This is a genomic window from Nocardia sp. NPDC006044 (assembly GCF_042871115.1).
Taxonomy (GTDB): domain Bacteria; phylum Actinomycetota; class Actinomycetes; order Mycobacteriales; family Mycobacteriaceae; genus Nocardia.
Map to the genome: position 1 here is coordinate 167,059 of NZ_JBIAID010000004.1, position 56,599 is coordinate 223,657.

The window sequence follows — 56,599 nt, forward strand, 5'->3', positions numbered from 1 at the left end:
GTGCTGGCCGCAGGACTGCGCGCCCGATACCGGCACGCGGTACTCGCCACCCTCTGGCGTGAGCTCGAGCGCGAGCAGGCCGACGGCCTCGGCGCCGTGCAGATCACCAGGGCGGTGAACCCGACCGCCGTGCTCCCCATCGTCTGGCCGGACGAGGCGGGCTGGCTGGGCACGCTGTCCTCGAATCGCCGCCGCAGCCTGCGCGCCGAGGCACGATGGTTGTCCCGCGACCACGACCTGATCGCCGGCAGCGGCCCCGCCGAGACACTGGACGCCGATCAGCTCATCGGCCTGTTCCGCCGCACCGAGGAGAAGTACGACGGATTGGGCCGGGCGCCGCGCATGCCCGACGAATGGCTGCACCGGCTGCTGTCCCGCCCCGATGTGCAGGCCGTGCACTACCACGATTCGGATCGAAACCTGCTGGCGGCGTTCACGATTCTGGACCACCCGACCTGGCCGCTGGTGCATCGGTGGGGTGCGCTGCCGGTGGAGGAGGGCGGCCGCAAGCACCTGTACTTCGACGCGTTCCGCCGGACCGTCGGATGGGCGATCGCGGAGGGGAAGCAGGGGCTCATCTGGGGTAAAGGACTGCCCGACGTAAAAGAACGACTCGGCTGCCGGCTGGTCTCTCGTTATGCGGCCGGGGTCGCCTGGTAATCGCGCCAATTCGTCGTTTCACCCTGACTCTTCGGCCACCGGGTTATTCGGCCGTAGTAATGAACGCGTGCCGTTCCTGGTATTCGACGATAGTTTTTGTAATGTGTGATGAATGACCGTGCAACTGGCTCGGGGGCAGGTAAATGTGCTCGAAGCCGAGCACATCGTTGTTTCGGTCCGGCACAGCGCGGCCGTCGATCTGTCCGCGCTGCTGCTCACCGCGGACGGCATGGTGCGCGCGGACGCCGATCTCGTCTTCTACAACCAGCCGCTCGGCCAGGGCGCACGCCTGCTGCCGGGCGAGGACGGGCGGCCGAGCGCGCTGGCGATCGACCTGCGCGCGATTCCCGCCGATATCGAACACGTGCGCATCGTCGTCGCACTGGACGACCAGCACGACAGCCTCGGCAATTACGCGGCGCCCGAGCTGTGTATAGCCGACAGCATGGGAAACCGGTTGTGCGACTACCTGATCACCGGCCTGGGTGCCGAGTCGACGGTCGTCGCCGTGGACATCGACCGGCATGACCCCGGCTGGCATCTGCGTGCGCTCGGCCACGGCTACCGCAGCGGCTTCGCCGCGCTGGTCACCGCGCACGGCGTAGCGGTCGGAGGTACCCCGAAACCATCGGCGCCGCGGCCACCGGCAGAGGCGCCCGATACCGGACTGCTCGGCCTCAACACCGAATTGGCACTGCGCAAACCGGATGGCGACGAATTGTCGCATGTGAAAATGGCGCTGGGCTGGGATCCGGTCCGGGAACCAGGCCGATTCGGTCTGCGCGAGGTCGATATCGATCTCGACGCGTCGGCTCTGGTCTTTTCCGGTCGCGAACTCATGGACGCCGCTTTCTACGGTCATTTGTGCTCCAAAGACGGATCCGTTCGGCATCAAGGCGACAATCTCACCGGTTCCGGCAAAGGCGACAACGAAATGATCGACGTCGATCTCACCCGGCTGTCCGCCGAAGCGTCGACGGTCGTTTTCGTCGTCACCTCCTATGCCGGGCACACCTTCGAAAGGGTCCGAAACGCATTCTGGCGGTTGGTCGACGGAAAAACCGACGTCGAGCTCACCGGCGGAAATTTGCGCGTCGGCGGCAGGCACACCGGCATGGTCGTGGCCAAAGTTCAGCGCGAAGCCGACGTCTGGAAGTTCCACACTGTCGGCGCTCCCATCCAGGCCGGCCACCCCGTCGAGGCCGCCGAACAGGTCGTCCGCTACCTCTGACCACCACCGCCCGGCGACGGCGCATTGATCGGGGCGGACTTGCCGAGGAGTATGGAGGTCGTGGGCAGCGGTGCGGGTATTCGAGCGAATCCGTGGGTAGCGCTGCGCCCGGACGAAGACGCGGAACAGGTGAGCACCGATGTGTCGGCCGCGCACGAATCCTTTGTCGAGCGAGGTGCGGCGCCGAAGTCGATCCGGCAGGTGGTCGAGGCCTCCTGGGTGCGCAGCCGCGGCAACGGCATCGATCCGGACCGGCAGATCGGCCGGACGTCGCTGACCGGATTCGAACTGGAGCGTTATCGGCGCACCCATCCGATGTCGGCGGTGCGGCCGGTCGTGCAGACCCTGCTGGTCGAGGACGCCGAAGACACCGGGCTGCTCATCGCGCTGAGCGACGCGCACGGCCGATTGCTCTGGGTGGAGGGCGATTCGGCGGCCAAGGACCGCGCGGCCGGCATGAACTTCGTCGACGGCGCGGACTGGAGCGAGGCCGCGGTCGGCACCAACGCCCCCGGAACCGCACTGGCCCTTGATCATTGCGTGCAGATCTTCGGCGCCGAGCACTACAGCCGGCTGGTTCATCCGTGGAGTTGTGCGGCGGGGCCCGTGCACGATCCGGCGACCGGACGGATCCTCGGCACGATCGACATCACCGGCGGGCCGCGCGTCGCCGCGCCGGAAGTCCTTTCGCTGATCCGGGCGACCGTGGCCGTCGCCGAGTCCGAGCTCCGGGCGCATCCGGTCACCGTGCACACCGCGCCGCGGGTGGAGTTACTCGGCTCCCAGCCCGCCCTGCTGTTCGGCAACGAGCGAATCCCATTGTCGCGCAGGCATTCGGAGATCCTGCTGCTGCTGATGGAACATCCGGAGGGACTCGCGACCGAGCACATCGCGGTCCTGCTCGACGAACGCGACCTCGACGCGGTCACCGTGCGCGCCGAAATCTCGCGCCTGCGCCGGATTCTCGGCGGCGTTGCGCTCGGGTCGCGGCCCTATCGGCTACTGACCGAACTGGACTCCGATGTCGGCGAACTACGCCGCAGCCTGCGGCGCGGCGACATCGGCGCCGCCGTCGCGCGCTATCGGGGCCAATTGCTGCCCGCCTCACCGGCTCCCGGCGTGGTCCGGGCCCGCGAATCGCTGCGCGCACGAATGCGCGCGGCCGTCCTCACCTCCCGGGACCCGGCGATCCTCGGCTGGTGGATCTCCTCGGTCGACGGCCGCGAGGATCGCGGCGCGTGGTCGGCCTACCTGGCCTCGCTGGAGCGGGATTCGTCGCTGTATGCCCAAGTGGCGGCGCAGATCGCCATGCTCGATCGCGAGTTCGGCGGTCGCTGACCTGTTCCCAACGGTGATGCAACGTTCGGGTCATAGTGTCGTGGATCACAGTGCACACCCGCCGTGACCGCTAGGAGTTTCGATGACCGTATATGCCCGTCCTGGTTCGCCGGAGTCGCCGACGAGCTTCCAGCCTCGCTACGACAACTGGATCGGCGGCCAGTGGGTTGCGCCGGTCAAGGGCCAGTATTTCGAGAACCCGACCCCGGTCACCGGCGAAACCTTCTGCGAGATAGCGCGTTCCACCGCGGAGGACATCGAGTTGGCGCTCGACGCCGCGCATGCCGCCGCGCCGGCCTGGGGCAAGACCTCCGCCGCCGAGCGCGCGGTGATCCTGAACAAGATCGCGGACCGGATCGAGGAGCACCTCGAGGCGATCGCCATCGCCGAGACCTGGGACAACGGCAAGCCGATCCGCGAGGCGCTGGCCGCCGACATCCCGCTGGCCATCGATCACTTCCGCTACTTCGCCGGAGCCATTCGCGCGCAGGAGGGTTCGCTGTCGGAGATCGACGACGACACCGTCGCCTACCACTTCCACGAGCCGCTCGGCGTGGTCGGGCAGATCATTCCGTGGAACTTCCCGATCCTGATGGCGACCTGGAAGCTGGCCCCCGCGCTCGCCGCGGGCAACGCCGTGATCCTCAAGCCGGCCGAGCAGACTCCCGCCTCGATCATGTTCCTGTGGAGCATCATCGGCGACCTGCTGCCGCCCGGGGTGGTCAACATCGTCAACGGATTCGGCGTCGAGGCGGGCAAGCCGCTCGCGTCGAGCAACCGGATCGCGAAGATCGCGTTCACCGGCGAGACCACCACCGGCCGGTTGATCATGCAGTACGCCTCGCAGAACCTGATTCCCGTCACCCTCGAACTGGGCGGCAAGAGCCCGAACATCTTCTTCTCCGACGTCATGAGCGCCGATGACGACTTCCTGGACAAGGCTCTGGAAGGCTTCACCATGTTCGCGCTCAACCAGGGCGAGGTGTGCACCTGCCCGTCGCGCTCACTGATCCAGGCCGACATCTACGACCGCTTCCTCGACCTCGCCGCACTGCGGACAAAGGCTGTGCGCCAGGGTGATCCGCTGGATTCCGAGACGATGATCGGCGCGCAGGCGTCCAACGATCAGCTGGAAAAGGTGTTGTCCTACATCGAGATCGGCAAAGGTGAAGGGGCACAGCTGGTCACCGGCGGCGAGCGCGCGCTGCTCGGCGGCGACCTGAACGGCGGCTACTACGTGCAGCCGACCATCTTCACCGGCCGCAACGCGATGCGGATCTTCCAGGAGGAGATCTTCGGTCCGGTGGTCTCGGTGACCTCGTTCACCGACTACGACGACGCCATCTCCATCGCGAACGACACCCTCTACGGCCTCGGCGCGGGCGTCTGGTCGCGCGACGGCAGCCGGGCCTATCGCGCGGGGCGCGACATCCAGGCCGGTCGGGTGTGGACCAACACCTATCACCAGTACCCCGCGCACGCGGCGTTCGGCGGCTACAAGCAGTCCGGTATCGGACGGGAGAACCACAAGATGATGCTGGACCACTACCAGCAGACGAAGAACCTGCTGGTCAGCTACGCGCCGAAGGCCATGGGATTCTTCTGATGCCGAGCCGTCCGGCGGGTGGTGGCGCCGTGAGCGCCGCCCCGCCCCGTTTGGTCGCGACCGCGGGGGCGGCGGCGCTGCTGCGCCGCCTCCGCGACGTGCACGGTGCGCTGATGATGCACCAGTCCGGCGGGTGCTGCGACGGGTCGTCGCCGATGTGTTATCCGTTGGGGGAGTTCATCATCGGCGACCGGGACGTCCTGCTCGGCATTCTCGATCTGCGCCTCGCGGTGGGGGAGGTGCCGGTGAGCCTGCCGTCCGCCGACCTCGACGCGGTGCCGGTGTGGATCTCCGGATCGCAGTTCCAGGCGTGGAAACACACCCAGCTCGTCCTCGACGTGGTTCCTGGCCGCGGCGGGGGATTCAGTCTGGAAGCCCCCGAGGGTTGGCGATTCCTCAGTCGGGCAAGAGCTTTCACCGACGAGGAGAACGCGGCCCTCGAACAGGTGCCGCCCGTGGTCGGGTGCGACTACGCGGACGGCATTCGTCCGCCGGTGCCGGATTCCGGCCAGGTCGTGGCGGAGGCCGTCGACGCCTGCCCGGTGCCCGCGCCGCCCGCCCCGTGATCGGGGGCTGATCAGTCGCCGCCCGCTCGCCACGCGTGGGCGCCGGGACGCTACTTGCTTGCATGGGTTGATTCTTGCTCGAGTAAGCAAATCGAGCTATAGTTTTGCTCATGCAAGCAAAAGGTGGCTCGGGTAAGCAATCGGGGCGGACGTTCACCGAGGCTGCTCGGCGGGCGCAGATCGTGGAGGCGGCGATCGAGGTGGTGGCCGCGCACGGGCTGCCCGGTACGTCGTTCGCGAAGATCGCGCAGGAGGCCGGGCTGAGCAGCACCGGCATGATCTCGTATCACTTTCGCGGCAAGGACGAGCTGATTCGTGAGGTCGCGGACGAAATCGTGCGGGTGAATACGGAATTCGTCGTGGCCAAGCTCCAGCACGAGTCCGGATACGTGGCGACGCTGCGCGCGTACTTCGCCGCCAACCTGGCCCTGCTCGACGAGTACCCCAAGCATCAGCGGGCGCTGGCCAGCATCGTCGCCAATGCCCGGCCCGCCGACCCGCAGACGGTGAGCCTGATCGAGCACGTCGACGAGATCGCCCGCACGCAGGAGCAGTGGCTCCGGGAAGGCCAGCGGGCCGGGGCATTTCGGGCGTTCGACCCCGCGGTCATGGGGCTCGCCATTCGTGCCGCCCGCGACGCGGCCGTCGCGCGCGCGGCGGACGACCCCGATTTCGACGCCGCGGCCTGCGCCCGCGAACTGGCCGATCTGTTCGAACGCGCTACTCGCAACCAATCGTGATCACTACCGGAGCCCACATGAATGCACCGCAGACGCTCACCGAACCGACGCCGCAGCAGAAACGCGCCGCGGTCCGGCGCCACCTCGCCCGCCAGATCATCCTCGAGCTGGTGCTTCCGCTCGGCGGCTACTACGCCCTCCGTGCGGCCGGGGTGAACCCGTGGGCCGCGCTGATCGCGCCCACCCTGCTCATCGCGGGACTTCTTGTCTACCATGCGATTCGGGAGCGCCGCATCGACGCGTTCGCCCTGTTCGTGCTCTCCATGATCGTGCTCGGGTCGGTGATGACGCTGGTGACCGGGGACCCGCGCACGCTCATGGTGCGCGACAGCTGGATCTTCGGTCTGCTCGGCTTGTGGATGCTGGGTTCGCTGCTGACCCAGCGTCCGTTCATGCGCGTCGCCTCCCGCGCGATCGTCACCGCGAAGATCGGCGAGGAAGGCTATCGGCAGTGGGATGCCCGCTGGGACAACGACTCCCGGTTCCGCTATCACTTGCGCGTGCTGACCGCGGTGTGGGGCGCGGTCTTCCTGCTGGATGCGTTCATCCGGGTAGTGCTCGCCTACACGTTGCCGATCGACTCGATTCCGCTGGTGAGCACCGTGCAATGGCTGGTAGTTCTCGCGCTCCTGCTCACCTTCCACAACTTCTACCTCACCAAGCACGGGCTGAAAGCCTGAGTTCAGGAAGCCTTCCGGTGGAAATGCTCGACCGCCTGCTGGACGCGGAGCCCGGCGGCGAAGTCGGGAAGGGTCGAGGGCTGTCCGCGGATCGCGGCGGCGAATGCGCTCAATCGGGTGTGTTCGCTGCCGCGTGGTCCGCCGATCGGGAGTTCCGTCCATGGGCCGCCGTCGCTGATCCGCAGGCGCGACCAGTCGGTGATCCGGTAGGAACGCTTGGCGCCGTAGAGGATCCATTCATACGACTCGGGTACGGCGGCCACCTTCCCGGTGAGGGTGACCGGAACCCCGCCTGCTGTGAAGGCGCCGAAGGCAGTGGTCTCCGCCGCCGGGCCGTAGTGGACTCGAGTGGATACCGGAGTGAGCGGGCCGAGCAGGCGGTCGGTGAGAAACACGTAGTGCGAACCGACTTCGCGCAACAAGCCACCTTGTTCGCGACCGGCCACCCAGCGGGCATCGCGTTGAAAGGCGCGCGGCCAGGAGGGAAACCCGAATCGCATGTCCACGCCGAGGATGTCACCGGCCTCGCCGGCCCGCACGGCTCGCCCGACCTCTACCGCGGCCGCGCGATCGGACAGGGTGAAGTTGAGCGCGTTGACCGCACCGGTTTCGGCGGCGACCCGGACCATCTCCTCGCCGTCCGTAAGCCGGACTGCCAGAGGCTTTTCCGAGAACACCGCCTTGCCCGCCAGCATCGCCGCTACCGCGTAACCTGCGTGCGAGTCGGGTGGTGAAGCGAGGTAGAGGGCGTCGAGCCGATCGTCGTCGGCCATGGACGAGGGGTCGTGGCCGAGGGCAATGTCCGGATAGCGGGCGCGAACCCGTTCGACGGCAACCGAATTCGGATCGGCCGCCGCGACGACCTGGAAATCCGGATGCCGGTGAGCCACGCTGAGCATTTCGGCGCCCATCGAACCCAGGCCGATGATCCCCAATCGAATCTTCATTCAGCCAGCCTGTCGCTCGACAAGGCAACAGCACAAGCGATGATTCCTAACGGACACTTAAGTGCCACTGTAGGATTTTGCGATGCTCGACGTGCATCGATTGACAGTGCTCCGCTCGGTCGTCGAGAACGGCTCGATCCAAGGGGCGGCAACCCGGCTCGGCTACACCCCGTCCGCGATCAGTCAGCACATCGCCGCATTGCAACGGGAAACCGGAATCTCGCTGGTGGAACGGCACGGACGCGGCATCCGGCCCACCGAGGCCGGCCTGCTGCTCACCGCACACACCCGGCGGATACAGGACGAGATCGCCCGCGCCGAAACGGCGCTCGCCGACCTGCGAACCGGGAAGTCGCAGCGCCTGACCGTCCGCTACTTCGCCACCGCGGGGGCGGTGCTCATCCCGCCCGTCGTGTCGGAACTCGGCCTCCGTCATCCGGAGGTCCGGGTTGCGCTCCGATTGGGAAAGGGCCTGTCGGAGAACGGGTCCGCCGACGCGGAGATCATGGTCATCGACGACACCGTGCGCGTTCCCGCCGGGCTGCGCGTCCTGCACCTGCTCGACGACCCCTTCATCGCGGTGCTGCCGCCTGACCATCCGCTCGCCACGCGGGAGGTCGTCGAGCTGGGGGAGTTGCGATCGGAACGCTGGGTCGACAACGAGTGGCCGAGCACCCGCTGCCGGGAGACGATGCTGAAGGCTTGCGGCGCGGCCGGATTCAGCCCCGACTTCGCCGTGGAGGCGCACGACTACGCCGCCGCCGTCGGCTTCGTCGCCGCGGGCCTCGGGGTGACGCTGATTCCGCGCCTCGCGCTCGGTGCCATTCCGACGACGTCGGCGGTCTACCGCCCGCTCGCCGGCCCGGTTCCGACGCGGACGATCGTGGTGATCGTCAAGGCGGGCGCCGAGTCGCAGGCGCCGCTGTCCACGTTCCTCGCACTGCTTCGGCAAGCCGCCGGCAACCGTGGCGGCCCGGACATTCTCCGGGTCTTCCCCCATGGCGGCATCACCCCAGCGGGGTAGCTGAGATCCCCTGCGGAGGTGATGAACTCATGGGACCAATTCCATACCATGAGGGCCGTGTCCGTCGCCCGCGCTGCTCGCCGCCGAGTCCTGCTCGTCGTCGGGCTGTGGATTCTGCTCGCGTCCGCGGGGATGGCACCTGCCGTCGCCGACTCCGCCGCGGCGGGCGCGGACGTTTCGGTGGCGCAGTCGCTCGGTGATCGGGAACTGACGATCGTGCTCCGGCGAGTCACCAGCGTTCCCGGGCCGTTGCGCGTGGATGTGGTCACGCACGCGGGCACTGCCGCCGGGAAGCTCACGCTCACGGTGACGCGGACGGGAGCCGGCCCGGAGCTGCCTGCCCCGGGATCGCCCACTGCCGAGGCGGTCGTCGGACTCGGCGCCGAACCGGGGATGTACTCGGCCACGCTCGATCTGGATCGTCCAGGTCCTTGGGAGCTGGCCGTGGGCGACGGGACCCGGGTGGCGCGGATTCCGTTCGTGGTGCCGGCCCAGGTCACGTCGCCGCCGGAGCGGCTGGTCTATCTGGGATTCCTGGTCGCCGGTGTGCTGCTGCCGGTTTCGGTGGTGATCGCCCTGCGCGCCCGGCACAGTGCGTGGGCGTTGATTCCGGCCGGCGGGATGGTCGCCGGGGTCGCGGTGTCGGTGACGGCCGCGCTGCTGTCGGCGTCGTTGCCGCTGCCGCCGCAACCCGGTGGTCAGCTCGACCCCACGGTCGGTAACGTCACCGATCCGTATTCGCTGAGCCAGCCGTTGATTTCGGATTTCTCGCGGCCGCCGGTCATCCTCACCGTCGAGGGTTCGGTAACCGCCGGGCAGCCGGGCGATCTGACTCTCTTGCCGATCGACGCCGCCACCGGAGCGTCCGTGGACGATCTGCTCGTGCACGACAGTGCGCTCATGCACCTGCTCGTGGTTGCCCCGAGTGGTGAACTGTCACACCTGCATCCGATCCGCACCGGGCCCGGCCGCTATCAGGTTCATCTGACCGCTCGCGAGTCCGGCCGGTACGCGCTGTCGGCCGAGTTGGCCCGGCGCGGCGGCGGTGTTCAGCTGGTCCGTGCCGCAACCGGATTCACCGCATTGCCGAACGATGCGAGCATTGCGCCCCAGACATCCAGCGCCCCGATGCGTCTCGGTGGCGGTGACAAGTCCGCGGCGACGGTTGTCGCCGGCAACTCCATTACCGTCCGGACCACCGAGGCGGTGGCGGGGAACCCGACGACCATCACCGCCGAAATCGGCGACAAGTCCGATCTGCAACCGTGGCTCGGCATGGTCGGCCACCTGATCATGGCGGGTCCGGTGCCCGATGACGGCGCGGATATCGCTGCGGCCGTGCAGAACTCGACCGTCTGGGGGCACGCGCACTCGATGGGCCCGACGTCGATGCCGACCATGGCCGACATGCCGGGAATGAGCGGACACGACATGGCGGGAATGCACGACATGTCGGGCATGCACGGCGACGCCGCCGGGCGCGGGGTCATGCTCATGCCGCCGGTGAACGGCGAGAGTCCGCCCGATGAGACCGTGGCCGCGTACGGACCCGACGTTCCGTTCACCTTCACGTTCCCGTCGCGGGGCGATACCGGCTCTGGATCCAGGTCGAACGAAACTACTCCGTGCTCACGGTTCCGGTCGTACTCGATGTCGTTGCGGCACAGGGGGAGCGGCGATGAGCACATCGAGGCGGGCCGTCGCCGCAGTGGTCGTCGTGGTCGTGATCGCCGTCGTCGGCTGGCTGGTCTGGCCGAGTGCGCGCACCCCGGTCGTGCTGAAAACCGGTACGCCCCACCATCTCGTGACCGTCACCATCGACAGTGTGCGACTCGGCGAAACGGCCGTGGACGTCACCGTCACCGACCGGGACGGCGCCCCGATAGACCATGCGGCAGTGCAGATTCAGGCGATCCAGCCGCTGATGGGTCACGCCGGTGCACCGGTTCCGGCCGCTGCCAACGGATCCGGTCGCTTCCATGCCCCGGCGATATCGCTGATGATGACCGGCCCCTGGGAACTGCGCCTGTCCATCGACGCGCACAACGGCATCGACCGAGTCACCTTGCCACTGTGGGTCGGCGGCTGAGCGGCGCATGCGGATCGGCACGAATCGCAGGAGCACGACACAGGAGGGACCGCTCGTCATGAACAGCTCAGTAGCGTCCGGCACGATCGCAGGCGGTGGCCCGCCCCCGGCGGCCGTCTCGGACGACAGTGCGGCGGCCCGCGCCGGGGGCTGGGGCGTGCTGCTCGGCACCGCCGTCACGTTGATCGGCCTCAGCTGGGATATCCAGTGGCACAACGACGTCGGTCCCGATACCTTCTTCACGCTGCCGCATCTGTTCCTGTATTCCGGCAGCGCCATCTCCGGGTTCGCCAGCCTCGCCATGGTGCTCATCGCCACCTTCGCCCAACGCGCCGGACGGCCGGTGCCCGCGATGGGCGGCACTCCGATCCGGGTATTCGGCAGCAACCTCACGGCTCCGCTCGGCTACATGGTTGCCGGTGCGGGTGCGGCATTGTTCCTGCTCTATGGCCTGCTGGACATGCAGTGGCATTCGATCTACGGCTTCGACGCGGTGCTGAACACCCCGTCGCACGTCGCGCTGTTCCTGTCGATCACGCTGACCATGATCGGCAGCATCATGGTCTTCGCCGCGCATCGTGACCATCGCTGGGGCCAGTTCGGCATCGTCCTGGCCATCCCGATCATGATCATCTTCGCCCCGATCCTCACCCAGGCGTTGGACAACTTCGAACTGCCCATAGATTCGACCATCCTCGGCGTCCTGTTCTTCGGACCGATGCTGCTCGTCCTCGGTGCCGCCGCGCTGGCCCGCCCCGGCGCCGCCATCGCCATCGCGCTCGCCCTCGGGCTGCTCCAGGCGGTGCTGTGGTGGTTCTCGCCGTGGGCCGCGCAGGTGTACGCCTCATCGATCGGGCTGCCGCTGCGCGATGGGCTCGGGTCTCGTCCGCCGTCGCTGCCCGCCATCATGCCGATGTTCCTGATCATCGCCGCGGTCGCCGTGGAGGGCCTGTTCCTGCTCGCCCGCACCCGCGGCTACGATCCGAACAAGATCGTGGTGGTAGCCGGTCTGGTGACGGGTGTCGTTGTCGGACTTACCTTTCCGGTGCAGTTGCAGCTCACCCACTTCTTTTCCGGCATCGCGGCCAAGGACGTCCTGCTGTCCACCGTCGTCGCGGTACCGCTCGGCCTGCTCGCCGGCTTCCTCGCCGGCCGCTTCACTCGCATGCTGCCCGCGCCCGCAACGGAGATCGCCCGATGACCACACTGCGCAAGCTCGCCCTCACCGTGCTGGCGGCGATCACCCTCTCGTTCGTCGCGATCGCGCCCGCCTCCGCCTACGCTCCCGTCGACATCGTGCACACCGAACGCGTCCAGGTCGGTCCGTACACCATGACCGTCGGCTTCTCCACCTGGCCCATTCGCGCCATGAAGTCCCTCGACTTCACCTTCATGCCGGAGGGCGGCATCGCCGGCAAGTCCGGGACATACCGCATCGCCGGCCCCGCGTACCACTCCTGGAAACGCGGCGCCCCCTTCGCCCGTCACCCGCGCAAACGCGACTCCTGGGGTCTGGACATCTTCGCCATCAACGAACCCGGCGACTACAGTTTCCACTTCACCCTCGACGGCCCACTCGGCCATGGCGAAGGCGAACTCGACGGTGTCCACGTCGCCGATCAGCCCGGCCCGCCCTTGCCCCTGAGCTGGACCATCGCCTCCCTGCCCCTGCTCGGACTGATCGCCTTCCTCGCCGTCTGCTGGCGCCGCACCCGCCCCGCTCGCCAACCCCTATCCCTCTGATCCGGCAAGCACACGGCTGCCCTGAACAGACAATCCTGTTTCTGCAGTGAGGACTATGCGTCGGGGGAGTGGACGGGTGGGAGTTCGGTGAGGAGGTCGCGTGCTGGGAGTGATACGCCTGAGTCGTCGGTTCGACCCTTTGCGATTCGATCGAGGGTGACGGTTACTGTTCCCGCGGAGTCTATTTCGATGCGCTTGTTTCCGTTCTGCTCGTCCACCAGGACGGTGGCGAGATAGCGGCGGCCGGGTGGGAGCACTCGTACGGTGATGTGCCCGTCGTGAACCTTGTCCAACTCCAGGGTTGCGACGTGCCGGACGCGGGTGCTGAGCAGGGGCGGGGCGGTTTCGAGGCCGCCGTCGTCGAGCAGCATTACCTCGACTCCGCGTTGGCGTGCGCCGCGGGCCGCGGCGAGTAACTCGGGAGTGGAGAGTTGGGGGGCGCGGAGTTCGTCGCGGAGTTCGGCTTCCAGCAGCCGGCATTCTTCGCGTTCGTCGGCGTGGAACGGGACTGCGGCGGCGATGCGTTCGAGCATAGGGCGCGCGCGGCGGTCGAGGCGGTTGAGTTGGCGTTTGCGCTCGGCGTTCTGGGCGTCGAGGCGGGCTTGTTTGACGGCGCGGGCGGTCGACTCGATCTCGAGTTGACGGAGCGAGCGCAGGGTGGGGCGCATGATCGCGGCGAACGCGGCGGCGATGGCGACATTGACCAGGGGCACGACGGCTTGCACGTACACGGTGGGTTCACCGCCGGCGGCGAGCACGACGGCGAACCAGGTCGCCGCAGTTCCAGCCCAGGCCAAGACATTTCGGCCACGCAACACCAGCATCGCCAAAGCACTGCCTGCGGTGTACGCGGTCCACACACTGGTATGCGCGTGGATTTCCGCCGTCACGTGCTCGTTGGCGATCAACGTCGCGATCGCACCCGCGGACGCGACGAACACCGCCGCGTACTCGTGGATCGGATTCCCGGTATCGAGCACCACGACAACCGTTGCGGCGGCGATGATCACGGCCGCGGCGACCAACGCCACCGTGATCGGCAGTTCGGCCTTGCGCACCGAACGGATCACTACGGCGGCGTCGGTGGCCAGCACCACGGCGATAATCGTGATCATCGTGGAGCGGCGTCCGCTGAGCAGCCTGCTCAGGTCGCCGTCGTCACGTGTCATCAGGTGCGCTCCACTCCAGGATGATTCGGGTTCCGGCACCGGGGCGCGAGTCGATGGTGGCGAGGCCGCCGGCTTCGCGCATCCGCTGCACGATGCTGACGGTGAGGCCGAGCCGGTTGGCCGCGACGAGTGCGGGATCGAAGCCGGCGCCGTCGTCCTCGACGACGACGGTGATGCCGCACGCGCGCGCGACGATGGTCAATTGTCTTGCCACAGTTCGCCCCGGCACGTCGGCATGCCGCACGCTGTTGCGCACGGACTCGGCGGCGGCCTGGGCGAGCGCGGTCACCGCCGCCGATTCGATGCGCAGGTCGGCGGAGCTGTAGTCGTGGCGGACCTGCACGCGCAGTTGGGCATCGGTGGCGCCGACCACTTCGCGCGCGATGATCTCGATGGCCTCGAGGTCGGTGCATATATCGTTGACGCGGCCGATGGCGGCGAGCTGGCCGAGGGCCTGATTGGCTTGCCGCGCAAGCATAGTGGCGCAACCGCCGCGGGACGTGTCGAGCAAGGTGGCCAGCACCTTGTCGTGGATCACGCCGGCGAACCGCGCGCGCTCGCTGGCCCGCGCCTCGTCCGCCGCGGCGAGCGAGGCTTGATGGTGGGCGCGCGCCTGTTCCTTGTCGAGCAGCCGGGCCGCGCGCCGCGCCGTTTCGGTGATGTAGACGAAGGTGACGGTGATGCCGAGGATGCGCAACGAGGTGAGCCCGAACTCGGTCCAGCTGAGATCACCGGTGGCCTGACCGGTCGACGACGCGGCGAGCAACCCGACGACGACCACGTAGATCGCGGTCGTGGACTTGCGCCAGGCCAGCGTCGCCGCGACGCCACCGAGCGGAACCAGCCGATAGATCCAGGCCACGTCGTCGGTGATCTGACCGGGCAGCACGGCGAACCCGGACAACCCGACGACCACCGCGAAAACGACGGCGTGCGTCGCCGCGATGATCCGCACGGTGGATTGCTCGACATACAGCGCGGTCCCGGCCAGCAGCAGCGCGGTGCCGAACACCCCGAACATGGCGACCGCGGTCCACCAGGTCTGGAAATGCCTGGACTGCGCGGCCATCTCGGCGGCGTCGCCCGCGCCGAAGATCCACACGCCGATGCCGAGCGCGAAGGCGAGGATGCGATCGATCCGGTCGGTGGCGGCCCGGCCGATCGAGGTCTGCCGGTTACATCGACCCGAAAGGACGGCCACGATGCGGCCGAACAGCGACGGCGACATCGAGGTCATCGCGGTTCGCTGGCCTCGACCCTCGACAGCTCGCGGCCCGACACCCGCCTCGGCACATACACGGCGCGCGCCTCGCGCTTCGGGCGCAGGTTGATCGTCAACTTCATCGCGACGTTCCGGTCGATGTGCACCGAGCCGCCGTTGAGCAGCAGCGCGGTGAAGATCTGCCCTTCGAGCAAGGCGAGGGCGGAACCGATGCACACGTGTTCGCCGGCCCCGAACGGCAAGTAGGACATCCGCTCCCACGACCGGTCCGCCTGCGGCGCGAATCGATCGGGGTCGAAAGCCAGCGGATTCGGGTATTGCCGGGCCGACCGATGCATCACGTACGGGGCGACGAACACGATCGTGCCCTCGTCGATCGCGTAGCCGCCGATCCGGGTCGCGCCCGCGGCCTCGCGCAGGAACGCGGGTGACGGCGGATACAACCGCATGGATTCCTTGAATACCTGGAGGCAGTAGGGGAGCTGGGCCAGATCCGCGGCGGTCGGCGTCGCACCCCCGAGCACCCGGTCCGCCTCGGCGGCGGCACGGTTGGCGACGGCGGGATGGCGCGACAGCGCGTAGGCGGTCCAGAACATCGCGTCCGCGCTGGTCTCATGCGCGGCGGCCCACAGGTTGATCACCTCGTCGACCAGGCGGTCCTCGCCCATCGGCGCGCCCTCACGATCGCGCTGGGCGAGCAGGGCGGAGACGATGTCGTCGTGGCGGTCGGGGTTGCGGCGTCGCACATCGATCGCTCGCGCGGCCCAATCACGAACCAGGGCAAGGTCTTGAATGAACTCGCGATTGCGCTTCGTCGGAATGTTCAACGGCGCGACGATGGGGCGCGACATCGCCCGCATCTCCCAGTCGAAGATCCGGGTCGCGGCGTCGACCACGTCCTGATGCCCGTCGAGCGGCTCATCGATCAGCAGCCCGGCGACCACATCGTGCATCATTGCCTGCACCCCGGCGAGCAGGTCCACCTCGCCCGCGGCCTGCCATCTGCGCAGGTGAGCGTGCATGCGGGTGGCCATCACGTCCACGTACTTCGGCACCCGTCGCGCGGTGAACAGCGGTGCGACCATCGCGCGCTGGGTCCGGTGCACCTCGCCCTCGGAGATGATCAAGCCCTCGCGCAGCGCGGGCCACAGCGTTCCGGTCACCGCTCGCGCGCGCCGGAAGTCCGCGGCGCGCGACACCAGCACCTCGTTGATCTCCGCGGGCCCGGTCACCAGCACCGCGGGAAACATCCCGATACGGAACCCGGCCACCGGACCGTGTTCCGCGGCCAGCCGTTCCATCACCGCGAGCGGATCACGGAACCAGCGCAGCGTCGTACCCAACCCGAGCACACCACTGCGTCCGTGGTCCAGGTGCTCGATTTCCCCCGCCCGATCATCGTTCACTGACGATTCCTCCCGTGGTCGTCATCGAAGTCAGAGCGATTCGTCAGCCCCGCCGCCCGGTGATCAGGACGTCTGACGAGCAGTCTGTCTGTGCCGGATCGTATGTGGGCGGCGGGGCGTAGTCATGCCCGCAGAATTGGGGTCGGGGGGTGGAATTCGTGCTGTTTCCCCTGTTCGGCGGCTTTCGTGAGATGCGTTCCACACCAAGGAGTTCGGGGCGCGCGACATGTTCGAGTGAAGTGCTAGGATGATTGCTCTTAGTTTAGCTAAACAGTTGCTGGTCTGCGTGTGTTGCCTCACCTGATGAAGGAAAACAACTCCATGGCTGTCATGCTGCAAACAGGCGAACAGCGCGGTGCCGGTGCGATCGAGAAGCCTCGTGCCTCGCGTGGATTCGTGGCGCTGGGTGCCGCGATCGTGTTCGCCTGCGTCTCCGTCGGCGCCTGGCTGGAATTCATCCGGCCGAACTGGGATATGTACTGGCACCAGGTCGACCTGCAGGTCTACATGTGGGGTGGCTCGATGGCCGCGCTACATCCCGAGCTGCTGTACGACGGACGCGGACCGCTGGGATTGCCCTTTCTCTATCCGGTGTTCGCCGCGTGGATCTGCGCGGAATTGGCGCAGTTCCCGATCAACTATGTCGGCACCGGCGTCACGATCATGACGTTGGCGTCGCTCGGGATCAGCGTATGGAGCGCCGGGGTGCTGCAACGTCGCCGGCGCGGGCTCGCGTTGGTCGCGATCACGATCGCCGTCGCCGCCGCCGGGCTCTGGCTCGAACCGGTTCAGCAGACCTTGCAATTCGGACAGCTCAGCGTGATTCTCATGGCGATGGTCTTGGCCGACCTCGCCATACCCAAGAACCGTTGGTATCGCGGCATTCTCCTCGGCATCGCGACCGGCCTGAAGCTGACGCCCGCGGTCTTCGTCGTTTATCTGCTGATCACCCGCCAATTCAAGGCCGCGGCCACGGCCTGCGCCGCGTTTGCCGCCACCGTGGCGATCGGGTTCTGGTATCGGCCGGCGCAGGCGCTGGAATTCTGGACCACGACGATGACGTCACAGAACCGAATCGGCTTCGCCTACGTGCAGAATCAATCGATCAACGGGCTGTTCGGTCGTCTGCAATGGTCCACCTGGGAAGACAGCAGCTCCTCGCTGGTGGTCGCCGGTCTGCTCGGGATAGCCGGAATCGCCGCGGCCAGGGTCGCTTACCTGCGTGGCGACGAATTGCTCGGAGCTTTGCTGGCGGCGACCGTGATGCTGCTCGCCTCCCCGATTTCCTGGACGCACTACTGGGTGTGGATCGTGCCCGCACTGATGTGGGTGTTCCGCGCGCTGCGCGATCGCCCGGTCGCGGTGCGGATCGCGGTGCCCGCGCTCGTCTACCTCTTCGTCTTCGCCTGGCCGATGCGGATCGATCGGGTCGGCTGGTGGGATCCCGATCTGCCGCTACTGCCGCAAGGCCTGATCTGGGATGTGCCGCAGACCAATGGGCGGGAATACCGCTGGAACATCTGGCAATTCCTGCTCGGAGACGCGTACACCTTGCTCGCCATAGGCGCGCTGGTGGCGGCGAGCGTGTGGTTGCTCTGCTTCAAGCCCGGAAACCGCACTGTCGCCGATGCCGACACGGTCTCGCCGCTGCAGGAAATCGAAGCGTTGATGGAGTCAGTGGAGGTCGACGCGCAGCAGCCGGTCACCGAGCACCAGTATGTCGGCGCCGTCGACACGCGACAGGGCACATAGACACCCACGCTTTCGCATACCCCTCAACCCGCCGGCAGGTATTGGAAGCAGGTATTGGAACAATGAATCAGGTATGCGAAGAAAGTCTCGATAACGCAACCACAGCCAGATGACCACGCTGGAACGCGACACCGCGTGCTCGACATGCGCCTAAAGCCGGGTACGGCAGGCGACGTGCTCAGCACTACTCCAGTGAAAACCGGGGTAGGTCTTCAGTTTTCCTCGTCAGGTCGCGTTGGGACATGCCGGAGGTCTACCTGGCGAGTCAGGTAAACCTGCTCCCAGAGATGATCGATAGTGCTGAGCACGTCAGGCGGGGTCCCCGACCTACTTCCATAGTTGGTATGGGCAGCGCGCGGGTTCCAGCGTGGTCATCGGCTTGTGGTCCGGTTCAAAGAGGCTGGGGAAACGAGGGCGTCGGGTGGTCGGCGCGGTGTGTCGGAGGGGCGTGCGCGTTCATCGAGTCGAGTCAAAAGGTCGTTCGCTCATCGAGTCGAGTCAAATGGTCGCGATCGAAGATCAAGTAGCCACCTTTTGACTCGGCTCGATGACTCAGGCATTGCTCGTCGCTTACGCGCACAGGTTATGGGTGTCGTCCGACGGTGTGGGTGGGTAGCTCGATCTGTGCGACATCGTTGGTGATGAGCTGTGTTGCAGTGGTGAAGGGGTCGCGCGGCGAGGAGAGGTAGAGGGTGTGTCCTTGGCGGCGGACGCTGGAGATCATGGACAGGGCTTCTGGACAGCCAACTCGTAACAACCCTGCGGGGTCGGGAGTGGTTCGCCGGTACTGGGTTGGGGTCGCACTCTGGTGTGACGACGGTTTAGGGCCGCGTCCATAGCGTATAGCGTATGCGCCCTCGTCTGATGCTTGTGGTCTCGATCGGTCTTGTTGCTGCTGCCGTGGCGGGGTGTGGTGATGTGGCGGAGCCGGATGCTTCGGTGCAGTCTTCCGCGCTGAGGATCTCGTTCAATGACTTTGTGTCCAAGGGGGAGGTGACCTATCCCGCCGGGGGTGGGGCGGCGCCGCTTGTCGTGCTCGTGGGTGGGTCGGGACCGGAGGATTTGAATGCCGATGATGCGAGCGAAGGGGCGAGTTCGCGAGGGCATCTGTTCGCGGATATCTCCAGTTCGCTTGCGCGGCAAGGATTTGCGGCGTTGCGGTACAACAAGCATTACGTCAACGGGCTGGGGGATGTCGATCCGCGTTTCGCTACCGATCTCACGATGACGCAGTTGGTCGACGATGTTCGTAGTGCTGTGCGGGCGGTGGCGAATGATCCGCGGATCGACTCGCGGCGGGTGTATCTGTTCGGTTGGAGTGAAGGTACGACCGTGGTGGCTGCGGCGGCGCAGGGGATGCCGAATCTGCGCGGGGTGATTGTGCAAGGGGCGGTTGGTGTTCCGTGGCGGGATGGGTTGATCGCGCAATGGGAGCGGGTGGTGCGGCCGTATCTGCGGGACTTCGCCGTCGCCGGGTCGGTGGGCGCGGCGGAATTGAGCCGGGCATGGAGAGGTGATGGCGGCGTGGTGGTGCACGAACTCGTCAGCGTGCTGGCCGACGACATCGGCTCGGAGCAGTCCGGCCTGAATCCGGCTTTCGATATCGACGGAAACGGGCGCATCGATATCGACAACGAATTGCGTACCGCCGCAGTGAAGTTCGTTGATGAGCAGCTGACCGGCGGCATCTTCCGGCTGTACGGCGCACTTACCGCGCTGCCCGACGTCGCCGCTCAGGCCGCTGCCCTTCGCGATATCCCGTTCCTCACCCTGCACGGCGACAACGACAGCAACGTATCGGTGGACGCGGCAGTACGCATCGATAAAGCCCTGGCCGACAACGGAAGTCGCGATCACACACTGCACATCTACCCGCGGTCCGGTCACTCGTTGAGCGAGGCCGCCGACCCGCGACACGACCCGCTCGGCCCGATCCAGCCGCTGCCACTTGCCGACCTCGGCCGCTGGCTGCGCGACCACGAACGCTGACCGGCCGCGATTGCCGCGGGTTGGCCCAACTGCACATAGATGTCCTCTATGCAGACTCGGAAAAACATCTATTGGATTTCTGATTCCGTCTTTCGTAGCGTGATGGCAATCACAAATGCTCTGCAGAATCGAACTCCACTATGAAGAAGTTGTTGTCCTGGTCGGCCGTGCTCTGTTGGCTGACCGTGCTGCTGGAGGGCTACGACCTCGTCGTTCTCGGCGCCGTCATTCCCACGCTCATCGATCAGAAGCACATCGGATTCACCGCGGCCAGTGCGACTTTCGCCGCGACCATCTCGCTGGTCGGGGTGGCGATCGGCGCGACGGCCTCGGGGCCGATCGCCGATCGATACGGCCGCCGCCGGATGCTGCTCTGCTCGATCGCGGTGTTCTCGCTGTTCACCGCCGCGGTGCCGCTGGCCGGTTCGGTGAGTGTCTTCGCCATGTTCCGGCTGATCGCCGGGCTGGGCCTCGGCGCGTGCCTGCCGACCGCGCTGACCTTCATGGCCGAGCACATGCCGCCGGCCCGCCGGGCGTTCGCCAGCACGATCACCATGACCGGCTACCACACTGGCGCGGTGCTCACCGCGTTGATCGCGCTGCGCGTCATCCCGCATTGGCAGCCGCTGTTCTACGCCGGCGGTGTCGCCGGACTTCTGCTGCTGCCGGTGATCTGGGCCAAGCTGCCCGAGTCCGAGGCCTACCTCGCGGCCAAGGACGCACCGACCCGGGTACGGCCGACCGTGCTGCTGCAACCGCTGTATCTGCGTGCGACGCTCGGTGTTTGGGTCGGCTCGTTCATGGGACTGCTGCTCGTCTACGGCTTGAACACCTGGCTGCCGAAGCTGATGCGCGATGCCGGATACAACATGTCCACCTCGCTGACGGTCCTGCTGATGCTGAACATCGGCGCGGTCATCGGCCTGCTCACGGCGGGAACCCTGGCCGATCGGCGCGGCATCAAACCGACCGTGCTCCTGTGGTTCGGCGCGGCGGCGGTGTTCCTCGCACTGCTCAGCATCAAGATCTCCAGCACCGTCCTGCTCAACGCGCTGGTACTCGTCACGGGCATCTTCGTCTTCTCCGCCCAGGTACTCATCTACGCCTACGTCACCCAGGCCTACCCGGCCGAAATCCGCGCCACGGCCATGGGTTTCGCCGCCGGTGTCGGACGGCTCGGCGCGATATTCGGCCCGACCATCACCGGCTGGCTCATCGTCGTCGGCTCCGCGAACCCTTGGGGCTTCTACCTTTTCGCCGCCGTCGCGGGTATCGGACTGCTCGCCATGGCCGCGGTTCCGCGCACCACCGTCGACGGTCTCGTGCCGGTCGAGTCCCCGCTGGCCGAACGCGAGGTACGCCCGGCATGACGACCACCCGCACCCGGGTAGCGATCGTCGGCGCGGGCCCGGCCGGCCTGCTGCTGTCGCATCTGCTGCACCGCACGGGCATCGAGAACATCGTCATCGACAACCGCGGGTACGAGCAGATCGCGGGCACCATCCGCGCGGGGATCCTGGAGGCGGGTTCGGTTCGGCTACTGGTGGATTCGGGCGTCTCCGATCGCGTGCTCACCGAGGGCCTGCGGCACGACGGTGTGGTGCTCCGCTTCCGCGGCGAGAACCACCGGATCGACTTCCAGGAACTGGTCGGCGAATCCGTCTGGCTGTATCCGCAGACCGAGGTCTTCCTGGACCTGTCGGCGCGGCGCGCGGCCGACGGGGGAGACATCCGCTACGGCGTCACCGACACCGTTGTCGACCTCGCCGGCGCGCGCCCGGCGATGACGTTCACCGAGCCGGACGGCAGCCGGGTGCGGGTCGAGGCCGACCTGCTGGTGGGGGCGGACGGTTCCCGATCACTGTGCAGGCACGCCTTTCCCGCGGGTGTCCGCGAGGAATGGTTCCGCGAGTACCCGTTCGCCTGGTTCGGGTTCCTCGTCGAGGCGCCGCCGTCGCACGACGAATTGATCTACACGCATTCGGATTTCGGCTTCGCGCTGATCAGCCAGCGCACGCCGACCATGCAACGGATGTATTTCCAGTGCGGACCCGGTGAGCGCCCGGCGGACTGGGACGACGACCGGATCTGGACCGAGATGCGAAAGCGAGTCAACGGCAACGGTTTCGAGCTCGCCGAAGGTCCGATCAGCGCGAAAACGGTGTTGCCGTTCCGCTCCTTCGTCACCGCGCCGATGCGCCACGACAGGCTGATACTGGCCGGCGACGCCGCGCACACGGTCCCGCCGACCGGCGCGAAGGGCTTGAATTTGGCCCTCGCCGATGTCGCCGTGCTGGCCGAGGTGATCGCGGATTTCCACGGCACCGGCAATACCGACGTGCTCGACCGCTACACCGAACGCGCCCTGGACCGGGTCTGGCGCGCTCAGCACTTCTCCTACTGGGCGACCACGCTGCTGCACACCGCCGCCGACGCGTCGCCCTTCGATCGGCAGCGTCAGCACGGCGAACTGTCGATGCTCACCGGATCACGGCACGGCGCAGCATATTTCGCCGAGGCGTACACCGGCTGGCAGCAACCGAAATAGACCCTACGACAGCAAAGGAGTGATTGTGGCCCGGATTTCGTCCCTGGCGGACGCGGTGGCACAGCTCGTCCACGACGGCGACGTCGTCGCCCTCGAGGGTTTCACGCACCTGATCCCGGTGGCTGCCGGGCAGGAGATCATCCGGCAGCGCCGGCGCGAGCTGACCCTGGTCCGGATGACCCCGGACATCGTCTACGACCAGCTGATCGGTGCCGGCTGCGCGGCCAAGCTGGTGTTCTCCTGGGGTGGCAACCCGGGAGTCGGTTCACTGCACCGGTTTCGGGACGCGGTCGAGCATTCCTGGCCGCACGCACTGGAGATCGAAGAGCACAGCCACGCGGGCATGGCCAACCGGTATGTCGCGGGTGCGTCCGGCCTGCCGTTCGCGGTGCTGCGCGGCTACGTCGGTACGGATCTGCCGTCGGTCACCGAAACCATCAAGCCGATCACCTGCCCGTTCACCGGTGAGCAGTTGACCGCGGTGCCCGCGATCAACCCGGATGTCACGGTGATTCACGCGCAGCGCGCGGATCGGGCCGGGAATGTGCAGCTGTGGGGCCTGCTCGGCGTGCAGAAGGAGGCCGTGCTCGCCGCGCGCCGGAGCCTGGTCACCGTCGAGGAGATCGTCGACGAGCTCACGCCCATGCCGGGCGCGATCGTCCTGCCCGCCTGGGCGGTGACCGCGGTCGCCGAGGCGCCCGGCGGCGCGAGTCCTTCCTACGCGCACGGGTATTCCGAACGAGACAACGCCTACTACGCGGCCTGGGACGAGATCAGCCGGGATCGGGGACGATTCGCCGACTGGCTCCAGGAGCACGTGTACGCCGACATCGCAGGGAGCGTGGCATGACCGAGGTGACCTCGGACCAGACGATGACCGTCGCGGCCGCGCGCGCATTGCACGGCGGCAAGCGGTGCTTCGTCGGCATCGGATTACCCTCCACCGCAGCGAATCTCGCGCGCACCACGCACGCGCCTGATCTGGTACTGATCTACGAGTCCGGCACGCTGGGGTCCAAGCCGGGCCGGCTGCCCGCGTCGATCGGCGACGGCATCCTCGCCGAGACCGCCGACGCGGTGATCAGCGTGCCGGAGGTGTTCAACTACTGGTTGCAGCCCGGACGCATCGACATCGGGTTTCTCGGTGCCGCGCAGTTGGATCGGTTCGGCAACATCAACACCACCGTCATCGGCGACTACCGCGACCCCAAGGTGCGGTTGCCCGGGGCGGGCGGGGCGCCGGAGATCGCCGCGTCCTGCGGTGAGGTGTTCGTGGTCGTCCGCCAATCGCGCAAATCCTTCGTCGAGCGAGTCGATTTCGTCACTTCGTTCGGACACGGTCGTGGTGGTGGCGAGCGTGCGCGGCTCGGGCTGCGGGGCGCGGGACCGACCCAGGTGATCACGGATCTGGGCATCATGCGACCGGATGCCAACGGCGAGTTGGTGCTCACCGCGACGCATCCGGGAGTGACCGTCGAGCAGGTGCGTGCCGCGACCGGTTGGGAGCTGAAAGTCGCTGCCGATATGGAGGTTACCGAGCCACCGACCGCCGCCGAACTCTCGGCGCTGCACACCTTGCAGGCGGCGTCATGACCGGCGCGTTCCTATACGACGGTGTACGAACACCTTTCGGCCGCTACGGTGGAGCACTCGCCGGCGTCCGCCCCGATGACCTTGCCGCTCACGTCCTTCGCGCCCTGACCGAACGCACGGACCTGGATCCGTCGACGGTGGACGACGTCATCTTCGGTGCGGCCAACCAGGCGGGCGAGGACAACCGCAACGTCGCACGAATGGGCGCACTCCTCGCGGGCTGGCCCACGTCGGTGCCCGGCACGACCGTAAACCGTTTGTGCGGTTCGAGTCTGGACGCGATCCTGCACGCTTCCCGGTCGATCGAGACCGGCGACGCCGCACTGGTCGTCGCGGGCGGCGTGGAATCGATGAGCCGCGCACCATGGGTGATGACCAAGCCGCTCAGGGGATTCCCGGCCGGCGATGCCACCCTGCATTCGACCACCCTTGGCTGGCGCATGGTCAACCCGGCGATGCCAGAAAAGTGGACGGTGTCCCTGGGCGAGAGCACCGAGCTGCTCGCCGATCGCTTCGGCATAGCTCGCCCGGCACAGGACGAATTCGCCACGCGCAGCCATCAACTCGCCGCGAAGGCCTGGGACAACGGCTTCTACGACGACCACGTCCCCGCCGTCCCCGGCACCGAACTCGCTCGTGACGAGACGATCCGCCCGGACACGACGGTGGAGACCCTCTCCCGATTGCGGCCCTCGTTCCGCGAGCAGGGAACGGTCACCGCGGGCAACGCCTCCCCGCTGAGCGACGGCGCCTCCGCGCTGCTGCTCGGCGACGAGTCGGTCGCCGCGCGACTCGGCCGGGTGCCGCTGGCCCGGATCGCCGGACGCGGCGCGGCGGGCGTCGATCCCGACGAGTTCGGCATCGGCCCGGTGCAGGCGGCACGAATCGCGTTGCGCCGAGCCGGCATCGGCTGGGACGACATCGGCGTGGTCGAGCTGAACGAGGCGTTCGCCGCGCAATCCCTGGCCTGCCTGGACGGATGGCCCGACCTCGACCCGGAGCTGGTGAACGTCAACGGCGGCGCGCTCGCCCTCGGCCACCCGCTCGGCGCGTCCGGCGCTCGCCTGGTCAACCAGCTGGCCCGCGAAATGCGGCGCCGCGGCAGCCGATGGGGACTCGCCGCACTGTGCATCGGCGTGGGACAAGGCCTCGCCGTCGTCTTGGAGGCAACATCATGAACGCTCGACCGTGCGCGTCGCCGCACCTGACCGGCTACCGCCGGGACCCGGCCGGAACCCATCCGCCGCTGGACTTTTCGGACTACACCTCCACGGTCCTGCGCCATCCGCGCGAATCGCTGATCCTGCTGCCCCAACGGCTGACCGAGCTCACCGGCCCGGTGTTCGGCTCGGATCGGCTGGGCCCCAAGGACAACGACCTGACCGCGCAGCACGCGGGCGAGCCGATCGGGCAGCGCATCATCGTGCACGGCCGACTGCTCGACGGCGACGGCAGGCCGATCCCGCACTCGCTGATCGAGGTCTGGCAGGCCAACGCGGGCGGGCGCTACCGGCACGACCGTGATCGCTGGAACTCCGCGTTGGACCCCAACTTCGACGGTGCCGGGCGCACTTACACGGATGCGGCCGGGCGCTACGAGTTCACCACGATCAAGCCCGGCGCCTATCCGTGGCGCAACCACCACAACGCGTGGCGCCCGGCACACATCCACTTCTCGCTGTTCGGGCAGGCCTTCACCCAGCGCCTCGTGACGCAGATGTACTTCCCGGACGACCCGCTGTTCTTTCAGGACCCCGTCTACAACTCGGTGCCCGAGCACGCGCGCGAAAGGCTGGTCAGCCGTTTCGATTACCAGCGCAGCGAGCCGGAACAGGCCCTCGCGTTCGAGTTCGACATCGTGCTGCGGGGTCGCGACGCGACGCCGTTCGAGGACGAGGAGGACGACGATGACTAGCGTGGGCAGCACCCCGTCGCAGACCGTCGGGCCGTATCTGCACATCGGGCTGATCGAGGCGGACGGGCCGTTCGCGGTCCCGGCGGGAACGCCTGGCGCGGTGTGGATCCGCGGGCGGGTGTTCGACGGAGCGGGTACGGCGATCGACGACGCGATGGTCGAGACCTGGCAGGCGGACCTGGGTGAATCAGCGGGTGGGAGAGCAGGGTTCGCGCGCAGCGACACGCGACAGGGTGAATTCGCGCTCTACACGGTCGTTCCCGGCCCGGTGTGCGACGGTGCCGGCGGGTTGCAGGCGCCGCACCTCGACATGTCCGTGTTCGCCCGCGGGCTGCTGCATCGTCTGGTCACCCGGGTCTACTTTCCCGAGCACGCGGACCGGCATGCGACCGACCCGGTGCTGGCGACGGTGCCGCCGGAGCGCCGGGACACGCTGCTCGCGGTGCGTGCGGGCGACGGCTATGTGTTCGACGTGCATCTGCAAGGCGCGGGCGAGACGGTGTTCTTCGATGTCTGAGCCGGTCGAGGTCCGCCATATCGTCGACGGACCTGAAGAGGGTCCGGCCGTCGTCCTGAGCGGGTCGCTCGGCAGCGATACGCGGATGTGGGAGCCGCAGGTCGCCGCGCTCACCGAGGCCGGCTATCGGGTCGTGCGCTACGACCATCGCGGCCACGGCGGTTCCCCGGTGCCACCGGGTCCGTATTCCCTGGCCGATCTCGGTTCCGACGTGCTCGCGCTGCTCGACCGGCTGCACATCCGCCGGGCCCATTTCGTCGGCCTGTCCCTCGGTGGCATGGTCGGCATGTGGGCCGGCCAGCACGCGCCGGACCGGCTGCGCACCCTGACGCTGTGCTGCACCTCGGCCGAACTCGGCCCGCCCAGCGGCTGGGCCGACCGCGCCGCCGTCGTTCGCGCGCACGGGACCGGAGCCGTCGCGGAAGCCGTTGTGGGGCGCTGGTTCACACCGCGGTGGCGAGCCGCCCATCCCGAACTCGTCACCGGTTACACGGACATGGTCGCCGCCACCGTGAGCGAGGGCTACGCCGCGTGCTGTGCGGCGATCGAGACGATGGACATCGCCCCGCGCCTGGCCACGATCAGCGCGCCGACATTGGTGATCGCCGGCGCGGACGACCCGGCGACCCCACCGCCGCATGCCGAACGGATAGCCGACGCGATCCCGCTGGCTCGCCTCGAAACCGTCGGTCCAGCAGCACATCTGGCGAATGTCGAACAGCCGGACGCGATCAACGACCTGATTCTCGGCCACCTGAAGGAGAATTCGTGAACGAGCGCGCGCAGCAGGGTGCACAGGTCCGGCGCGAGGTCCTCGGCGACGCGCACGTCGATCGCGCCGCCGCCAAGACCACCGAATTCACCCGTCCCTTCCAGGAATACATCACCGAGGCGGTCTGGGGGGCGATCTGGACCCGCCCGGGCCTGGACCGGCGCACCCGGAGCTGCATAACCCTCGCGGTGCTCACCGCCCTGGGCCGGTCGGAGGAGATCGCGATGCACGTGCGCGCCGCGATCGGCAACGGGGTCACCGCCGAGGAGATCGCCGAGGTCCTGCTGCACACCGGCGCGTACGCCGGTGTGCCCGCCGCGAACGCCGCCTTCGCCATCGGCCAGCGGGTGCTCGACGAACTCGATGCTCAGGAGGGCTGAGGCAGGGCGATGTATTTGGTTTCGAGGTACTCCTCGATCCCCTCGGTGCCTGCCTCGCGGCCGAGGCCGGATTCCTTGACCCCGCCGAACGGCGCGGCGACGTCGGAGATCACCCCGCGGTTCACGCCGACCATGCCGGTCTCGAGCGCCTCGGCAACGCGGAAGGCACGGTCGAGGTCCCTGGTGTAAATGTATGCGGCGAGCCCGAATTCGGTGTCGTTGGCGGCGATGATCCCCTCCGTCTCGCCGTCGAAGCCGGTGATCGCGGCGACCGGGCCGAACACCTCTTCGCGCAGAATGCGCGCATCGGCCGGCACGTCCGCCAAGACGGTCGGCTCGTAGAAATAGCCGTCGCCGGCGATGCGCCGTCCGCCGGTGGTGACTCGCGCACCCTTCGCCACGGCGTCGTGCACCAGCTCGGCGACCGTGTCGCGTTGCTTCTCGCTGATCAGCGGCCCGACCTGCACCCCGTCGAGGTACCCCGGGCCGATCTTCAGCGCCCGCATCCGGGCGGTGAGCTCGGCGGTGAACTCCGCGCGGATCGCGTTGTCGACGTGGAACCGGTTTGCCGCGGTACAGGCCTCGCCGGTGTTGCGCATCTTGGCCGCCATCGCGCCGTCGACCGCGGCATCGAGATCGGCATCGGCGAATACGACGAACGGTGCGTTGCCGCCGAGTTCCATCGAGGTCCGCAGCACGCGCGTAGCCGATTGTGCGAGAAGGATTTTGCCGACACCGGTCGATCCGGTGAAGGTGATCTTGCGCAGCCGGTCGTCGCCGAACATCGGGTCGGTGAGCGCGGCGGCGTCTGCGGTCGGCAGGATCGACAGCACACCGGGTGGCAATCCGGCGTCGGCGAAAACCTGACCCAGCAGCAGCATGGTCAGTGGCGTCTCGGCGGCGGGCTTGACCACCATCGTGCAGCCGGCCGCGAGCGCCGGGGCGATCTTGCGGGTGCCCATGGCGAGCGGGAAGTTCCACGGCGTGATGGCCAGCGTCGGTCCGACCGGCTGCTTGGTGACGATGATGCGGCCGGTGCCCGATGGTGCGTGGGTGTAGCGGCCGTGCACCCGGACCGCCTCCTCGGCGAACCAGCGCAGGAACTCCGCGCCGTAGCTGACCTCGCCGTAGCTCTCGGCCAGCGGCTTGCCCATCTCCAGGGTCATCAGCAAGGCGAATTCGTCGCGCAGCGCGATCACCAGTTCCCAAGCGCGACGCAGGATTTCGGCGCGCTCGCGCGACGGCGTCGCGGCCCAGGCGGCTTGCGCTCCGGCGGCGGCGTCGAGCGCGCGGGCGCCGTCGACGGCCGACGCGTCGGCCACCTCGATCAGTACTTCGCCGGTCGCGGGATCGAACACCGGGAACGTGCGTTCCGCCGGTACTCGCTTGCCGCCGATCCACAGATCGGCGGGTACGGCGGCGAGCAGTTCGGCCACCTCAGGCATGCTCGGCTCCGATCTCCGCCACTGCCGACAGTGTCTTGTCCAGCCGGTCGGCCAACTCGACGATGACCTCCGGTGTGCTGTTCAGCGGGGGAGCCACCAGCACCGAGTTGGTCGCCGGGCCGATGCCCGCCGTGCACAGCACGAGCCCGTTCGCTCGGGCGGCAGCGATGATCCGCTTGTTGGTATCCGCGGGCTGATCGGGCTGGAGGTGCAACGCTCGCATCAACCCGATACCCGACTGATCCGACAGCAGTGCCGGATAGCGGTCGCACAGGGTGGTCAACTCGTCGGCGAGCAAACCACCCATCATCGCCGCATTGCTCAGCAGCCCTTCGTCTTCGAGGACACTCAGTACCGCGTTCGCCGCCGCACAGGCGAGCGGGTTCGCGGACATGGTGTGCCCCAGCACGATCGGCCCCAGCGGTTCCGCGATCGCCGCGGTGACGGATTCGGCGACCAAGGCGACCGCCAGACTGGTGTAGCCACCGGTGACACCCTTACCCGAGGTCAGAATGTCGGGAGCAATGCCGGAATGGTCACAGGCCCACCACTTCCCGGTGCGCCCGAACCCGGACATCACCTCGTCGGCGATGAGCACGATTCCGTTGTCTCGCGTTTCCCGCCGCAGCCACTGCATCGTGTCGATGTCGATCGGCGAGGCCCCCGAGGACGCCCCGCCGAGCGGTTCGATGACGACCGCGGCGACCTTGGACGTTCCGACGGCGAGCATGGCCTGCGCCCACTCTTCGTGCGTGGCTCGCCGCCGGCCGGGCTTGGGGCGCACCAGAACGCGGTTCGCGCGCGGACCCAGCAGCGGCTCCACCGACGGGTCACGCTTGCCGGGACTGCCGGTGATGGACAGCGCCGCCGCCGTCATCCCGTGATAGCTGGGCTCCTCGGACAGGATGACCGTGCGCTGCGGCTTGCCCCGCCGATGCTGATAGGCGAAAGCCAGTCGCAGCGCGCATTCGTTGGCCTCGGACCCGGAATTGCTGTATTCGACCGCAGCCGTCCTGGCCGGCGCGATCGACAGCAGCCGCCCGGTGAGCCGCGCCGCCGGATCGTTGCGGAACTGCGTGCGGTGCACGAAAGTCAGCTGCCCGAGCTGAGTTTCGATGGCTTGCAGCACCTTCGGATGCGCATGCCCGACATTGACGTTGAGCACGCCGGAAGAGCCGTCGAGATAGTCGTTTCCGTCGGCGTCGTAGATGTAGGGACCCTGCGCCCGGGCGGCGATGGGCAGGGCGGTGCGGCTGGGTGCGGTGGCCGGAAAGGGAATCATGCTGGCTGACGGTCCTTTCGAATGAGCACGAGCAGCGCGGCCGCGACCAGGGTCGCGGCCAGGCCGAGGAAGCCGGTCAGGCCGGCGAAGGCGGCGCTGCCGACGGTGAGCGTGCCGAGCAGGGTGGTGCCGATCGCGATGCCCGCGTTCATCATCGAGTTGTTCCACGCGACGACGGACGCCCGCTGAGTCGGGTCGGCCGAGGAGAGGTAGGCCTGCTGGCTGGAGTAGAACGCTCCGCCGAACACGCACCACAGGGTCAGCGCCGCCAGCGCGAGCAGCAGGTTGTCCGCGGTCAAAGCCACTGCGGCGCAGGGCACGAACGCCGCGGCGGCGGCGACCGACACCCACACGCCGCTCACCTTGCGCCGATGCAGGTGGTCCAGGATGGTCCCGGTGCTCAGCGAGCCGATCAACGATCCGGCGCCCACGAGCAGTCCGACGAGACCGAGTGTGTTGAGGCTGAAGCCGAATCGCTGCGCGAACAGCACCCCGACGAAGGTGTAGGCGCCCAGGCGACCCGCTTGCAGGAACAGAGTCGCGATGAGCCCCAGGCTGATTCGTGGCTGCGTCCACGGCGCCAGCAGCGCCGTGAAGCCGCGCGCCTTCCCGGTCGCCGGGATGTGGTCCAGCCGCAGGTACAGCACGGCCGACACGGCCAGCATCAGCACGCCGACGGCCAGGAACGGCCACCGCCAACTGGTCAGCGAGGCGAGACCCGCGCCGAGCGGCACACCGAGCACCTGGCCGAGCGAATAGACGCTCGCACCAAGGGAAATCACCCGGCCACGCCGGTGCTGCGGTGACCGCTCGGCGAGATAGGCCCAGATCGCGGGCGCCGCGATCGCTGCGCCGAGCCCGGTGATACCGCGACCCGCGATCAACATCGGCAGCGAACTCGCCGCCGCACAGGCGAGGTTGCCGAGCATGAAGACCAGCGAACCCAGCAGGATCGACCAGCGTCGCGGGTACCGGTCGGCCAGGATGCCGAACGGCGGCCCCGCGACGGCGTAGACGAGCACATACGCGGTGACGATGGTGGCCGAGGCGGCCACCGACGCGTGCAACGACTGGGCGATACCCGGCAGCATCGGTGCGACCAGGTACATTTCGGCGCCCATGAGGAAGAACGCGGCGTAGAGAAGAATGTGCTGAGCCCACGGCGTCGGGGGCTCAGCATCCGCCACCGGATGCAGGCTCCGGGGTGGCTTCGGGGCCGTCTCGACACTCATACCGAAACCTTCTCCAGCGCTTCGTGATTGGCGATCGGCAGGACCGGACGGCGAGGCAGGTTCAGCCGCGACCAGACGGTGTCGATGATCTCGGCGAAGCGGTGCACCGCCGCGGGACTGTGGACCGGCGACGGATTGATCCGGAGGCGCTCGGTGCCCCGCGCGACGGACGGGAAGTTGATCGGCTGGGCGTATTGCCGGTATTCCTCGAGCAGGATATCGGCCAGTTCTTTGCATTTGTACGGATCACCTACGAGCACGGGGACGATATGGCTTTCGGTGGACACCAAAGGGATTTCGGCATCGGTGAGCAGATCCTGGAGCAGTCGCGCCCGGTGGTGCAGCAGGATTCGCTCGTTGTCGGATTCGCGCAGATGCCGCACGCTGGCCAGCGCGGCGGCCGCGAGGGCGGGCGGCATGGCGAGGGTGAAGATGAAGGCCGGCGCGAAGCTGCGCACCGCGTCGAGGATCGGCGCCGGGCCGGTCAGATAGCCGCCGAGTGTGCCGTACCCCTTGGCGAAAGTGCCCATCAGCAAGTCGACCTGGTCCGCGCAGCCCATGTGGGCGGCCATGCCGGAGCCTTCCGGACCGTACATGCCGACCGAGTGCGCCTCGTCGACGTAGACCAGCGCGCCGTGCTTCTTGGCCACGGCACACAACTCGGGCATCGGCGCGACATCACCGTCCATCGAGTAGATCGATTCGAAGGCAACGATTTTCGGACGATCCGGGTCGGTGGCCGAGAGCAGCTCGTCGAGATGGGCCGGATCGTTGTGCCGGAAGATCTTCCGCTCGGCGCGCGAGGCGCGCATGCCCAGGATCATCGACGCGTGGTTCTGCTCGTCGGAGAAGAAGATCGCCCCGGGCAGTTCCTTGCCGAGCACGCCGAGCACGGCGTCGTTCACCGCGTAGCCGGTGATGAAGGTCAGGCCCGCCTCCTTGCGATGCAGCTGTGCCACTTCACGTTCCAGCAGGATGTGGGTGTGGTTGTTGCCGGAGATATTGCGCGAGCCACCCGCCGCGACACCCGAGCGATTCACCGACCGGTGCATGGCCTCCACGACGGCGGGGAACTGGCCCATGCCGAGGTGGTCGTTGCTGCACCACACCGTGATCTCGCGCAGCCCGTCGCGGTGGTGGTGCACCGCGTGCGGGAATCGCCCGGCCAGGCGTTCGATTTCGACGAATGTCCGGTACTGACCCGACGCTCTGATGTCGTCGATTCTGCGCTCGAAGAAGGCCGTGTAGTCGAATGCCATGGGAGTCTCCGTTTTCTCGAAGGGTGTTATCGATTGAGCTGCTGGTCGATGAGGTGGTCGGTGAGGGCCGGATTGGTTTCCCAACCGGTGATCGGGGGGTAGGCGTCGGAGTCGGTGATGATGTCGAGGACGGTGGTGGCCGGATCGACGATCGCCTTCGACAGCGCTTCGCGCAGTTCCACATCGGTGTGGATGGTGTGCCCGTGCGCACCGCAGGCGGCGGCGATCTGGGCGTGATCGACGTGCCCGAGTTCGACGGCCGAGGTGGGCCTGCCGAACTGGACGATTTCGGCGTGCTTCTGATAACCGAGGATGGAGTTGTTCAGCACCAGCACAACGACATCCAGGTTCTCCCGGACGGCGGTCTCGATCTCGGCCCAGCAGTGCGCGAAGCCGCCGTCGCCGACCAGGCAGATGACCGGCGCGGACGGGCGGGCCGCCTTCGCGCCGAGCGCCAGCGGCAGACCCCAGCCGAGGCCGGCCATGCCGCGCGGCAGGAGGAAGCGCTGGCGATGGGTGGTGGCGCGGACGTAGTTGGCCACCCAGATCGAGGAGTAGCTGGCGTCCGCGACGACGATCGCGTCGTCCGGCAGCAGCGTGCTGATCTCGTCGGCCACCCGTTCCGGGCGCAGCGGCCGCGCCGTCGAGGTGCGCACGGCCGCGGTCGTGGTCTCGAATTCGGCGCGTGACCGGGCGATCTGTGCGGTGACGGCAGGCCGGTCGGCGCTGCGCTTACTCAGGTCGAGTTCGCGAAGTGCGGCCGCGAGATCATCGATGCCGGACCGGACGTCACCGACCAGGCGCAGCGACGGGTAGTTGCGGCCGATCTCGGTCGGGTCGATGTCGAGATGGATGAAGGTGGCGTCCGGCGGGAACAGGCTCCAGCCGTCGGTGCCGTTCTCGTTGGTCCGCGACCCGGCCAGCAAGACCGTGTCCACCTGGCCGATCCATTCGCGCATGCCGTGCGAAACCCCGTGCGGCCCCATGTAATTGCCGATCACACCGACACTCAGGTCGGCGGTGTCGGGGACGACGCCCTTGCCCATGGGCGTGGTCGCGATCGGCAACGAGGCCAGGTCGCTCAGCCGGGCCAGCGCGGCGCCCGCGTCGGCGGAGACCGCGCCGCCACCGGCCACGACGAGTGGCCGCTCGGCATTGGCCAGCAGGTCCGCGGCGGTGCGGACGTTCGCCTCGGGCGGGCGGATCCGGTCGAGGGGGAACACCGTCGGGCCGAGATTCCCGGGGGTGGGCGGTGCGGCCAGTTCGAGGACGTCCTTCGGCAGCATCAGCACCGCGGGACCGGGTCGTCCACTGGTCGCGGCCCGGAAAGCCGCGTCGAGGTAATCGTGCACCCGGGTGGGATCGTCGAGCCGATCGAACCATTTGGTGCAGCCGGAGAACAGACTTTGGTGATCGATCTCCTGAAACGCGTTTTTGTTGCGAATCGGGCTCGGCACGTCCTGAATGAGGGCGACCACTGGAATGGAGACCTTCGCGGCCTCGGTCAGCGGCGGCACGAGCAGCGTCGCCGCCGGGCCGTTCTGCGCGACCACGACGGAGCAATGCCCGGATATCCGGGCGAATCCGTCGGCCATAGTGCCGCCCGCGTTTTCCGTGCGATAAACGATCTGGCGGATGCCCAGATCCTCGGCCGCCAATACCAGCAGCGACGGCAGGCTCTGACCGAAGAATTCGGATATCTGCCTGGCTCGAAGATTCTCGGCTATGGCGGCGGCGACTGTCGGCATCGGGACACCTTCTCGCGGTAGCGGACGTGGACTGGATCGGTAGCTACAGTCTCGGCCCGCGAAGATCGCCAGGTCCAATACGTATTTACTTCCCGTTGATAAGAAACTCTTATCTGGCTAGGCTGACCGCGTGGACGACCTACGTCGCGTGCGTTACTTCCTGGCAGTTGCCGAGCACCGACACTTCGGTCGCGCGGCCGAGGCGCTGCACATCACTCAGCCCGCGCTGTCACAGCAGGTCAAAGCGCTGGAGAAGGAGCTGGGCGTCGAGCTGCTCGCCCGCACCGGCCGCGGCTTCGTCCTGACACCGGCCGGTCTCGCGTTGCAGGCGGGCGCTCAGCAACTGCTCTCGGCCGCCGCGGACCTGGAGCGGACGGTCCGCGCGCGGGCGTCGGGCACGGCGGGTGAGCTGAAGGTCGCCTTCACTCGATCGGGCTCCGACAGCGATATTTCCCAGCGCATAAGATCCTTCCGGAAGGAATTTCCGGACATCGATGTGTCGACGATCACCGGCTGGACATCATGGAATCTCGACCTGCTCGAATCGGGCGAGGTCGACGTCGCGTTCGTGCGCGGCAATATCACCCATCCGCGAGTCGAAACACACCTGATCGGGCTACAGGAAGCCGCCGTGGTGGTTTCCAAAGGGCACCCGCTGGCGGATAAAGACGCGGTGGAAATCGGCGACATCGTCGACGAGCCGATCGTGCTCTGGTCCCGGCAGACCGGACCGGACTTCTACGACGAACTGGTCACCCATATCTGGGGTGACGGCGCGCCGAATCTGGTCGCCGAGGAATCCGACGCCGAACAGGTCCTCGACCTGGTGTCGAGCGGCACCGGAATCAGCGTGCTGGACCGCAAACGCGCGACCCGCATCGCGCACGAAAACATCGTCGTCATTCCGTTCGCCACGAACCCGCCGCAGATCGCCATTCGGATCGCCTGGATGCGTGGCTCGGACGCACCGGCGCTCGCGCATTTCCTCGAATGGTGGCGCCGCGCTTAACCGTGCCGGGTGCGCCGGACGATGGTCGCGCCGCGCACCGTGGTGAGGATCGTGACCACCATGATCGTCAGCAGCTGCATGATGTTCCACGCGACCGGGTCGGGCTTCGGCTCGGCCTCCGCCAAAGACGCCGCCGCAGGCTGGGTTCGGGCCGGCGGAAGCTGCGGCGTGACCGGCTCGGGTTCGGGCTCCGGCGTCGGCGCCTCGACCGGCGGCGCCTCGAACACCGGCACCGCGACCGCCGGTGGAGCGAGCTGCAGCGGCAGACCGGGGAACGGCGGCAGGATGTCGCGCGGCCACAGCAGGCAGACCAGCCCGCTGCCGGTCGCGGCACTACCGACCACCACGCTGCCGAGCGCCGACCCGCTGGAGCCGAGCAGGCCGTGTGAACTGCCGGTCACGAGGCCGAGCAGGATCAGCGCGCCGCCCACCGCGACGCTGCCGGTGCACGCCGTCCGGACGTCGTCGGAATCCGGATCGGGCAGTTGGACAGAACCTTCGAGCCCGAGCCGCGGCGCGGCCGCCTCCTCGATCGGGGCCGGTGCGGGTCGGCTGGCCGGCCCGAGACCTAGTGGCGCGCCCGCACTTGCGCTGCCGGCCGATCCGCTGCCGGCGGACGCACTGCTCGGGCCGAGACTCAACTCGTTCCCGGCGAACGCGCTCCCGGTATCGATCTCGGCCGGAGCCGCACTGCCCGTGGTGATTTCGCCGATCGGCAGCCAGTCCGGCGGTAACGGGTCCGCGACCGCGGACTGGCCGGCGAGCAGCATCGCGGTGACCGGCAGCGCCGCCGCGATGGCGAGTCCTCTGGTGTGTGCCATGCGCGCACATCCCTATCCGTAATCGATGGCCGGGCAATGAGATTCGCTAGGTGATGTGCTGGAAACGGGACAGTGCCGAGGTGAAGGCGTCCTTCGGCACCAGGTTCCCGCCGGAGAACGGCCGGTCGAGGCCGTAGATCGCGACGATCGCCGCGCCGACCACGATGCCGAGCAGCGCGGTCATCAGCAGACTGCGTTTGGAGACCGTGACCCCGGAGAGCACCGAGGTGAACAGCAGCAGGACGGTGGTGAACCACAAAGCGGTGTAGAGGAATCCGGGCATACCGAGGTCGACGTCCATCGACCGATCGTGGCGGGCCTGGGAAACTGCCTCCAACGCGCCGATCGCGCTGGCGCGCAGATCGGTGACGTTGTCGTCGGTCGACTGGATCGCCATCACGGTGTCCCGCAACGTATCCAAGGTGTCCTGCGTGGTCTGGCTCATCCGCCCTTGGTTGTCCATCTCCGGCCACTCCACCTTGACCACCTGCTCGGTGTAGTCGTGCACCAGCTTCTGGATCTGCTGATGTTCCGGCTCGGGCAGCGAGTGCGCGGTCCAGTAGACGTCGATGAGCGCCTTGGATTCCGCGATGGTGTGATTGTGCGCGTTGTCGTACTGCTGCCAGCAGATCACCACCACGAAGGCCGCCACGGCCATGAAGAGAGTGTTGATCAGGTCGACCACCAGGGTGCCCGGCGCCTCCTCCTCGTCCTGGCGCCACGATTCCGGTCGCAGCCGGTCGCCGACCACGAAGATGATGACCGCCACGACGCCCACGGCGACGGGCACGAGGATCTGCAGAACGAGTTCACTATCCATGGCGCGGCCTCTCTCAGGTGTTCCTCGAAACGACGACGTCCGCGACGTAACGCAGTGCTTGGCGGACCGCGGCCGGGATGGGTGCGTCGTCGAGGGCGCGGTTGGCCTGCGCCCAGCGGGTGCGAATCATCGCTTCGACGCGGGGTCGTGCGGTGGCGGTGAGGATTTCGCGGCAGGTGTCGGCCTGCCGATGGTCGAGCTCGGGATTGCCGAGCAGATCGAGCAGTTGCGCGGACTGCGCGGGGGTCGCGTGCTCTAGAGCCAGCGCGACCAGCGCGGTGTGCTTGCCGTCGCGCAGGTCCTCCAGGACGGACTTGCCGGTGCTCGCGGGATCGCCGTAGACGCCGAGCAGATCGTCCTGTAGCTGGAAGGCCTCGCCCACCGGCGAGGCGTAGGCGGTGAGGGCCTCCCGCACGCCGCGGTGCGCGCCGGCGAGAACGGCGCCGAGCTGCAGCGGGCGCTCGCAGGTGTAGGACGCGGTCTTGTACCGGATGATCTGGAGCGCGCGGCCCAGGTCACGGGAGGGGCGGGCGGTGGTGATCAGGTCCAGGTACTGGCCGTACATGACATCCGCGCGCATGCCGTCGAGCACCGTGAGCGCCTCGGTCAGTTGGGTCGCGGTGAGCTGTGCGGTGTGCAGCAGCTCGGCCGACCAGACCATCGCCAGGTCACCCAGGACGAGGGCGGCGTGCGCGCCGAACCGGTCCGGCTCGCGGCGATCCCGATACCGGTGGGCCAGCGCGCGATGCACGGTGGGGTGATCGCGGCGGGTATAGCTGTTGTCGATGATGTCGTCGTGGATCAGCACGGCGGCGTGGAACAGTTCCAGCGAGGCCGCGGCCCGCACGATCGACTGCGGGACGGGCATGCCGCCGCCCGCCGCGTGCCAGCCGAGGACGCACAGCAGCGGGCGAATTCGCTTGCCGCCCGCGGAAAGAAAGTCGAGCACGGTGTCGGTGAGTTCGCCGGGTAGCGCCGGCTCGGTGGCAGTGGCCTTGTCCCGCAGGAAGAGTTCGAGCGCGTCGTCCACCCTGGTCCGGATGGCGGCCAGGTCTACGGGGGTGGCCGGCTCGGCGTGCGCGGTGGTCATGAGATTCCTTCCGCCGGTGCGTCTTCGAGCCCGTCGGTCAGCGCGATGGCCTCGGCCAGCAGCGTTTCGACGATGAGGTGCTCCGGCACGGTGCGAATCACCTTGCCCCGGACGAAGATCTGGCCCTTGCCGTTGCCGGAGGAGACCCCCAGGTCGGCCTCGCGGGCCTCGCCGGGACCGTTCACCACGCAGCCCATCACCGCGACCCGCAGCGGATGCGGGAACCCCTCGAACGCCGCCTCCACCTGCCCGGCCAGCCGGTGGATATCGACCTGAAGCCGGCCGCAGCCGGGGCACGAGACGATCTCCAGCTTCCGTGGCCGCAGCCCGAGCGATTGCAGGATGTGGCAGCCCGCCTTGACCTGATCGACCGGCGGCGCCGAGATGGACACGCGAATGGTGTCGCCGATTCCCTCGCCGAGCAGGATGGCGAACGCGACCGCCGATTTGATCGTGCCCTGGAACATCGGCCCGGCCTCGGTGACGCCGAGGTGCAGCGGATAGTCACAGCGTTGCGCGAGTAGCCGATTCGCCGCGATCATGGTGCGCGGGTCGTGGTGTTTGACCGCGATCTTGAGGTCGGTGAAGCCGTGTTCTTCGAACAGCGCGGCCTCCCGCAGCGCCGATTCGACCAGCGCCTCCGCGGTGGCGGAGCCGTGCTTGGCCAGCACCCGGGGATCGAGCGAACCGGCGTTCACCCCGACCCGGATCGGAACCCCCGCCGCCGCGGCCGCTTTCGCGATCTCACCGACGCGGTCGTCGAATTGCTTGATATTGCCGGGGTTCACCCGCACCGCCGCGCACCCCGCGTCGATCGCGGCGAAGACGTAGCGCGGCTGGAAGTGGATGTCGGCGATCACCGGCAGCGGGGAGCGGGCGACGATGGCCGGCAGCGCGGCCACGTCCTCGGTCGTCGGCACCGCGACGCGGACGAGGTCGCAGCCCGCGGCGGTGACCGCGGCGATCTGTTGCAGCGTGCCGTCGATGTCGGCGGTACGCGTGGTGGTCATGGTCTGGACGGAGATCGGTGCGCCACCGCCGACCGGGACGCCACCGATATCGAGCCTGCGGGTGCGGTGGCGCGGAGGTGCGGTAGGCAGGCCGAGATCACTGCTGGTCATGGCGGCCTCTCTGAATGCCGGCAGCGGCCGCGGTCATGGCAGGCGCCGGACGTCGGGCGGTGGGGCGAAGGCGATGTCCTCGACCGCGGTGACGTGTTCCCGAACGGTGAGCGGTCCCCAGGCGCGTAAGGCCTCGACCACCGCGTCGACCAGCACCGCCGGCGCGGAAGCGCCCGCGGACAGGCCGATGGTGTCCGCGGACTCGATCCAGGCCGGCGAGATCGCCGACGCATCCTCGATCAGGTAGGCCGGAATACCTTGGCGCCGAGCGACTTCCACCAACCGCTGGGAATTGGACGAGTTCTCCGACCCGATCACCAGCACCACGTCGCTCTGCCGCGCGACCGCCTCGACCGACTCCTGCCGGTTGGTGCTGGCGTAGCAGATGTCGGCACTGCTCGGGCCGTGCAACCGCGGAAAGCGCCGGCGCAGTGCCTGAATGGTCTCCTCGGCCTCGTCGACCGACAGGGTGGTCTGAGTCAGGTAGGCGACCCGGCTTTCGTCGGGGACCTGCAGCGCCGCGACCTCGGCCGGGCCGTCGACCACCAGTGTCACCTCGGGGGCCTCACCCGCCGTGCCCTCGACCTCCTCGTGCCCGGCATGGCCGACCAGCACGATGGTGTTGCCGCGGGCGGCGAAACGCCGTGCCTCGGCATGCACTTTGGTGACCAGCGGGCAGGTGGCGTCGATCACGGTCAGCCCGCGCTGCTTCGCCTGCTCGTGCACGGCGGGAGAGACACCGTGCGCGGAGAAGACGACCGTCGAACCCCGCGGCACCTCGTCCAGTTCGTCGACGAACACCGCGCCGCGCGCGGCCAGATCGGCGACCACATGCGTGTTGTGCACGATCTGCTTGCGCACGTAGACCGGCTCTTCCCGATCCGGTGCGGCCAGTAACCGTTCGACCGTGTCGATGGCCCGCTCGACGCCAGCGCAGAAAGACCGTGGCGCGGCGAGTAATACGGTTCTCGCGCGAGCGGTGGTCATGGCGACACCGTGTGCGCCAGGTCGACCGGTACGCGACGCAGCCCGTCGATGCGGGCGGCACCGGTGCCGAGACCGGTGGGCCGGGTGAAGCAGGGCGTCGGACCGGACGGGGAAACCCGTTCGGCGGCAGCCCCTTCCGGCAGATCCGCCGATCGGTATCGGTCTTCGAGTTGTGCTTCCTTATAGCGGCCGCACGACCTGTGCCAGTGCACGATTCCGGCCATCCAGTCCTGCAGTTCGGCCGCGCGCCGGTCCAGTGAATCGCGCACGTCCTGACCGAGTTCGTATTCCGCGTAGAGGGCGGGCAATTCGCTGCCGACGATGCGCTCGAACTGCTGCATCCGGGCGGTCAGCAGGTCGTTGACGATGGCGACGCCTTCCTCGGGATCGCAGTCGAAGAAGTTCTGCATGACCCGGACCGCGTTGTGGAAGTCGCCCTCGTACTGTGTCTCTTTCTGATACGAGAACAGGTCGTTCACCATGGTGGCGTAGTCGCTCGCGGTGTGTTCCAGATCCAGGACCGTCTGGGTGCGGTAGACGTCGGGCGGCACCAGGTGCCCGTGCGAGAACCGGGACAACGCCATGGTGAGATCCGAACCGAAAGTGCGGCGGCGCATTTCGACATAGTCGACCGGATCGGGGATGCGATTGGCGATGTCGTTGGCCACCTCCCATTCGGAGCTCTCCAGGAAAGCCGCCACGGCCCGGCGGAATTCGCGCTTCTGCTCGTCGTCGAGAATGGCGGTGGTCCGAGGCCAGAGGTCGGCGAGACCACGTTCCATCGCGTTGGTCGCCGGCGGGACCGTCGCGGCATCCAGCGGCATGAACGCCGAGAAGCGTTTGCCTTGCAGCTTTGCCCCGACGATGTCCTTGTGCCTGCCGAACACCTGCGGGTAGTAGTCGTCGACATAGGTGCCCCAGGCGAGCCAGTTCGCCGACAGATCCAACTCGGCGGGGGTGGCGTCCGGATCCAATCCCGCTGAGCACAACGCGAAGTCGAACTCCGCCAGATCCACCGGCCGCCACAGCGGGCGACCACCCAGTTCCGGTACCGGGCCGTGGAAGCCCATCTGCTTGCCCCAGTCCATCAGGTTCGCGCGCGCCGCGTCGAGGTGCGGACTCAACCGCAACGCGTAGGGCAGGTAGAAGTCCGGCAATGTCGTCGGGCCGACGTTTTCGAAACGGGGGCGCAGGAAACTTTTCGCCCGGCCCGGCCCGAGAGTCTGTGCCGGGGCGAACAAATACACCGCGGAGCTGCCGAGCCCGACCGGCCGGAACAGCCGCGGCAACGGATCGCTGGCCGTCGAGCCGCCCTTGTTCATGTATCGGCTCGACCGCATATGCCATTCGTGGCCGCCGGATTGCCAGTCCTGCAAGCCTTTCGCGTAGGCGACGACCGCGGCCTGGTCCTGCGGAGCGACCGCGTACTCGGCGAACAGCATCGGCAATTCGGTCAGCGCCGTGTGTTCGAACTGCTGCAGGCGGGAGGTCAGCAGATCGTTGACGACGTCGGCGGCGCGCTGGGTCTCATACCCGAAAAACCGCTCCACCACGAGGATTCCGTTGGCGTTCTCGCCCTCCTGCCGGACCTCGCGTTCGTAGGAGAAGATGTCGTTGCGCAGGTGCACGGCGTCGGCGAAGGTGTCGCGTAACACCTCCAGTGGTCGCGTCGCGGCGAGCGCGGCCGGAATCGCCGCGCCGACCGCGTGTTCCACCAGATTCGCCGACCACGGTGCGCCGCCGACCTTGCGCCGCATCTCGATGTATTCGATCGGATTCGCGATCCGGCCCTCGGTGATGTTGGTCAGCTCCCACCGCGACTCCTCCAGCAACGCGGTGGTCGTCGCGACGAAGCGCTGCCGCCAGTCCATCGGCATGGCCGGCACGGTCCGCACCCACAGGTCGGCGAGCCCGCGCTCGACCGGATTCGTCGGCTCCGGCATCGGCCCGCCGGCCAGCGGCATGAAATCGCGCAGGTGTTCCAGATATGTCCGTGCTCCCTCGGTATCTCTTGTCCGCTTGAACAATTCGAGGAAGTGATCGTCGAAATAGAACACCCACACATACCAGTCGGTGATGAGTGACAATTCCGCGCTGCCGCATTCGGGATGGGTGTAGGCGCACAGCAGGCCGTAGTCGTGCCGTTCCAGGTCGTCCTCGTCCCAGATATGTTGCCCCGCTTGGGGTTCGAAGAAGCCCATGTCCGCGGCCCAGATCCGGGTGTGCGCGCGGGCACTGTCCACGTGCGGGTTGAGCCTGGCCGGATACGGCATGTAGAAATCGGGAAGTTCGAAGGGCTGCATGTCATCTCCTTACGGTCGAACTCGCGGCTCAGTGGTTCCGGTGCGAAACCAGGCCGGCCAGCACCATCAGGTCCGCCGCCGCGGCGCGATCGGCCAAGGCCGCGATGGCCGCGCGCACTCGGTTGTCGGCGAGCTGCTGGGTGTTCTGCCGGCCGCCGGCCGACTCGACCAGCGCCGCGGCCCGCGCGACATCCATCGATTCCGGGGCGCGGCCGTACATGGTCGCCAGTTCGGCGGCCGCCGCGGTGCCGGAACCCAGGGCCGAGACCACCGGTAGCGACATCGTGTGGCGGGCAAGGTCACTCGTCGGTTTGCCGGTGACCTGCGGATCACCCCAGATCCCGATCAGGTCGTCGACGAACTGGAAGGCCATGCCCAGTTCCCGCCCGAACGTGTCCATCGCCGCCACGGTGGCCAGATCCGCCTGCGCGCACACGGCCCCGAGCGCGCACGCACAACCCATCAGCGCGCCGGTCTTGCCCATGGCCATCCGCGCGTATTCCTCGACGTCGACGTGCCCACCGGAGCGGAAGCGGCAGTCCTTGTGCTGGCCGTGGCACATCTCGATGACCGCCGATTCCAGCCGCGCCACGGCCGCCGTCGCCGTCCGGCCGGGCAAGCCGGTCACCAGGATTCGGCCGGCCAGGGCGTGCAGCGCGTCACCGAGCAACATCGCGTCGGGGATGCCCCAGACCGTCCACACGGCGGGCCTGCCGCGCCGGAGCCGGTCTGCGTCCATCACGTCGTCGTGCAGGAGCGTGAAATTGTGCACCAGTTCCACCGCGGCCGCGGCGGCGAGCGCGGCCCGTGGGGTGGCACCGCAGGCGACGGCCGCGCAGACGGTCAGCGCGGGCCGCAGCGCCTTGCCGCCCGGCTGCGGGGTCGCGGTGCCCTCGGCGTCCCACCAGCCGAGGTGATAACCGCCCATCCGGCACAGCGGCTCGGGTAATGACGAAACTGCCTCGCGCAGCACCGGATCGCACATGGCGCGGACGCTGGCCAGGATCTCTGTGGCCCGGTGGCTCGTCGCCGCCGAGGTGCTCTCGACCATCAGCACATACACCTTCCCTAGCGGTGTCCCCGGCGCCCGGAATCCGGTCGCCGAAGACCTGGGAACGCCGCGGCTGCTGGGTGTTTCGTGGCCGCCGCGGCGTCGAAGACATCGAGGTCGCTGAAGGTCCCGGTCAGTCGGTCTGGCGTGCGACGAGGACGTTGTCGAGGATGCCGAGCGCGTCGGGGACCAGGATCGCCGCCGAGTAGTAGCAGCTGACCAGGTAGGAGATGATCGACTGGTCGTCGATGCCTTTGAACCGGACGTTGAGGCTCGGTTCGTATTCGTCGGGCAGGCCGGTCTGGTGCAGGCCGATCACGCCCTGGTCCTTTTCGCCGAGGCGCATGGCGATGATCGACGTGGTCTGGGTGCCGCTGACCGGAATCTTGCCGCAGGGGAAGATCGGGACGCCGCGCCAGGCGGGTACGCGGTGTCCGTCGACGTCGACGGGGTCCGGGTAGAGGCCGCGTTTGCTGCATTCGCGGCCGAAGGCGGCGATCGCTTTCGGGTGGGCCAGAAAGAGTTTGGTGCTGCGCCGCATGCTGAGCAGCTCGTCCATGTCGTCGGGGGTGGGCGGGCCGGACTCGGTGTAGATGCGCTGCTTGAGGTCGCAGTTGTGCAGCAGCCCGAAGTCGGTGCTGTTGACCAGATCGTATTCGCGGCGTTCGTAGAGCGCCTCGATGGTCAGCCGCAACTGCTGCTGGGTCTGGTTCATCGGATCGTTGAACAGGTCGGCGACGCGGGTGTGCACGCGAAGCACGCTCTGCGCCAAGCTGAGTTCGTATTCGCGGGGGCTGGCGTCGTAATCGACGAAGGTGCCGTCCAACTGAGGCTCACCCTCGTGGCCCGAGTGGATCTGGATCGCGGCCTCGCCCTGCTTGTTCTGCGGCTGTGCCGCGGCGGCGGTGACCCGTGAGAGTTGCTCCCGGAGTGCTGGTGCGTTGTCGAGCACCTCCTCCAGCGCTTGCCGCTGCATGACCAGCGTGGTGGTCTTGGTGACCGCCTTGACCGTGACCGGCCAAATGGCGGAGGGGTCGGTGAGGCATTCGTCGCCGAAGAAGTTGCCGCCGGCCAGCAGGCCGAGCATGGTCTGCTCGCCGTATTCGCCGGAACCGATCTTGGCCAATTTGCCGTGCACGATCAATACGATCTGATTCATCTCGTTGCCGAATTCGGCGACGACCGTGCCCGGTTCGAGGTCACGCTGCTCGAAACGGTCGGCCAGCGCGCGCAGGATCTCGTCGTCGTCGACGTTGTGCAGGGCGCGCAGCTCGCGCAGTTCCTGGGGAATGACCTTGGCCTGCGAACCCTCGATGACAAACTCGATCTCGCCATTGCCGAGGGTGTGGGTGAGTCGGCGGTTCACCCGGTACACACCGCCGTTGACCTGCGTCCACGGCAGCATCCTGGTCAGCCAGCGCGAGCTGATACCCTGCATCTGGGGTTCGGATTTGGTGGTGGTCGCCAACTTGTGGGCGGCCGCGGTACTGAGGCTCTTCCGGCCATTACCGTTACCATTGGTCTCAGTAGAAACCGGCATTTCGATTGTCATATTTGATCCTCACCTCGAAATGGTCACCCCGGACTGCCGACGTTGGAATGTCCGAATAGGTGATCGTTCAGATTCGGTGGTTGTGCACGGCGGGTCGACAGGCTGCGAGAAGCCCGCGAAAACAGAGCGCTCGAACGAATGTTGCTATATGACAGAGCATTTGAGGCGATGTCGATCTTAAGTCGCGGAACCTGTTGAGCGCACAGAAATTTCAGATATTAGTCGTAATTATTAGGATGGTTACGACACGTGTTCGATTGAGACAACGGTCGATAACACCTTGATGTGGATACGCAAAACCCGGGCGAATCTCCGGGTGATTGGCTATCTTCCGGCCACACAGCGGAACGGCGTCACCTGGCCAGCGGCCGAGACAGACGACGCCGAAGAACAGATACCCCAGCGCGACCTGTGGCGCGGCCGCCCAGTCCACCTCGGCGGCGTGGATCAACCCGATCCAGCTCAGCACCGCACTGACCAGGACGGCGAGTGCCGCAGCGACAAAACGTTTTTCGAGTACGAACGTCACGATGGCGCCGAGCACGAGCCCGGCCGGGATCGGCACGATGGCCGGGATCGGCAGCACGGTGGCGAGCAGCCCGAAAAGTCCGAGCAGGCACATCAATCCGATCACCGCGCCGCTGGTCAGCGAGTCTCCGGTGCGCCCGTCAGCGTCCTTCCAGCCGGGATGGCCGATGTAGACCGCGGGTGGGAAGGGGGAGCCGAAACCGGACCCGATGATCGCGCCGAAGCCGTCGGCCAGTAGCGCGCTGCGCAGGTTGTAGTTGTCGCCGGCCGCCGCGGCGCTCTCCACATTGCTCATCGCCTCGGTGAAGTTGTAGACGCCGAGGGGAATTGCCGTCGCGAGCAGCGGAGCGAGGTTGCCCAGTCCGTCGAACAGCAGATCGATCCGCAAGTCCGGCAGGCCGAGCGCGATATCGTGCGCGGCCTTCGAGACAACCGGCGCGGACATGTAGCCGCCGATCCAGCCGATCGCGGTGTCTACCAGCAGCGCGACCAGGCCGACCGGAATGTTGCCGGGCAGCCGCACATCGGTGAAGAAGCCGATCAGGATGGCGAGCACCGGCAGCCCGGTCCACGCGGCCTCCCACATCTGCGCGGCGGGCCGCATGGCGAAAGGTGATGGAGATGCCGGCCAGGGTGCCGAGCATGGCGGCTCGCGGGGTGATCCGGCGGATGAACGCACACTAGGGCCGTACGGCCGCGCGGTCACCGTCGCACGACCCTCGCGGCGGGCGAGGCGGCGGGCCAGCAGCATGTAGTAGAGGTTGCCGAGCACCAAGGCGACGCCCAGCGCGGGTAGCACGGCGCCCAGTACGTCGCCGCTGGGGATCTTGACCACCGCGATGGACAGGGTGGTGAGCGTGAGCACGTTCACCAGGATGTTGAAGGCGAGCCCGAAGAAGGCGTTGGTGACGCCGCGTGTCAACCACGGGAGTGCCAGCGGGGCAACAGGTTCGGAGGCGCCGGTGATTTTCGTATCGACGGACATCGGTGGTTCCTGTTCAGTGAGCCGCGGTGTTCGCGGTGGCCGCGGACTCGAGTGCGCCGATGATCGGCGCGGAATCGGCGACCCAGCCGAAGCTGCCGCCCTGCGGCGATCATGGCCGGCCCGGCCTGCTGGAAGTCGGGGAAATACGAACCGACACAATCGGATACGACGAGACAGTCGTAGCCGCGATCGTTCGCCTCGCGCACCGTAGTGTGCACGCACACCTCGGTGGTCACGCCGGTGACAGAAGCGACTCGATCGAGTTCGCCTGCAGAACCGACGCGAGATCGGTGGCATAGAACGCCCGAACCGGCCGGGATCGCCGATGCGCTGAGTCGGGTTGCCCCGCTGAAGTTTTGCCGTTGAGCGCGGCCGGAATCCGGCCGGAGCCCCGCGGTATCGGTGGCGACACAGAACGGCACCTGGCCGAGGGCGACGGCGAGCGCGGAACCCGAGCTGGCGCCGCCCGAGATCAGGTCGCTGCCGAAGACGGCGCGCGGCATCGGATACGGCGTCCTGGTCCCGTTCAGGCCGGTCGCGAACTGGTCGAGGTTCGTCTTGCCGACGTACAGTGCGCTCGCGTCGAGCAGACGCTGTACTGCGGGGGCGGTCTCGGTGGCGACATAGGCGAAGTCGGGGCAGGCGAGCGGTTCCGCGCGCGGAACCGGGGTGATCCAGGTGCCGTCGGCGCCCCGTGCCTCGATGGCATCCGCTACCTGCGCCACGGTGCTGCTCGGCGAGCCGCTGCCGCCCGCGTGTGCGGCGAGAATCTCCGCGACGGGGATCCTGGATCTCGCATTTGTCGATTGTCGGCAGGATGTGTGAAGTGGACGGCTTCGCAATGTATCCACGGTGTCAGGTGTTCTGGGCGGTGTGTGCGGCTGCTGTACTGCGCTGTGTCGGTGGGGCGGATTAGCCTCGGGGTATGTGCCGAAACATCACTGCCCTGCGGGGGCTGGAGCCCGCGGCGACGCCGGAGGAGATCCAGGCCGCCGCGCTGCAATACGTGCGTAAGGTCGGCGGGTTGTCGAGTATCTCGGCCGCCACCCAGCCGGCGGTCGACGCGGCGGTCGCCGACATCGCCGCGATCACCACCCGCCTACTGGAGCAGCTGCCGGATCGCAAGGTTCCGCCGAAGTCGGTGCCGCCGCTGCGCAGACCCGAGGTGCAGGCGCGGATTCAAGCCAGGGCGCACTCGCACGACTAGCCGTCTGCCTCGGCACCGGTCGCGGGTGCGTTCGGTGCACGGGCCGCCTGCTATCTTGAACGTCGTTCAAGCTGGTAGTTGGAGGAAGACGTCGTGGACGGTGTCGAGAACTCTCGTCGTTCGAGAGTTGCCTTTTCCGCGCGGGACATCGCGCAGGTAGCGGTCTTCGCCGCGCTGATCGCGGCGATGGGCTTGCCGGGCGCGATCACGGTCGGATTCAGCGGTGTGCCGATCACGGTGCAGACGCTCGGTGTCATCCTGGCCGGCGCGGTGCTCGGCGCGCGCAAGGGGACGGCCGCGGTGCTGGTGTTCCTCGCGCTGACGATGATCGGACTGCCGCTGCTCTCGGGTGGGCGCACGGGTCTGACCGCGATGGCCGGGCCGAGCGCCGGATACCTCGTCGGCTGGGCGCCTGCCGCGCTGGTCATCGGGCTGCTCACCGCCCGGATCCTGCCCAGATACCCGGTGGTGCTCGGCCTGCTGATCAACGCTCTCGGCGGGATCCTGGTCATCTACCTCTTCGGCACGCTCGGTCTGCTGCTGCGCACCGATCTGGACTTCGCGCACGCCGTCAGCACCAACTTCGCGTTCATTCCCGGCGACCTGGCCAAGGTTGTGGTCGCGACGGTGGTCGCCAAGGGTGTGCACCGCGCGTACCCCGGGCTGATTCGTGCGTAGTCCGGAACTCGGTGGGTCCGGCGCGCAGCCGGCCATCGAATTCGGCGGCCGCGCTTACAGTTACGGCGAGCTCGACCGCGCGATCGACGAATGGATCGATCGGGAGACCGCCGCGGTGTACGACGCGTCGGCGCTGCCGGTTCCGGACGCGCTGATCTGTGTGTGTGCGGCGGCTCGGCGGGGTGTGCCGGTGATCGTCGAGAATCCCGAGGCGCGTGCGGTTCGGCCGGATATTCCGCCGACCGCGTTTCTGCTGGTGACGACGTCAGGGTCGACCGGGCGCCCCCGGCCGCTGGCCCGCACCGCGGCGTCCTGGTATGACAGTTTTCCGGCGTTCACCGCGATCACCGGGGTCGAGGCGGCGGACCGGGTGCTCATCACCGGCCCCTTGCACGCGACCATGCATCTGTTCGGCGCGCTGCACGCGCTGTGGCGGGGCGCGTGTGTGACCGACGATCCGGCGCGGGCCACGGTGGTGCACGCGGTGCCCGCTGTCCTGCGCGACGTGGTCGGCAGGGCGCCGGCGCTGCGGACGGCGATCGTCGCGGGCATCGCGCTGGACGACGGTGCTCGTGCGGCGGCCGACGGCGTCTCGATCATCGAGTACTACGGGTCGGCGGAGGTTTCGCTCGTCGCGGCTCGGCGGGTGCCGGCGCCGCTTCGGCTGCTGGACGAGGTCGATGCCGACGTTCGCGACGGGCTGCTGTATGTGCGGACTCCGTACCGCGTGCTCGGGGCTCCCGACTGGTTCGGCGTCGGCGACCTGGCCGAACTCGGTCCGGACCGGGAACTCGTCGTGCGCGGGCGGGGCGAATCCGCGATCAATGTCGGCGGCACCACCGTGGTCGCCGAGGATGTCGAGCGCGTGCTCGGGACGCTCGACGGCGTCGCCGCCGTGGCCGTGGTCGGGTCGCCGCACGCGGTCTTCGGTGAGATCGTCACGGCCGCAGTGCAACTCGATGGGGTCGGGCTCGACGCGGTGCGGGCGCAGGCGCGCGGGCTGCTGATGAAAGAGGCGATGCCGCGGCGCTGGGTGCCGCTGCCGGCGCTGCCCCGGACCGCCAGTGGAAAGGTCGCGCGGGGGCAGCTGAAAGACTTGCTGGCATGAACTCGGTTCCCGTGCTGATAGCGCCGCGTCGAACGCCGATCGGCAACGCTGGGCACGGTTTCGCGGAGCTGACCACCACCGATCTGGCCGCGCCGGTATTGCGCGAAGTGTTGTCCACGGTGCGCGGTGCGGGTATCGAGGCCGAGGTGGACGATGTCGTGCTCGGTAATTGCCTGGGACCCGGTGGAGACCCGGCCCGGAACGCGGCGTTGGCGGCCGGTCTCGGCGTCGAGGTTCCCGGGGTCACGGTGGATCGCCAGTGCGGGTCCGGGCTGGACGCGGTGATGCAGGCGGCGATGCGCGTGCGCAGCGGGGACGACGAGCTGATTCTCGCGGGTGGGGTCGAGTCGGCGAGTACCGCGCCGTGGCGGTTCTGGCCGCCGGTCGCGGGGGCCGATCCGGTGCGGTACACCCGCGCTCCCTTTGCGCCGCAGGGCTTTCCGGATCCCGACATGGGCGTCGCGGCGGACGATGTGGCGCGGGTCCGGGGGATCAGCAGAGAACGGCAGGACGCCTATGCGGCGCGTTCGCACAATCTTGCTGCGGCGACGGACTTTTCGGCGGAGATCGTGCCGATCGGGGAGGTGCGCCGCGACGAACGTATCCGGTCGGGCATGACCGAGGCGCGGCTCGCGCGGCTGCGGCCTAGTTTCGGTGCCGAGGGGACGGCGACGGCGGGCAACTCGTGCGGCATATCCGACGGAGCGGCGGTGCTGGCGGTGACCACCGAGTCGCTGGCCGGTGGGTTGCCCGCGCTGCGGGTGCTCGGATCGGCGGTCGCCGGGTCCGACCCCGCGTATCCGGGGCTCGGGCCGGTTCCGGCGATCCGGAAGCTGTTGCGGCGCACCGGAGTCGACGCGGCGCAGCTGGGGATCGTGGAGATCACCGAGGCCTTCGCGTCGGTGGTGCTCGCGGTGTCGGACGAGCTCGGGTTGGACGAATCGACGATCTGCCCGCAGGGTGGAGCGATCGCGATGGGGCATCCGTGGGGCGCGTCGGGGGCCGTCCTGCTGGTGCGGTTGGCGAGTCAGATGTTGCGCGCGGACGGGCCTGCGCTCGGGCTGGCCGCGTGCGCCATCGGCGGTGGGCAAGGAGTGGCGATGCTGGTGGAGCGGGTGTCGTGAGTGAGATCGTCTTCTCTTCGGTGACGCATAGTTTCGGTGATCGGAAAGTCTTGCGCGGCATCGACCTTCGGATCACCGAGCGCCGGGTCGGGATCATCGGCGCGAACGGTTCGGGTAAGTCGACGCTCGCCCGGATGATCAACGGCCTGCTGGCGCCGACGTCGGGCACCGTCACGGTCGACGGGCTCGACGCGGCCCGTAAGGGCGGGCAGGTGCGGCGCAAGGTCGGCTTCGTGTTCACCGACCCGGACACGCAGATCGTCATGCCGACCGTCGCCGAGGATCTCGCTTTCTCCTTGCGCAGAACGGGTTTGAGCAAGCAGGAGGTCGCGGATCGGGTCGAGGAGATGCTGGTCCGGTTCCGGCTGCACGAGCACGGCGACCATCCCTCGCATCTGCTGTCCGGCGGGCAGAAGCAACTGCTGGCCATCGGCGCGGTCCTCATCCGCAGGCCCGAGGTGATCATCGCCGACGAGCCGACCACGCTGCTGGATCTGCGTAACGCCAGGGTGGTCGCCGACGCGCTGGACGCGCTGGATCAGCAGGTGATCGTCGTGACCCATCAGCTCGCGCTGCTGGACGGTTTCGAACGGGTCATCGTGATCGACGACGGTCTGGTGGCGTTCGACGGCACACCCGCCGCCGCCGTCCCCGCCTACCGGGAACTGATCGAATGATCGGGCTCTACCGTCCGGGCGACTCGCTGCTGCACCGGATGCCCGCCGGGGCAAAACTGCTGCTGCTGATCGTGTCGATCGTGGCGGCAACGGTGTTCGTGCGCAACCCGATCGAGGTCGGCGTGGTCGGTGTGGCGGTCGCCGGGTTGTTCGCGCTGGCGCGTATCCCGGCGAAAGTCGCTCTGGCGCAACTGCGTCCGATGGTGTGGATGCTGTTGATCATCGCCGTGTTCCAGGTGCTGATCACCTCGCCCGCGCGAGCCGTCGTGGTATGCGGTGTGCTGCTGATCTCGGTGGCGCTCGCTGCGCTGGTCACGCTCACCACGCGGGTGACCGACCTGCTCGACACGGTGACGCGCGCGCTCGGCCCGTTGCGCGGGTTCGGCGTCGACCCGGATCGTGTCGGTTTGCTTCTGGCACTTGCTATCCGGTGTGTTCCCCTGCTGGCCGGAATCGTGCACGAGGTGGCGGAGGCGCGACGGGCCCGGGGCCTGCAATGGTCGATGACCGCGCTCGCGACGCCGGTACTGGTACGTGCGCTGCGTACCGCCGATGCGATGGGCGACGCCCTCGCGGCGAGAGGAGTCGACGATGACTGAGCTGCCGGCCGAACGCATTGCCCGCCGCGTCGCCGAATCCCCGGACTCGCTCGCCATCATCTCCGCCCGTGAACGCATCGGCTACCGCGAATTCTGGTCCCGCGTCAGTCGCACCGCCGCCGGTCTCGCCGGCATGAATCGCGTTGCGGTGCTGCCGACCTCGGACATCGAATCGCTGGTCGCGGTAACCGCGGCGATGCACGCGGGCGTCAGTATCGTCCTGCTGCACCGGCATCTGCTGCCCGAGCAGCTGGCTCGCGTCCTCGGCCTCGCGAAACCGGGCGCCGTCGTCGCGTCGGCCGCACAACACCGCCGGCTGCGAAAGATGGGACACGACGGAGCAATCCAGACCGCTGCCGAGCTGGAATCCGACGGCTCGCCCGCTCGCGCTCTGCCCGGCACCGAACTGCTGGTCGGCATCACCTCCGGCACCACGGGGGACCCGAAACTCTTCGTACGCAACCAGCGCTCCTGGGCCACCACCTTGGACCGCTCCGACGCGACCTTCGACATCGGCCCCCGGGACCTCGTGTCGACCCCGGGCGTCCTCGACCACACCCACTTCCTCTACGGCGCGCTGCACGCGCTGACCCGCGGCGCGGCAGTCGACCTCCGCCCGGTCGTCGAATCGCTCGAAGCCGGTGCGACGCATCTGTATTCGGTGCCGACCATCGCCTGGGACGTAGTCCGGTCCGGCGCCGGCCCGTTCCCCGGTGTGCGGGAGGTCCTGTCCTCCGCGGCGCGCTGGCCGCGTACGGGAAGGCAAGCGCTGCAAGAGGTTCTGCCGAACGCCGCCCTGGTGCACTTCTATGGCGCCTCGGAACTGAGCTTCGTCTCCTTCGATCGAGGACTGGGCGACGCCGACGAGAACTCTGCGGGTCGCCTCTTCGACGGCGTCGACGTCGACATCCGCGACGGGCTGGTATTCGTCCGCAGCAACATGCTCTTCGACGGCTATCTCACCGAACACGGCATCGCCGATGGCCCGGTCGACGGCTGGATGTCGGTGGGGGACAGAGGTCGAGTGCTCGGCAATGAACTGCACCTGTTCGGCCGAAGCAGCGAAATGCTCATCCGCGCCGGCCTCAATGTGGAACCGGCGGCGATCGAATCAGCCCTGACCGCACTTCCCGGCATCACCGAAGCCGCCTGCATCGCCGTCCCCGATCCCCGCATGGGTGAGGCACCCGCCGCCGCGATAGTCGTAGACGCAACCGCCCCGCACATAGACGAGATCTGGCGCCACCTCCGCGCGACCCTGCCGAGCCCGAGTATCCCGGTGCAGGTCCTGTTGCTCGACAGTCTCCCGCGCACACCGCGCGGAAAGCTCGACCGCACTGCCCTCGCCTCAGCCCTCGAACGGGATCGACGCGCTTAGCGCCCGATAAGCGAAACGCTCTTCATGGCCGAGCACGAGGACATCGACGGCGCCGTTCCGCTCGGCCACGACCACGACATCATCTTGTGCGGGATACCAGAGGTCGTCGAAGCAGTCGGCGAACTGATCGAACCGCATGCGCACCGTGGTGGCGTCGGCAGGCCATGCGACCGCGACCCACTCGGATTCGGCGATCGGCAACGTGCGCAGCCACTCTCGCACCGTCTCCGGCCCGAGTTCACCTACGTCCAGCACCATATCCGCGGCCCTGAGCAGCTCCCACACGGTGGACAGACCGCCGACCCGCGCCACCGGTCGGTCGAAGCTCGTTCGATCGTCGACTGCGCCGAGCCTCGTCAAGGTCTGCGCCAGCATCGGCGGCACCGCACCCTCCTCCGCTCCTGTAGACCGCTCCGAGCGTACCGAGGACAACAGTACAGATTGACGTGAATACAGAAATATCTGTACCATCTGTGAATGGCCACAGTGGTGCACAGTGACGCGTTGTCGCGGTTCGGGTACGCGCTGTCGGACTCGACGCGATCGCAGATCCTGCTCGCGTTGCGGACCGCGCCGAGTTATCCGTCCGACCTTGCCGATCGCATCGGTGTGTCCCGGCAGATCCTGTCGAATCACCTGGCCTGTCTGCGCGGCTGCGGGCTGGTGGTGGCGGTGCCGGAGGGGCGGCGGAGCCGGTATGAGCTGGCGGATCCACGGATCGGCCGGGCGCTCGATGATCTGGTCGGGCTGGTGCTGGCGGTCGATCCGGCCTGCTGTCCGGACTCCGATAGCGAGGGGTGCTGTTGACGACATCGAACCTCGGGTTGCCGAGTGTGCCGAATTCGGAACGCCGGCAAGTTCTTTCGCGGCGAATCCGATGGTTTGTGGCCGCGACGATCACCTACAACGTGATCGAGGCGGTGATCGCGTTGAGCGAGGGCACTCGGGTGTCTTCGACGGCGTTGATCGGGTTCGGACTCGATTCGGTGATCGAGGTGTCGTCCGCGGCGGCGGTGGCGTGGCAGTTCTCCGGTAAGGATCCCGAAGCGCGCGAACGGGTTACGTTGCGGATCATCGCTTTCTCGTTCTTCGCGCTGGCGCTGTACGTCAGCGTGGACGCGGTTCGCTCGCTGCTCGGGCTCGACGAGGCGCGGCATTCGATCATCGGGATCGCCTTGGCCGCAGCGAGTTTGACAGTGATGCCGGTGCTCTCGTTCGCGCAACGGCGGGCCGGCCGGGAGCTGGGCTCGCTGACCGCCGTCGCGGATTCGAAGCAGACGTTGCTGTGCACCTACCTCTCGGCGGTGCTGCTGGCCGGGCTGCTGCTCAACAGTGTGCTCGGCTGGTCTTGGGCGGACCCGATCGCGGCACTCGTCATCGCAGTCATCGCGATCAAGGAGGGGCGCGACGCGTGGCGAGGTGACACGTGCTGCGCCACGCCGATCGCGGCAGGCCGGTCCGAAGCTGCCGGGCCCGACTGCGAGTGCTGCTGAGGCGGACCTGCCCCGCGGCGCGCAACGCAGGCCAGGCGGATTCGATCGCCACAGGCCGCCGACCACCCCGTACATCACCTCCCTCGAATATCCACGGGCGTGGGCGCCGCGGTATTCGAATCGAACCGGAGGATGATGGGCAATCGTGCCCACAGATCCGAACGCCCCCGATATCAAGCCCCGCAGCCGCGACGTCACCGACGGCCTGGAGAAAACCGCCGCCCGCGGCATGCTGCGCGCGGTCGGCATGGGCGACGACGACTGGGAGAAGCCGCAGATCGGCGTGGCCTCGTCGTGGAACGAGATCACCCCGTGCAACCTCTCGCTCGACCGGCTCGCCCGCGCCGCCAAGGACGGCGTGTTCGCCGCGGGCGGGTACCCGATGCAGTTCGGCACCATCTCGGTGTCCGACGGCATCTCCATGGGCCACGAGGGGATGCACTTCTCCCTGGTCTCGCGCGAGGTGATCGCCGACAGCGTCGAGACAGTCATGCAGGCCGAACGGCTCGACGGCTCGGTCCTGCTGGCCGGCTGCGACAAGTCGCTGCCGGGCATGCTGATGGCGGCCGCGCGGCTGAACCTGGCCGGCGTGTTCCTCTACGCCGGCTCGATCCTGCCCGGCATCGCGAAGATGTCCGACGGCAGCGAACGGGAGGTGACCATCATCGACGCGTTCGAGGCGGTCGGCGCCTGCTCGCGCGGGCTGATGAGCCGCGCGGACGTGGACGCCATCGAGCGCGCCATCTGTCCCGGCGAAGGCGCCTGCGGCGGCATGTACACCGCGAACACCATGGCCAGCGCGGCCGAGGCGATGGGCATGTCGCTGCCCGGCAGCGCGGCCCCGCCCGCGACCGACCGCCGCCGCGACGGTTACGCCCGGCGCAGCGGCGAAGCGGTGGTGGAACTGCTCCGCCGCGGCATCACCACCTCCGACATCCTGACCAAGGAAGCGTTCGAGAACGCCATCGCCGTCGTGATGGCCTTCGGCGGCTCCACCAACGCCGTGCTGCACCTGCTCGCGATCGCCCACGAGGCGAACGTCGACCTGAAGCTGGCCGATTTCGCGCGGATCGGCCGCCGGGTGCCGCACCTGGCCGACGTGAAACCCTTCGGCAGGCACGTGATGACCGACATCGACCGGGTCGGCGGCGTGCCGGTGATGATGAAGGTGTTGCTCGATGCCGGTCTGCTGCACGGGGATTGCCTCACCGTGAC

53 protein-coding genes and 2 pseudogenes (2 of these 55 running past the window's edge) are annotated in these 56,599 nt (G+C 67.9%); 33 read left to right on the forward strand and 22 right to left on the reverse strand.

What is annotated here, in order from left to right; all coding sequences use genetic code 11:
- From ACFYO1_RS32070 to ACFYO1_RS32100, 7 genes are all read left to right on the forward strand, one after another.
- On the forward strand, positions 1-660 hold the 3' portion of the coding sequence (locus tag ACFYO1_RS32070; RefSeq protein ID WP_387239217.1) for a hypothetical protein. 282 nt of this gene lie to the left of the window's left edge; 660 of the gene's 942 nt are visible here — the last part of the coding sequence; its start codon lies beyond the left edge, outside the window; the stop codon is at positions 658-660.
- 112 nt (positions 661-772) lie between these two features.
- Entirely contained in the window at positions 773-1,891 is a 1,119-nt protein-coding gene (locus ACFYO1_RS32075; protein ID WP_387239220.1) for a TerD family protein, read from the forward strand.
- A 60-nt stretch (positions 1,892-1,951) separates the two neighbouring features.
- Complete coding sequence (locus ACFYO1_RS32080) at positions 1,952-3,229, forward strand: transcriptional regulator (protein WP_387239224.1); 1,278 nt, start codon at positions 1,952-1,954, stop codon at positions 3,227-3,229.
- Positions 3,230-3,311: 82 nt separating this feature from the next.
- Complete coding sequence (gene adh / locus ACFYO1_RS32085) at positions 3,312-4,835, forward strand: aldehyde dehydrogenase (RefSeq protein WP_387239227.1); 1,524 nt, start codon at positions 3,312-3,314, stop codon at positions 4,833-4,835.
- The gene (locus ACFYO1_RS32090) at positions 4,835-5,401 is read left to right on the forward strand and encodes a DUF779 domain-containing protein (protein WP_387239230.1); all 567 of its coding nucleotides are present in this window, start codon (positions 4,835-4,837) and stop codon (positions 5,399-5,401) included. Before adh ends, ACFYO1_RS32090 begins: the two co-directional genes overlap by 1 nt.
- Positions 5,402-5,511: 110 nt before the next feature.
- Complete coding sequence (locus ACFYO1_RS32095) at positions 5,512-6,141, forward strand: TetR/AcrR family transcriptional regulator (protein ID WP_387239233.1); 630 nt, start codon at positions 5,512-5,514, stop codon at positions 6,139-6,141.
- A gap of 17 nt (positions 6,142-6,158) precedes the next feature.
- Positions 6,159-6,821: a VC0807 family protein gene (locus tag ACFYO1_RS32100; RefSeq protein WP_387239236.1), complete on the forward strand. Its 663-nt coding sequence runs from the start codon at positions 6,159-6,161 to the stop codon at positions 6,819-6,821.
- 2 nt (positions 6,822-6,823) lie between these two features.
- Here ACFYO1_RS32100 and ACFYO1_RS32105 read toward each other — a convergent pair whose 3' ends face one another.
- A complete protein-coding gene (locus ACFYO1_RS32105) occupies positions 6,824-7,768 on the reverse strand; it encodes a Gfo/Idh/MocA family protein (protein WP_387239239.1) in 945 nt (314 codons plus the stop codon).
- 82 nt (positions 7,769-7,850) lie between these two features.
- Here ACFYO1_RS32105 and ACFYO1_RS32110 point away from each other — a divergent pair, with 82 nt between their 5' ends.
- Complete coding sequence (locus ACFYO1_RS32110; RefSeq protein ID WP_387239242.1) at positions 7,851-8,792, forward strand: LysR family transcriptional regulator; 942 nt, start codon at positions 7,851-7,853, stop codon at positions 8,790-8,792.
- Positions 8,793-9,841: 1,049 nt separating this feature from the next.
- On the opposite strand, the gene ACFYO1_RS32115 is transcribed toward ACFYO1_RS32110, so the two are convergent.
- Positions 9,842-10,357: a hypothetical protein gene (locus ACFYO1_RS32115; protein WP_387239245.1), complete on the reverse strand. Its 516-nt coding sequence runs from the start codon at positions 10,355-10,357 to the stop codon at positions 9,842-9,844.
- Between the two features lie 113 nt (positions 10,358-10,470).
- Between ACFYO1_RS32115 and ACFYO1_RS32120 the strand changes: the two genes are divergently transcribed.
- Genes ACFYO1_RS32120 through ACFYO1_RS32130 form a run of 3 tightly spaced genes read left to right on the forward strand, consistent with a single transcriptional unit; the run spans position 10,471 to position 12,624 of the window.
- Positions 10,471-10,881, forward strand: coding sequence for a FixH family protein (locus tag ACFYO1_RS32120; protein WP_387239248.1), 411 nt, complete (start codon positions 10,471-10,473; stop codon positions 10,879-10,881).
- A 58-nt stretch (positions 10,882-10,939) separates the two neighbouring features.
- Positions 10,940-12,082 carry a hypothetical protein gene (locus ACFYO1_RS32125; RefSeq protein WP_387239251.1) on the forward strand — a complete coding sequence of 381 codons (1,143 nt, stop codon included), beginning with the start codon at positions 10,940-10,942 and terminating at the stop codon, positions 12,080-12,082.
- On the forward strand, positions 12,079-12,624 hold the full coding sequence (locus ACFYO1_RS32130) for a hypothetical protein (protein ID WP_387239254.1): 546 nt from the start codon (positions 12,079-12,081) through the stop codon (positions 12,622-12,624). Before ACFYO1_RS32125 ends, ACFYO1_RS32130 begins: the two co-directional genes overlap by 4 nt.
- A 53-nt stretch (positions 12,625-12,677) precedes the next feature.
- On the opposite strand, the gene ACFYO1_RS32135 is transcribed toward ACFYO1_RS32130, so the two are convergent.
- From ACFYO1_RS32135 to ACFYO1_RS32145, 3 genes are read right to left on the reverse strand one after another with little or no spacing between them, the layout of a single operon-like run.
- Positions 12,678-13,793 (reverse strand): hypothetical protein, encoded by a 1,116-nt coding sequence (locus ACFYO1_RS32135; protein WP_387239257.1) that lies wholly within the window; start codon positions 13,791-13,793, stop codon positions 12,678-12,680.
- The gene (locus ACFYO1_RS32140; RefSeq protein WP_387239260.1) at positions 13,783-15,030 is read right to left on the reverse strand and encodes a sensor histidine kinase; all 1,248 of its coding nucleotides are present in this window, start codon (positions 15,028-15,030) and stop codon (positions 13,783-13,785) included. Before ACFYO1_RS32140 ends, ACFYO1_RS32135 begins: the two co-directional genes overlap by 11 nt.
- On the reverse strand, positions 15,027-16,421 hold the full coding sequence (locus tag ACFYO1_RS32145) for a cytochrome P450 (protein WP_387239263.1): 1,395 nt from the start codon (positions 16,419-16,421) through the stop codon (positions 15,027-15,029). Before ACFYO1_RS32145 ends, ACFYO1_RS32140 begins: the two co-directional genes overlap by 4 nt.
- Before the next feature lie 303 nt (positions 16,422-16,724).
- On the opposite strand from ACFYO1_RS32145, the gene ACFYO1_RS32150 reads away from it, so the two are divergent.
- The 11 genes from ACFYO1_RS32150 (at position 16,725) to pcaC (ending at position 27,887) form a co-directional block, all read left to right on the forward strand.
- Entirely contained in the window at positions 16,725-18,173 is a 1,449-nt protein-coding gene (locus tag ACFYO1_RS32150) for a glycosyltransferase 87 family protein (protein WP_387239266.1), read from the forward strand.
- Between the two features lie 870 nt (positions 18,174-19,043).
- Positions 19,044-20,162: an alpha/beta hydrolase family protein gene (locus tag ACFYO1_RS32155; RefSeq protein WP_387239269.1), complete on the forward strand. Its 1,119-nt coding sequence runs from the start codon at positions 19,044-19,046 to the stop codon at positions 20,160-20,162.
- Between the two features lie 140 nt (positions 20,163-20,302).
- On the forward strand, positions 20,303-21,532 hold the full coding sequence (locus tag ACFYO1_RS32160) for an MFS transporter (protein ID WP_387239272.1): 1,230 nt from the start codon (positions 20,303-20,305) through the stop codon (positions 21,530-21,532).
- Entirely contained in the window at positions 21,529-22,710 is a 1,182-nt protein-coding gene (locus ACFYO1_RS32165; RefSeq protein ID WP_387239275.1) for a 4-hydroxybenzoate 3-monooxygenase, read from the forward strand. The genes ACFYO1_RS32160 and ACFYO1_RS32165 overlap by 4 nt, the downstream gene beginning before the upstream one ends.
- A gap of 25 nt (positions 22,711-22,735) precedes the next feature.
- Entirely contained in the window at positions 22,736-23,560 is an 825-nt protein-coding gene (locus ACFYO1_RS32170; RefSeq protein ID WP_387239278.1) for a CoA transferase subunit A, read from the forward strand.
- Positions 23,557-24,303: a CoA-transferase subunit beta gene (locus tag ACFYO1_RS32175; protein ID WP_387239281.1), complete on the forward strand. Its 747-nt coding sequence runs from the start codon at positions 23,557-23,559 to the stop codon at positions 24,301-24,303. The genes ACFYO1_RS32170 and ACFYO1_RS32175 overlap by 4 nt, the downstream gene beginning before the upstream one ends.
- Positions 24,300-25,481: a thiolase family protein gene (locus ACFYO1_RS32180; protein WP_387239284.1), complete on the forward strand. Its 1,182-nt coding sequence runs from the start codon at positions 24,300-24,302 to the stop codon at positions 25,479-25,481. The genes ACFYO1_RS32175 and ACFYO1_RS32180 overlap by 4 nt, the downstream gene beginning before the upstream one ends.
- Positions 25,478-26,218, forward strand: a complete 741-nt coding sequence (pcaH, locus tag ACFYO1_RS32185; protein ID WP_387239287.1) for a protocatechuate 3,4-dioxygenase subunit beta — start codon at positions 25,478-25,480, stop codon at positions 26,216-26,218. The genes ACFYO1_RS32180 and pcaH overlap by 4 nt, the downstream gene beginning before the upstream one ends.
- A complete protein-coding gene (gene pcaG / locus ACFYO1_RS32190) occupies positions 26,211-26,735 on the forward strand; it encodes a protocatechuate 3,4-dioxygenase subunit alpha (RefSeq protein ID WP_387239290.1) in 525 nt (174 codons plus the stop codon). The genes pcaH and pcaG overlap by 8 nt, the downstream gene beginning before the upstream one ends.
- Complete coding sequence (gene pcaD / locus ACFYO1_RS32195) at positions 26,728-27,507, forward strand: 3-oxoadipate enol-lactonase (RefSeq protein WP_387239293.1); 780 nt, start codon at positions 26,728-26,730, stop codon at positions 27,505-27,507. Before pcaG ends, pcaD begins: the two co-directional genes overlap by 8 nt.
- Positions 27,504-27,887, forward strand: coding sequence for a 4-carboxymuconolactone decarboxylase (gene pcaC, locus ACFYO1_RS32200; protein ID WP_387239296.1), 384 nt, complete (start codon positions 27,504-27,506; stop codon positions 27,885-27,887). The genes pcaD and pcaC overlap by 4 nt, the downstream gene beginning before the upstream one ends.
- Here pcaC and ACFYO1_RS32205 read toward each other — a convergent pair.
- From ACFYO1_RS32205 to ACFYO1_RS32225, 5 genes are read right to left on the reverse strand one after another with little or no spacing between them, the layout of a single operon-like run.
- The gene (locus ACFYO1_RS32205; RefSeq protein WP_387239299.1) at positions 27,875-29,332 is read right to left on the reverse strand and encodes an NAD-dependent succinate-semialdehyde dehydrogenase; all 1,458 of its coding nucleotides are present in this window, start codon (positions 29,330-29,332) and stop codon (positions 27,875-27,877) included. The genes pcaC and ACFYO1_RS32205 overlap by 13 nt on opposite strands.
- Positions 29,325-30,614 (reverse strand): aspartate aminotransferase family protein, encoded by a 1,290-nt coding sequence (locus ACFYO1_RS32210; protein ID WP_387239302.1) that lies wholly within the window; start codon positions 30,612-30,614, stop codon positions 29,325-29,327. Before ACFYO1_RS32210 ends, ACFYO1_RS32205 begins: the two co-directional genes overlap by 8 nt.
- Positions 30,611-31,846: an MFS transporter gene (locus ACFYO1_RS32215; protein WP_387239305.1), complete on the reverse strand. Its 1,236-nt coding sequence runs from the start codon at positions 31,844-31,846 to the stop codon at positions 30,611-30,613. The genes ACFYO1_RS32210 and ACFYO1_RS32215 overlap by 4 nt, the downstream gene beginning before the upstream one ends.
- Positions 31,843-33,105 carry a 5-aminolevulinate synthase gene (gene hemA / locus ACFYO1_RS32220; protein WP_387239308.1) on the reverse strand — a complete coding sequence of 421 codons (1,263 nt, stop codon included), beginning with the start codon at positions 33,103-33,105 and terminating at the stop codon, positions 31,843-31,845. Before hemA ends, ACFYO1_RS32215 begins: the two co-directional genes overlap by 4 nt.
- A 26-nt stretch (positions 33,106-33,131) precedes the next feature.
- Positions 33,132-34,853: an acetolactate synthase catalytic subunit gene (locus tag ACFYO1_RS32225; RefSeq protein ID WP_387239311.1), complete on the reverse strand. Its 1,722-nt coding sequence runs from the start codon at positions 34,851-34,853 to the stop codon at positions 33,132-33,134.
- Between the two features lie 130 nt (positions 34,854-34,983).
- On the opposite strand from ACFYO1_RS32225, the gene ACFYO1_RS32230 reads away from it, so the two are divergent.
- Positions 34,984-35,862, forward strand: coding sequence for a LysR family transcriptional regulator (locus ACFYO1_RS32230; protein ID WP_387239314.1), 879 nt, complete (start codon positions 34,984-34,986; stop codon positions 35,860-35,862).
- Here ACFYO1_RS32230 and ACFYO1_RS32235 read toward each other — a convergent pair.
- From ACFYO1_RS32235 to ACFYO1_RS32285, 11 genes and pseudogenes are all read right to left on the reverse strand, one after another.
- Entirely contained in the window at positions 35,859-36,683 is an 825-nt protein-coding gene (locus ACFYO1_RS32235; RefSeq protein WP_387239317.1) for a hypothetical protein, read from the reverse strand. The two genes, ACFYO1_RS32230 and ACFYO1_RS32235, sit on opposite strands and share 4 nt — an antisense overlap.
- Positions 36,684-36,729: 46 nt before the next feature.
- Positions 36,730-37,503 carry a DUF4239 domain-containing protein gene (locus ACFYO1_RS32240; RefSeq protein WP_387239320.1) on the reverse strand — a complete coding sequence of 258 codons (774 nt, stop codon included), beginning with the start codon at positions 37,501-37,503 and terminating at the stop codon, positions 36,730-36,732.
- A 13-nt stretch (positions 37,504-37,516) separates the two neighbouring features.
- Positions 37,517-38,593, reverse strand: a complete 1,077-nt coding sequence (locus ACFYO1_RS32245) for a polyprenyl synthetase family protein (RefSeq protein WP_387239323.1) — start codon at positions 38,591-38,593, stop codon at positions 37,517-37,519.
- A complete protein-coding gene (ispG, locus tag ACFYO1_RS32250) occupies positions 38,590-39,714 on the reverse strand; it encodes a flavodoxin-dependent (E)-4-hydroxy-3-methylbut-2-enyl-diphosphate synthase (RefSeq protein ID WP_387239326.1) in 1,125 nt (374 codons plus the stop codon). The genes ACFYO1_RS32245 and ispG overlap by 4 nt, the downstream gene beginning before the upstream one ends.
- A 33-nt stretch (positions 39,715-39,747) precedes the next feature.
- Positions 39,748-40,701, reverse strand: a complete 954-nt coding sequence (ispH, locus tag ACFYO1_RS32255; RefSeq protein ID WP_387239329.1) for a 4-hydroxy-3-methylbut-2-enyl diphosphate reductase — start codon at positions 40,699-40,701, stop codon at positions 39,748-39,750.
- Positions 40,698-43,004 (reverse strand): germacradienol/geosmin synthase, encoded by a 2,307-nt coding sequence (locus ACFYO1_RS32260; RefSeq protein ID WP_387239332.1) that lies wholly within the window; start codon positions 43,002-43,004, stop codon positions 40,698-40,700. The genes ispH and ACFYO1_RS32260 overlap by 4 nt, the downstream gene beginning before the upstream one ends.
- 28 nt (positions 43,005-43,032) lie before the next feature.
- Positions 43,033-44,055, reverse strand: a complete 1,023-nt coding sequence (locus tag ACFYO1_RS32265) for a polyprenyl synthetase family protein (protein WP_387239335.1) — start codon at positions 44,053-44,055, stop codon at positions 43,033-43,035.
- A gap of 133 nt (positions 44,056-44,188) precedes the next feature.
- Entirely contained in the window at positions 44,189-45,607 is a 1,419-nt protein-coding gene (locus ACFYO1_RS32270; RefSeq protein WP_387239338.1) for a family 2B encapsulin nanocompartment shell protein, read from the reverse strand.
- A gap of 211 nt (positions 45,608-45,818) precedes the next feature.
- A pseudogene (locus tag ACFYO1_RS32275) lies at positions 45,819-47,120 on the reverse strand (regulator).
- Positions 47,054-47,356, reverse strand: a complete 303-nt coding sequence (locus tag ACFYO1_RS32280; RefSeq protein ID WP_387241634.1) for an isochorismatase family protein — start codon at positions 47,354-47,356, stop codon at positions 47,054-47,056. The pseudogene ACFYO1_RS32275 and the gene ACFYO1_RS32280 overlap by 67 nt, the downstream one beginning before the upstream one ends.
- A 6-nt stretch (positions 47,357-47,362) precedes the next feature.
- Positions 47,363-47,905, reverse strand: a pseudogene (locus ACFYO1_RS32285) (amidase family protein); the annotation flags it as partial.
- Positions 47,906-48,045: 140 nt separating this feature from the next.
- On the opposite strand from ACFYO1_RS32285, the gene ACFYO1_RS32290 reads away from it, so the two are divergent.
- From ACFYO1_RS32290 to ACFYO1_RS32320, 7 genes are all read left to right on the forward strand, one after another.
- Positions 48,046-48,327 carry a DUF2277 domain-containing protein gene (locus ACFYO1_RS32290; protein WP_364734865.1) on the forward strand — a complete coding sequence of 94 codons (282 nt, stop codon included), beginning with the start codon at positions 48,046-48,048 and terminating at the stop codon, positions 48,325-48,327.
- 93 nt (positions 48,328-48,420) lie between these two features.
- Positions 48,421-49,005, forward strand: a complete 585-nt coding sequence (locus tag ACFYO1_RS32295; protein WP_387239341.1) for a biotin transporter BioY — start codon at positions 48,421-48,423, stop codon at positions 49,003-49,005.
- Positions 48,998-50,113: a class I adenylate-forming enzyme family protein gene (locus ACFYO1_RS32300; protein ID WP_387239344.1), complete on the forward strand. Its 1,116-nt coding sequence runs from the start codon at positions 48,998-49,000 to the stop codon at positions 50,111-50,113. The genes ACFYO1_RS32295 and ACFYO1_RS32300 overlap by 8 nt, the downstream gene beginning before the upstream one ends.
- Complete coding sequence (locus ACFYO1_RS32305; RefSeq protein WP_387239347.1) at positions 50,110-51,237, forward strand: thiolase family protein; 1,128 nt, start codon at positions 50,110-50,112, stop codon at positions 51,235-51,237. The genes ACFYO1_RS32300 and ACFYO1_RS32305 overlap by 4 nt, the downstream gene beginning before the upstream one ends.
- Entirely contained in the window at positions 51,234-51,914 is a 681-nt protein-coding gene (locus tag ACFYO1_RS32310; protein ID WP_387239350.1) for an energy-coupling factor ABC transporter ATP-binding protein, read from the forward strand. The genes ACFYO1_RS32305 and ACFYO1_RS32310 overlap by 4 nt, the downstream gene beginning before the upstream one ends.
- The gene (locus tag ACFYO1_RS32315) at positions 51,911-52,513 is read left to right on the forward strand and encodes an energy-coupling factor transporter transmembrane component T family protein (protein ID WP_387239353.1); all 603 of its coding nucleotides are present in this window, start codon (positions 51,911-51,913) and stop codon (positions 52,511-52,513) included. Before ACFYO1_RS32310 ends, ACFYO1_RS32315 begins: the two co-directional genes overlap by 4 nt.
- Positions 52,506-53,891, forward strand: a complete 1,386-nt coding sequence (locus ACFYO1_RS32320) for an AMP-binding protein (protein ID WP_387239356.1) — start codon at positions 52,506-52,508, stop codon at positions 53,889-53,891. The genes ACFYO1_RS32315 and ACFYO1_RS32320 overlap by 8 nt, the downstream gene beginning before the upstream one ends.
- Here the strand turns inward: ACFYO1_RS32320 and ACFYO1_RS32325 are convergent.
- Positions 53,862-54,275, reverse strand: coding sequence for a hypothetical protein (locus ACFYO1_RS32325; RefSeq protein ID WP_387239359.1), 414 nt, complete (start codon positions 54,273-54,275; stop codon positions 53,862-53,864). The two genes, ACFYO1_RS32320 and ACFYO1_RS32325, sit on opposite strands and share 30 nt — an antisense overlap.
- A 93-nt stretch (positions 54,276-54,368) precedes the next feature.
- Here ACFYO1_RS32325 and ACFYO1_RS32330 point away from each other — a divergent pair, with 93 nt between their 5' ends.
- The 3 genes from ACFYO1_RS32330 to ilvD form a co-directional block, all read left to right on the forward strand.
- Positions 54,369-54,698, forward strand: a complete 330-nt coding sequence (locus ACFYO1_RS32330; RefSeq protein ID WP_387239363.1) for an ArsR/SmtB family transcription factor — start codon at positions 54,369-54,371, stop codon at positions 54,696-54,698.
- Complete coding sequence (locus ACFYO1_RS32335) at positions 54,689-55,384, forward strand: cation transporter (RefSeq protein WP_387239366.1); 696 nt, start codon at positions 54,689-54,691, stop codon at positions 55,382-55,384. The genes ACFYO1_RS32330 and ACFYO1_RS32335 overlap by 10 nt, the downstream gene beginning before the upstream one ends.
- 145 nt (positions 55,385-55,529) lie before the next feature.
- Positions 55,530-56,599 carry the 5' portion of a dihydroxy-acid dehydratase gene (ilvD, locus tag ACFYO1_RS32340; RefSeq protein ID WP_387239369.1) on the forward strand. 637 nt of this gene lie beyond the right edge of the window, so 1,070 of the gene's 1,707 nt are visible here — the first part of the coding sequence; it begins with the start codon at positions 55,530-55,532; the stop codon falls past the right edge of the window.

Excerpts from the sequence above, each read along its gene's own strand:
- ACFYO1_RS32075 (WP_387239220.1), top strand. The coding sequence starts at position 773 with ATGACCGTGCAACTGGCTCGGGGGCAGGTAAATGTGCTCGAAGCCGAG.
- adh (WP_387239227.1), top strand. The coding sequence starts at position 3,312 with ATGACCGTATATGCCCGTCCTGGTTCGCCGGAGTCGCCGACGAGCTTC.
- ACFYO1_RS32090 (WP_387239230.1), top strand. The coding sequence starts at position 4,835 with ATGCCGAGCCGTCCGGCGGGTGGTGGCGCCGTGAGCGCCGCCCCGCCC.
- ACFYO1_RS32095 (WP_387239233.1), top strand. The coding sequence starts at position 5,512 with ATGCAAGCAAAAGGTGGCTCGGGTAAGCAATCGGGGCGGACGTTCACC.
- ACFYO1_RS32100 (WP_387239236.1), top strand. The coding sequence starts at position 6,159 with ATGAATGCACCGCAGACGCTCACCGAACCGACGCCGCAGCAGAAACGC.
- ACFYO1_RS32105 (WP_387239239.1), bottom strand. The coding sequence starts at position 7,768 with ATGAAGATTCGATTGGGGATCATCGGCCTGGGTTCGATGGGCGCCGAA.
- ACFYO1_RS32110 (WP_387239242.1), top strand. The coding sequence starts at position 7,851 with ATGCTCGACGTGCATCGATTGACAGTGCTCCGCTCGGTCGTCGAGAAC.
- ACFYO1_RS32120 (WP_387239248.1), top strand. The coding sequence starts at position 10,471 with ATGAGCACATCGAGGCGGGCCGTCGCCGCAGTGGTCGTCGTGGTCGTG.
- ACFYO1_RS32125 (WP_387239251.1), top strand. The coding sequence starts at position 10,940 with ATGAACAGCTCAGTAGCGTCCGGCACGATCGCAGGCGGTGGCCCGCCC.
- ACFYO1_RS32130 (WP_387239254.1), top strand. The coding sequence starts at position 12,079 with ATGACCACACTGCGCAAGCTCGCCCTCACCGTGCTGGCGGCGATCACC.
- ACFYO1_RS32135 (WP_387239257.1), bottom strand. The coding sequence starts at position 13,793 with ATGACACGTGACGACGGCGACCTGAGCAGGCTGCTCAGCGGACGCCGC.
- ACFYO1_RS32140 (WP_387239260.1), bottom strand. The coding sequence starts at position 15,030 with ATGACCTCGATGTCGCCGTCGCTGTTCGGCCGCATCGTGGCCGTCCTT.
- ACFYO1_RS32150 (WP_387239266.1), top strand. The coding sequence starts at position 16,725 with ATGAAGGAAAACAACTCCATGGCTGTCATGCTGCAAACAGGCGAACAG.
- ACFYO1_RS32160 (WP_387239272.1), top strand. The coding sequence starts at position 20,303 with ATGAAGAAGTTGTTGTCCTGGTCGGCCGTGCTCTGTTGGCTGACCGTG.
- ACFYO1_RS32165 (WP_387239275.1), top strand. The coding sequence starts at position 21,529 with ATGACGACCACCCGCACCCGGGTAGCGATCGTCGGCGCGGGCCCGGCC.
- ACFYO1_RS32175 (WP_387239281.1), top strand. The coding sequence starts at position 23,557 with ATGACCGAGGTGACCTCGGACCAGACGATGACCGTCGCGGCCGCGCGC.
- ACFYO1_RS32180 (WP_387239284.1), top strand. The coding sequence starts at position 24,300 with ATGACCGGCGCGTTCCTATACGACGGTGTACGAACACCTTTCGGCCGC.
- pcaH (WP_387239287.1), top strand. The coding sequence starts at position 25,478 with ATGAACGCTCGACCGTGCGCGTCGCCGCACCTGACCGGCTACCGCCGG.
- pcaG (WP_387239290.1), top strand. The coding sequence starts at position 26,211 with ATGACTAGCGTGGGCAGCACCCCGTCGCAGACCGTCGGGCCGTATCTG.
- pcaD (WP_387239293.1), top strand. The coding sequence starts at position 26,728 with ATGTCTGAGCCGGTCGAGGTCCGCCATATCGTCGACGGACCTGAAGAG.
- ACFYO1_RS32205 (WP_387239299.1), bottom strand. The coding sequence starts at position 29,332 with ATGCCTGAGGTGGCCGAACTGCTCGCCGCCGTACCCGCCGATCTGTGG.
- ACFYO1_RS32210 (WP_387239302.1), bottom strand. The coding sequence starts at position 30,614 with ATGATTCCCTTTCCGGCCACCGCACCCAGCCGCACCGCCCTGCCCATC.
- ACFYO1_RS32215 (WP_387239305.1), bottom strand. The coding sequence starts at position 31,846 with ATGAGTGTCGAGACGGCCCCGAAGCCACCCCGGAGCCTGCATCCGGTG.
- hemA (WP_387239308.1), bottom strand. The coding sequence starts at position 33,105 with ATGGCATTCGACTACACGGCCTTCTTCGAGCGCAGAATCGACGACATC.
- ACFYO1_RS32225 (WP_387239311.1), bottom strand. The coding sequence starts at position 34,853 with ATGCCGACAGTCGCCGCCGCCATAGCCGAGAATCTTCGAGCCAGGCAG.
- ACFYO1_RS32235 (WP_387239317.1), bottom strand. The coding sequence starts at position 36,683 with ATGGCACACACCAGAGGACTCGCCATCGCGGCGGCGCTGCCGGTCACC.
- ACFYO1_RS32240 (WP_387239320.1), bottom strand. The coding sequence starts at position 37,503 with ATGGATAGTGAACTCGTTCTGCAGATCCTCGTGCCCGTCGCCGTGGGC.
- ACFYO1_RS32245 (WP_387239323.1), bottom strand. The coding sequence starts at position 38,593 with ATGACCACCGCGCACGCCGAGCCGGCCACCCCCGTAGACCTGGCCGCC.
- ispG (WP_387239326.1), bottom strand. The coding sequence starts at position 39,714 with ATGACCAGCAGTGATCTCGGCCTGCCTACCGCACCTCCGCGCCACCGC.
- ispH (WP_387239329.1), bottom strand. The coding sequence starts at position 40,701 with ATGACCACCGCTCGCGCGAGAACCGTATTACTCGCCGCGCCACGGTCT.
- ACFYO1_RS32260 (WP_387239332.1), bottom strand. The coding sequence starts at position 43,004 with ATGCAGCCCTTCGAACTTCCCGATTTCTACATGCCGTATCCGGCCAGG.
- ACFYO1_RS32265 (WP_387239335.1), bottom strand. The coding sequence starts at position 44,055 with ATGGTCGAGAGCACCTCGGCGGCGACGAGCCACCGGGCCACAGAGATC.
- ACFYO1_RS32270 (WP_387239338.1), bottom strand. The coding sequence starts at position 45,607 with ATGACAATCGAAATGCCGGTTTCTACTGAGACCAATGGTAACGGTAAT.
- ACFYO1_RS32290 (WP_364734865.1), top strand. The coding sequence starts at position 48,046 with ATGTGCCGAAACATCACTGCCCTGCGGGGGCTGGAGCCCGCGGCGACG.
- ACFYO1_RS32305 (WP_387239347.1), top strand. The coding sequence starts at position 50,110 with ATGAACTCGGTTCCCGTGCTGATAGCGCCGCGTCGAACGCCGATCGGC.
- ACFYO1_RS32315 (WP_387239353.1), top strand. The coding sequence starts at position 51,911 with ATGATCGGGCTCTACCGTCCGGGCGACTCGCTGCTGCACCGGATGCCC.
- ACFYO1_RS32320 (WP_387239356.1), top strand. The coding sequence starts at position 52,506 with ATGACTGAGCTGCCGGCCGAACGCATTGCCCGCCGCGTCGCCGAATCC.
- ACFYO1_RS32330 (WP_387239363.1), top strand. The coding sequence starts at position 54,369 with ATGGCCACAGTGGTGCACAGTGACGCGTTGTCGCGGTTCGGGTACGCG.